The 52,438-nt window shown below is 63.8% G+C and carries 61 protein-coding genes and 1 tRNA gene (1 of these 62 cut by a window edge); 32 read left to right on the forward strand and 30 right to left on the reverse strand.

Annotated elements, in window-relative coordinates:
• Positions 1-464, forward strand: partial view of a tRNA guanosine(34) transglycosylase Tgt gene (gene tgt, locus IVA88_RS20570; RefSeq protein ID WP_247499012.1) — the end only. It extends 685 nt beyond the left edge of the window; the window shows 464 of its 1,149 coding nt (coding positions 686-1,149); its start codon lies off the left edge, out of view; it ends in the stop codon at positions 462-464.
• Between the two features lie 15 nt (positions 465-479).
• Here the strand turns inward: tgt and IVA88_RS20575 are convergent, their stop codons facing one another.
• Positions 480-698, reverse strand: a complete 219-nt coding sequence (locus tag IVA88_RS20575) for a hypothetical protein (RefSeq protein ID WP_247499013.1) — start codon at positions 696-698, stop codon at positions 480-482.
• A gap of 221 nt (positions 699-919) precedes the next feature.
• Between IVA88_RS20575 and cysK the strand changes: the two genes are divergently transcribed.
• Both cysK and IVA88_RS20585 read left to right on the forward strand, forming a co-directional pair.
• A complete protein-coding gene (gene cysK, locus IVA88_RS20580) occupies positions 920-1,897 on the forward strand; it encodes a cysteine synthase A (RefSeq protein ID WP_247499014.1) in 978 nt (325 codons plus the stop codon).
• 3 nt (positions 1,898-1,900) lie between these two features.
• Positions 1,901-2,143, forward strand: coding sequence for a BrnA antitoxin family protein (locus tag IVA88_RS20585; RefSeq protein ID WP_247499015.1), 243 nt, complete (start codon positions 1,901-1,903; stop codon positions 2,141-2,143).
• A 189-nt stretch (positions 2,144-2,332) separates the two neighbouring features.
• On the opposite strand, the gene IVA88_RS20590 is transcribed toward IVA88_RS20585, so the two are convergent.
• Both IVA88_RS20590 and IVA88_RS20595 read right to left on the reverse strand, forming a co-directional pair.
• Positions 2,333-3,766 (reverse strand): caspase family protein, encoded by a 1,434-nt coding sequence (locus IVA88_RS20590; protein ID WP_247499016.1) that lies wholly within the window; start codon positions 3,764-3,766, stop codon positions 2,333-2,335.
• A 194-nt stretch (positions 3,767-3,960) separates the two neighbouring features.
• Complete coding sequence (locus IVA88_RS20595) at positions 3,961-4,836, reverse strand: DMT family transporter (RefSeq protein WP_247499017.1); 876 nt, start codon at positions 4,834-4,836, stop codon at positions 3,961-3,963.
• A gap of 151 nt (positions 4,837-4,987) precedes the next feature.
• On the opposite strand from IVA88_RS20595, the gene IVA88_RS20600 reads away from it, so the two are divergent.
• Positions 4,988-5,386: a RidA family protein gene (locus tag IVA88_RS20600; protein WP_247499018.1), complete on the forward strand. Its 399-nt coding sequence runs from the start codon at positions 4,988-4,990 to the stop codon at positions 5,384-5,386.
• Positions 5,387-5,437: 51 nt separating this feature from the next.
• Here IVA88_RS20600 and IVA88_RS20605 read toward each other — a convergent pair whose 3' ends face one another.
• The 3 genes from IVA88_RS20605 to IVA88_RS20615 form a co-directional block, all read right to left on the reverse strand.
• Positions 5,438-5,983, reverse strand: a complete 546-nt coding sequence (locus IVA88_RS20605) for a hypothetical protein (RefSeq protein WP_247499019.1) — start codon at positions 5,981-5,983, stop codon at positions 5,438-5,440.
• Positions 5,928-6,272 (reverse strand): hypothetical protein, encoded by a 345-nt coding sequence (locus tag IVA88_RS20610; RefSeq protein WP_007610621.1) that lies wholly within the window; start codon positions 6,270-6,272, stop codon positions 5,928-5,930. Before IVA88_RS20610 ends, IVA88_RS20605 begins: the two co-directional genes overlap by 56 nt.
• 184 nt (positions 6,273-6,456) lie before the next feature.
• Positions 6,457-7,044, reverse strand: a complete 588-nt coding sequence (locus tag IVA88_RS20615) for a formyltransferase family protein (protein WP_247499020.1) — start codon at positions 7,042-7,044, stop codon at positions 6,457-6,459.
• Positions 7,045-7,233: 189 nt separating this feature from the next.
• On the opposite strand from IVA88_RS20615, the gene IVA88_RS20620 reads away from it, so the two are divergent.
• From IVA88_RS20620 to IVA88_RS20630, 3 genes are all read left to right on the forward strand, one after another.
• Entirely contained in the window at positions 7,234-7,521 is a 288-nt protein-coding gene (locus IVA88_RS20620) for a hypothetical protein (protein WP_247499021.1), read from the forward strand.
• A 337-nt stretch (positions 7,522-7,858) separates the two neighbouring features.
• A complete protein-coding gene (locus IVA88_RS20625; RefSeq protein ID WP_247499022.1) occupies positions 7,859-8,077 on the forward strand; it encodes a hypothetical protein in 219 nt (72 codons plus the stop codon).
• Between the two features lie 165 nt (positions 8,078-8,242).
• Positions 8,243-8,659: a hypothetical protein gene (locus IVA88_RS20630; protein ID WP_247499023.1), complete on the forward strand. Its 417-nt coding sequence runs from the start codon at positions 8,243-8,245 to the stop codon at positions 8,657-8,659.
• A 28-nt stretch (positions 8,660-8,687) separates the two neighbouring features.
• Here IVA88_RS20630 and IVA88_RS20635 read toward each other — a convergent pair whose 3' ends face one another.
• The 3 genes from IVA88_RS20635 to IVA88_RS20645 form a co-directional block, all read right to left on the reverse strand.
• Positions 8,688-8,990 carry a hypothetical protein gene (locus IVA88_RS20635; RefSeq protein ID WP_247499024.1) on the reverse strand — a complete coding sequence of 101 codons (303 nt, stop codon included), beginning with the start codon at positions 8,988-8,990 and terminating at the stop codon, positions 8,688-8,690.
• 91 nt (positions 8,991-9,081) lie between these two features.
• Positions 9,082-11,127, reverse strand: a complete 2,046-nt coding sequence (locus tag IVA88_RS20640) for an acetoacetate--CoA ligase (protein WP_247499025.1) — start codon at positions 11,125-11,127, stop codon at positions 9,082-9,084.
• 144 nt (positions 11,128-11,271) lie between these two features.
• Positions 11,272-11,499: a hypothetical protein gene (locus tag IVA88_RS20645; protein ID WP_247499026.1), complete on the reverse strand. Its 228-nt coding sequence runs from the start codon at positions 11,497-11,499 to the stop codon at positions 11,272-11,274.
• A 305-nt stretch (positions 11,500-11,804) separates the two neighbouring features.
• On the opposite strand from IVA88_RS20645, the gene IVA88_RS20650 reads away from it, so the two are divergent.
• Complete coding sequence (locus tag IVA88_RS20650; RefSeq protein WP_247499027.1) at positions 11,805-12,914, forward strand: AI-2E family transporter; 1,110 nt, start codon at positions 11,805-11,807, stop codon at positions 12,912-12,914.
• A gap of 98 nt (positions 12,915-13,012) precedes the next feature.
• The gene (locus IVA88_RS20655) at positions 13,013-13,408 is read left to right on the forward strand and encodes an NUDIX hydrolase (RefSeq protein WP_247499028.1); all 396 of its coding nucleotides are present in this window, start codon (positions 13,013-13,015) and stop codon (positions 13,406-13,408) included.
• Position 13,409: 1 nt separating this feature from the next.
• Here the strand turns inward: IVA88_RS20655 and IVA88_RS20660 are convergent, their stop codons facing one another.
• The 4 genes from IVA88_RS20660 to IVA88_RS20675 form a co-directional block, all read right to left on the reverse strand.
• Positions 13,410-13,697 carry a Zn-ribbon domain-containing protein gene (locus IVA88_RS20660; protein WP_247499029.1) on the reverse strand — a complete coding sequence of 96 codons (288 nt, stop codon included), beginning with the start codon at positions 13,695-13,697 and terminating at the stop codon, positions 13,410-13,412.
• 155 nt (positions 13,698-13,852) lie between these two features.
• The gene (locus IVA88_RS20665; RefSeq protein ID WP_247499030.1) at positions 13,853-14,092 is read right to left on the reverse strand and encodes a hypothetical protein; all 240 of its coding nucleotides are present in this window, start codon (positions 14,090-14,092) and stop codon (positions 13,853-13,855) included.
• Between the two features lie 156 nt (positions 14,093-14,248).
• A complete protein-coding gene (locus IVA88_RS20670; RefSeq protein ID WP_247499031.1) occupies positions 14,249-14,491 on the reverse strand; it encodes a hypothetical protein in 243 nt (80 codons plus the stop codon).
• 292 nt (positions 14,492-14,783) lie between these two features.
• Positions 14,784-14,954, reverse strand: a complete 171-nt coding sequence (locus tag IVA88_RS20675; protein ID WP_247499032.1) for a hypothetical protein — start codon at positions 14,952-14,954, stop codon at positions 14,784-14,786.
• 490 nt (positions 14,955-15,444) lie between these two features.
• On the opposite strand from IVA88_RS20675, the gene IVA88_RS20680 reads away from it, so the two are divergent.
• Positions 15,445-16,107, forward strand: a complete 663-nt coding sequence (locus IVA88_RS20680) for a hypothetical protein (protein WP_247499033.1) — start codon at positions 15,445-15,447, stop codon at positions 16,105-16,107.
• Positions 16,108-16,184: 77 nt separating this feature from the next.
• Here IVA88_RS20680 and IVA88_RS20685 read toward each other — a convergent pair whose 3' ends face one another.
• The 3 genes from IVA88_RS20685 to IVA88_RS20695 form a co-directional block, all read right to left on the reverse strand.
• Positions 16,185-16,391 (reverse strand): type II toxin-antitoxin system HicB family antitoxin, encoded by a 207-nt coding sequence (locus IVA88_RS20685; RefSeq protein ID WP_247500369.1) that lies wholly within the window; start codon positions 16,389-16,391, stop codon positions 16,185-16,187.
• Between the two features lie 111 nt (positions 16,392-16,502).
• A complete protein-coding gene (locus tag IVA88_RS20690; RefSeq protein WP_247499034.1) occupies positions 16,503-16,802 on the reverse strand; it encodes a hypothetical protein in 300 nt (99 codons plus the stop codon).
• A gap of 1,102 nt (positions 16,803-17,904) precedes the next feature.
• On the reverse strand, positions 17,905-18,198 hold the full coding sequence (locus tag IVA88_RS20695; protein WP_247499035.1) for a hypothetical protein: 294 nt from the start codon (positions 18,196-18,198) through the stop codon (positions 17,905-17,907).
• A gap of 342 nt (positions 18,199-18,540) precedes the next feature.
• Here IVA88_RS20695 and IVA88_RS32455 point away from each other — a divergent pair, with 342 nt between their 5' ends.
• Positions 18,541-18,672: a hypothetical protein gene (locus IVA88_RS32455; protein ID WP_256466812.1), complete on the forward strand. Its 132-nt coding sequence runs from the start codon at positions 18,541-18,543 to the stop codon at positions 18,670-18,672.
• 87 nt (positions 18,673-18,759) lie between these two features.
• On the opposite strand, the gene IVA88_RS20700 is transcribed toward IVA88_RS32455, so the two are convergent.
• Positions 18,760-18,835: transfer RNA gene (locus tag IVA88_RS20700), tRNA-Lys, on the reverse strand.
• A gap of 2 nt (positions 18,836-18,837) precedes the next feature.
• On the opposite strand from IVA88_RS20700, the gene IVA88_RS32460 reads away from it, so the two are divergent.
• On the forward strand, positions 18,838-18,972 hold the full coding sequence (locus tag IVA88_RS32460; RefSeq protein WP_256466813.1) for a hypothetical protein: 135 nt from the start codon (positions 18,838-18,840) through the stop codon (positions 18,970-18,972).
• Between the two features lie 188 nt (positions 18,973-19,160).
• Here the strand turns inward: IVA88_RS32460 and IVA88_RS20705 are convergent, their stop codons facing one another.
• Together IVA88_RS20705 and IVA88_RS20710 are read right to left on the reverse strand one after the other, a co-directional pair.
• A complete protein-coding gene (locus IVA88_RS20705) occupies positions 19,161-21,836 on the reverse strand; it encodes a glycosyltransferase (RefSeq protein WP_247499036.1) in 2,676 nt (891 codons plus the stop codon).
• Between the two features lie 215 nt (positions 21,837-22,051).
• Positions 22,052-22,642: a beta-1-3, beta-1-6-glucan biosynthesis protein gene (locus tag IVA88_RS20710; RefSeq protein WP_247499037.1), complete on the reverse strand. Its 591-nt coding sequence runs from the start codon at positions 22,640-22,642 to the stop codon at positions 22,052-22,054.
• 223 nt (positions 22,643-22,865) lie between these two features.
• Here IVA88_RS20710 and IVA88_RS20715 point away from each other — a divergent pair, with 223 nt between their 5' ends.
• Positions 22,866-24,530 carry a beta-(1-6) glucans synthase gene (locus IVA88_RS20715; protein WP_247499038.1) on the forward strand — a complete coding sequence of 555 codons (1,665 nt, stop codon included), beginning with the start codon at positions 22,866-22,868 and terminating at the stop codon, positions 24,528-24,530.
• On the opposite strand, the gene IVA88_RS20720 is transcribed toward IVA88_RS20715, so the two are convergent.
• A complete protein-coding gene (locus IVA88_RS20720) occupies positions 24,490-24,870 on the reverse strand; it encodes a hypothetical protein (RefSeq protein ID WP_247499039.1) in 381 nt (126 codons plus the stop codon). The genes IVA88_RS20715 and IVA88_RS20720 overlap by 41 nt on opposite strands.
• A 184-nt stretch (positions 24,871-25,054) precedes the next feature.
• Here IVA88_RS20720 and IVA88_RS20725 point away from each other — a divergent pair, with 184 nt between their 5' ends.
• The gene (locus IVA88_RS20725) at positions 25,055-25,201 is read left to right on the forward strand and encodes a hypothetical protein (RefSeq protein WP_247499040.1); all 147 of its coding nucleotides are present in this window, start codon (positions 25,055-25,057) and stop codon (positions 25,199-25,201) included.
• A gap of 76 nt (positions 25,202-25,277) precedes the next feature.
• On the opposite strand, the gene IVA88_RS20730 is transcribed toward IVA88_RS20725, so the two are convergent.
• Positions 25,278-26,624 (reverse strand): hypothetical protein, encoded by a 1,347-nt coding sequence (locus IVA88_RS20730; protein ID WP_247499041.1) that lies wholly within the window; start codon positions 26,622-26,624, stop codon positions 25,278-25,280.
• A gap of 174 nt (positions 26,625-26,798) precedes the next feature.
• On the opposite strand from IVA88_RS20730, the gene glmU reads away from it, so the two are divergent.
• Positions 26,799-28,166, forward strand: coding sequence for a bifunctional UDP-N-acetylglucosamine diphosphorylase/glucosamine-1-phosphate N-acetyltransferase GlmU (gene glmU, locus IVA88_RS20735; RefSeq protein ID WP_247499042.1), 1,368 nt, complete (start codon positions 26,799-26,801; stop codon positions 28,164-28,166).
• 47 nt (positions 28,167-28,213) lie between these two features.
• On the forward strand, positions 28,214-28,405 hold the full coding sequence (locus tag IVA88_RS20740; protein WP_247499043.1) for a hypothetical protein: 192 nt from the start codon (positions 28,214-28,216) through the stop codon (positions 28,403-28,405).
• A gap of 9 nt (positions 28,406-28,414) precedes the next feature.
• Here the strand turns inward: IVA88_RS20740 and IVA88_RS20745 are convergent, their stop codons facing one another.
• A complete protein-coding gene (locus IVA88_RS20745) occupies positions 28,415-28,645 on the reverse strand; it encodes a hypothetical protein (RefSeq protein WP_247499044.1) in 231 nt (76 codons plus the stop codon).
• 340 nt (positions 28,646-28,985) lie between these two features.
• Here IVA88_RS20745 and IVA88_RS20750 point away from each other — a divergent pair, with 340 nt between their 5' ends.
• Entirely contained in the window at positions 28,986-29,381 is a 396-nt protein-coding gene (locus IVA88_RS20750; RefSeq protein WP_247499045.1) for a response regulator, read from the forward strand.
• A 318-nt stretch (positions 29,382-29,699) separates the two neighbouring features.
• A complete protein-coding gene (locus tag IVA88_RS20755; protein WP_247499046.1) occupies positions 29,700-29,876 on the forward strand; it encodes a hypothetical protein in 177 nt (58 codons plus the stop codon).
• A gap of 400 nt (positions 29,877-30,276) precedes the next feature.
• Here IVA88_RS20755 and IVA88_RS20765 read toward each other — a convergent pair whose 3' ends face one another.
• Positions 30,277-30,420 carry a hypothetical protein gene (locus IVA88_RS20765; protein WP_247499047.1) on the reverse strand — a complete coding sequence of 48 codons (144 nt, stop codon included), beginning with the start codon at positions 30,418-30,420 and terminating at the stop codon, positions 30,277-30,279.
• 574 nt (positions 30,421-30,994) lie between these two features.
• On the opposite strand from IVA88_RS20765, the gene IVA88_RS20770 reads away from it, so the two are divergent.
• The 3 genes from IVA88_RS20770 to IVA88_RS20780 all read left to right on the forward strand — a co-directional run bounded on the left by IVA88_RS20770 (position 30,995) and on the right by IVA88_RS20780 (position 32,560).
• Positions 30,995-31,354 (forward strand): hypothetical protein, encoded by a 360-nt coding sequence (locus tag IVA88_RS20770; RefSeq protein WP_247499048.1) that lies wholly within the window; start codon positions 30,995-30,997, stop codon positions 31,352-31,354.
• Between the two features lie 46 nt (positions 31,355-31,400).
• The gene (locus IVA88_RS20775) at positions 31,401-31,568 is read left to right on the forward strand and encodes a hypothetical protein (RefSeq protein WP_247499049.1); all 168 of its coding nucleotides are present in this window, start codon (positions 31,401-31,403) and stop codon (positions 31,566-31,568) included.
• Positions 31,569-31,720: 152 nt separating this feature from the next.
• Positions 31,721-32,560, forward strand: a complete 840-nt coding sequence (locus tag IVA88_RS20780; protein WP_247499050.1) for a hypothetical protein — start codon at positions 31,721-31,723, stop codon at positions 32,558-32,560.
• 193 nt (positions 32,561-32,753) lie between these two features.
• On the opposite strand, the gene IVA88_RS20785 is transcribed toward IVA88_RS20780, so the two are convergent.
• The gene (locus IVA88_RS20785) at positions 32,754-33,092 is read right to left on the reverse strand and encodes a hypothetical protein (protein WP_247499051.1); all 339 of its coding nucleotides are present in this window, start codon (positions 33,090-33,092) and stop codon (positions 32,754-32,756) included.
• Positions 33,093-33,095: 3 nt separating this feature from the next.
• On the opposite strand from IVA88_RS20785, the gene IVA88_RS20790 reads away from it, so the two are divergent.
• The 4 genes from IVA88_RS20790 to IVA88_RS20805 all read left to right on the forward strand — a co-directional run bounded on the left by IVA88_RS20790 (position 33,096) and on the right by IVA88_RS20805 (position 37,324).
• Positions 33,096-33,419, forward strand: coding sequence for a tyrosine-type recombinase/integrase (locus IVA88_RS20790; RefSeq protein WP_247499052.1), 324 nt, complete (start codon positions 33,096-33,098; stop codon positions 33,417-33,419).
• Positions 33,420-33,676: 257 nt separating this feature from the next.
• Complete coding sequence (glmS, locus tag IVA88_RS20795; RefSeq protein WP_247499053.1) at positions 33,677-35,503, forward strand: glutamine--fructose-6-phosphate transaminase (isomerizing); 1,827 nt, start codon at positions 33,677-33,679, stop codon at positions 35,501-35,503.
• Between the two features lie 88 nt (positions 35,504-35,591).
• Complete coding sequence (locus IVA88_RS20800) at positions 35,592-36,362, forward strand: DUF502 domain-containing protein (protein WP_247499054.1); 771 nt, start codon at positions 35,592-35,594, stop codon at positions 36,360-36,362.
• Positions 36,363-36,466: 104 nt separating this feature from the next.
• A complete protein-coding gene (locus IVA88_RS20805; protein ID WP_247499055.1) occupies positions 36,467-37,324 on the forward strand; it encodes an NAD(P)-dependent oxidoreductase in 858 nt (285 codons plus the stop codon).
• Positions 37,325-37,352: 28 nt separating this feature from the next.
• On the opposite strand, the gene IVA88_RS20810 is transcribed toward IVA88_RS20805, so the two are convergent.
• The gene (locus IVA88_RS20810) at positions 37,353-37,868 is read right to left on the reverse strand and encodes an AAA family ATPase (protein WP_247499056.1); all 516 of its coding nucleotides are present in this window, start codon (positions 37,866-37,868) and stop codon (positions 37,353-37,355) included.
• A 103-nt stretch (positions 37,869-37,971) separates the two neighbouring features.
• On the opposite strand from IVA88_RS20810, the gene panE reads away from it, so the two are divergent.
• Positions 37,972-38,901 carry a 2-dehydropantoate 2-reductase gene (panE, locus tag IVA88_RS20815; protein ID WP_247499057.1) on the forward strand — a complete coding sequence of 310 codons (930 nt, stop codon included), beginning with the start codon at positions 37,972-37,974 and terminating at the stop codon, positions 38,899-38,901.
• Here the strand turns inward: panE and recG are convergent.
• The gene (recG, locus tag IVA88_RS20820; RefSeq protein WP_247499058.1) at positions 38,898-41,006 is read right to left on the reverse strand and encodes an ATP-dependent DNA helicase RecG; all 2,109 of its coding nucleotides are present in this window, start codon (positions 41,004-41,006) and stop codon (positions 38,898-38,900) included. The genes panE and recG overlap by 4 nt on opposite strands.
• A 155-nt stretch (positions 41,007-41,161) precedes the next feature.
• Here recG and IVA88_RS20825 point away from each other — a divergent pair, with 155 nt between their 5' ends.
• The 5 genes from IVA88_RS20825 (at position 41,162) to IVA88_RS20840 (ending at position 46,082) form a co-directional block, all read left to right on the forward strand.
• Positions 41,162-41,452 carry a succinate dehydrogenase assembly factor 2 gene (locus tag IVA88_RS20825; RefSeq protein ID WP_247499059.1) on the forward strand — a complete coding sequence of 97 codons (291 nt, stop codon included), beginning with the start codon at positions 41,162-41,164 and terminating at the stop codon, positions 41,450-41,452.
• Positions 41,449-44,967, forward strand: coding sequence for a transcription-repair coupling factor (gene mfd, locus IVA88_RS20830; RefSeq protein WP_247499060.1), 3,519 nt, complete (start codon positions 41,449-41,451; stop codon positions 44,965-44,967). The genes IVA88_RS20825 and mfd overlap by 4 nt, the downstream gene beginning before the upstream one ends.
• 250 nt (positions 44,968-45,217) lie before the next feature.
• Positions 45,218-45,427 carry a cold-shock protein gene (locus IVA88_RS20835; protein ID WP_247499061.1) on the forward strand — a complete coding sequence of 70 codons (210 nt, stop codon included), beginning with the start codon at positions 45,218-45,220 and terminating at the stop codon, positions 45,425-45,427.
• Positions 45,428-45,640: 213 nt separating this feature from the next.
• On the forward strand, positions 45,641-45,769 hold the full coding sequence (locus IVA88_RS32465; RefSeq protein ID WP_256466815.1) for a hypothetical protein: 129 nt from the start codon (positions 45,641-45,643) through the stop codon (positions 45,767-45,769).
• 76 nt (positions 45,770-45,845) lie between these two features.
• Positions 45,846-46,082 (forward strand): hypothetical protein, encoded by a 237-nt coding sequence (locus tag IVA88_RS20840; protein WP_247499062.1) that lies wholly within the window; start codon positions 45,846-45,848, stop codon positions 46,080-46,082.
• 67 nt (positions 46,083-46,149) lie between these two features.
• On the opposite strand, the gene IVA88_RS20845 is transcribed toward IVA88_RS20840, so the two are convergent.
• From IVA88_RS20845 to IVA88_RS20855, 3 genes are all read right to left on the reverse strand, one after another.
• The gene (locus IVA88_RS20845) at positions 46,150-47,376 is read right to left on the reverse strand and encodes a GGDEF domain-containing protein (protein WP_247499063.1); all 1,227 of its coding nucleotides are present in this window, start codon (positions 47,374-47,376) and stop codon (positions 46,150-46,152) included.
• Between the two features lie 85 nt (positions 47,377-47,461).
• Positions 47,462-48,964, reverse strand: a complete 1,503-nt coding sequence (locus IVA88_RS20850) for a class I adenylate-forming enzyme family protein (protein ID WP_247499064.1) — start codon at positions 48,962-48,964, stop codon at positions 47,462-47,464.
• A gap of 4 nt (positions 48,965-48,968) precedes the next feature.
• Positions 48,969-50,837 (reverse strand): extracellular solute-binding protein, encoded by a 1,869-nt coding sequence (locus tag IVA88_RS20855; RefSeq protein WP_247499065.1) that lies wholly within the window; start codon positions 50,835-50,837, stop codon positions 48,969-48,971.
• A 261-nt stretch (positions 50,838-51,098) separates the two neighbouring features.
• On the opposite strand from IVA88_RS20855, the gene IVA88_RS20860 reads away from it, so the two are divergent.
• Positions 51,099-51,920: an invasion associated locus B family protein gene (locus IVA88_RS20860; RefSeq protein WP_247499066.1), complete on the forward strand. Its 822-nt coding sequence runs from the start codon at positions 51,099-51,101 to the stop codon at positions 51,918-51,920.
• A gap of 91 nt (positions 51,921-52,011) precedes the next feature.
• Here IVA88_RS20860 and hspQ read toward each other — a convergent pair whose 3' ends face one another.
• Positions 52,012-52,344 carry a heat shock protein HspQ gene (gene hspQ, locus IVA88_RS20865; RefSeq protein WP_247499067.1) on the reverse strand — a complete coding sequence of 111 codons (333 nt, stop codon included), beginning with the start codon at positions 52,342-52,344 and terminating at the stop codon, positions 52,012-52,014.
• Between the last annotated feature and the right edge of the window lie 94 nt (positions 52,345-52,438).

Raw genomic sequence — 52,438 nt, forward strand, 5'->3', positions numbered from 1 at the left:
CGCAGGCGGTGATGCTGGCGATGATCGACGAGACAGCGCCGCTGCTGCCGAGAGAACGGCCGCGCTATCTGATGGGAGTCGGCACACCGGACGACATCCTCGAGGCAGTCAAGCGCGGCATCGATATGTTCGATTGCGTGATGCCGACGCGCAATGGCCGACATGGCGTAGCCTTCACACGCTTTGGCCAGGTGAATTTGCGCAACGCGCGCCACGCCGACGATTCCCGTCCGCTCGACGAAGAGAGCTCCTGGCCGTCGGCGCGCAGCTACGCGCGCGCCTATTTGCACCATCTCGTCAAGGCGGGCGAGACGCTGGGTGCGATGCTGCTGTCCGAGATCAATATCGCCTATTACCAGTTCCTGATGCAGGGCATCAGGAACGCGATCGCGCAGCGCACTTTCGAGGAGTTCTATCGGCTTACGCGCGAGAACTGGGCAAGAGGCGACATCGCCCCACGTTAGGTCAATTGCACAAGGTCAGTTGCAGAGGAAGCGCTGCTTGATGGCATGCTTGGTCACGAAGCCGTAGCCGCAATTGTCGCAGGTCCAGAGATAGCTGATCACATGGTCCGAGACGTAAGCAGAACCTTCGGCGGCGACCATGGAGTCCGCACAGACGGGACAGGTGGGCAACTCACTGGAACGCGGATCGCGGTTCAGCGCGACGGTCGACAACACTTCAGCGACTGCTGACATCGTGGTGACCTCTCTGCTTGAGACCTAAGTCTAACATAAGCAGAATCAGTTGACGAGGTCGCAACACAAATGCGTTGGTTTTCTGATAATGAGAGCTCACGCGGTTTTGCGATGCAGCGTATTTAACATGTGCCGCAATGTCGCTTGCGTGTCGCCGCAGGCTGTCTGTAACTGCGCAAGAGCTGCAACAGAAGCGCAAATTGTCGCCACAGGAGTTCATCATGGACGCATCGTCCACTACGGGTGCAGCGCACCAACCCGGCCGCGGCCGGATCTATGATTCGATCGTCGATGCTTTTGGCGACACGCCGATCGTGCGCTTGCGCCGGCTGCCGGGCATGCACGGCGTGAACGCGACCATTTTGGCAAAACTTGAATATTTCAATCCCGCCGCAAGCGTGAAGGATCGCATCGGGGCGGCCATGATCATCGCCATGGAGAAGGCCGGCATCGTCAAGCCGGACACCGTGCTGATCGAGCCGACCTCCGGCAATACAGGCATCGCGCTGGCCTTCGTCGCCGCCTCGCGCGGCTACAGGCTCAAGCTGGTCATGCCGGAATCGATGTCGATTGAACGACGCAAGATGCTGGCGTTTCTCGGCGCAGAGCTGGTGCTGACCCCGGCAGCACAGGGCATGAAGGGCGCGATCGCAACCGCCGAAGAGCTGTTGAAGACGACGCCGAATTCGGTGATGCCGCAGCAGTTCAAGAACCTCGCTAATCCCGAGGTGCATCGCCTCACCACCGCGGAGGAGATCTGGAAGGACACCGGCGGCAACATCGACTTCTTCGTCGCCGGCGTCGGCACCGGCGGCACCATCACTGGCGTCGGCCAGGTGCTGAAGCCGCGCAAGCCCTCGCTGCGCGTGGTCGCAGTCGAGCCTGAGGAGAGCCCGGTGCTGTCGGGCGGCCAGCACACGCCGCACAAGATCCAGGGCATCGGCGCAGGCTTCGTCCCTGATATTCTCGACCGCTCGGTGATCGACGAGATCGTGAAGATTAACTCGACCACGGCGATCGAGACCTCGCGGGCGCTGGCGCGGCATGAGGGCATTCCGGGCGGCATCTCCTCGGGCGCCGCGATCGCCGCGGCCCTCCGGATCGGCAAACGGCCGGAAGCAGCGGGGAAAACCATCCTGGTGGTGGTGCCATCCTTCTCCGAGCGGTATCTTTCGACGGCTCTGTTTGAGGGAATCTAGGACATGGCGGATCAACCACCGAGGCGGCCACGGACGTTGGGCGACGCCCGGACGGAGGCTGAGGCAGCGTTCAAGAAGGTGACCGCCAAGGTCGTCATAGCGCCGCCGAAGCAGAATGTGACGCCGGGAATCAAGGAGCAGGTCACGCTGCGCATCGACCAGGACGTGCTGGAGCATTTCCAGGAGGGCGGCCCCGGCTGGCAGGACCGCATCAACGAGGCGTTGCGGAAGGTCGCGGGAAAGTAGGACCACAGGCTGAGCAAGTCGCCCCTGCTGACGAGGCGCGTCAGCGCCGTCTCGAACCAAATGCCCCGCTGCTGTATCCGGGCCTTCGTCCTTCGAGACGCGCTCTTTTGGAGCGCTCCTCACGATGAGGAGCTGGCAACGAAAAAGCCCGGCGCGAGCCGGGCTTTGTGTTTCGCTCTGGCTTGGGCCTCAGCGGCGGAACATGCCGCCCATCATGCCGCCGACGACGCCGCCGACGAAGGCTGCGCCGGCCGGATCGCCGCCATTGCTGCGATGGGGAGCCGGTGCGGGCGCGCTGCTGGTCGCGGGGGCGCTGGCGGCGCGGCGGGCTGCTTTCTGGCTGTTGTCGTTCGCAGTCGGCGGGCCGGCCACGACCTCGGAAAGCAGAGCCTTGTGCTGGAGCTTGTTGAGGTAACCTGACGAGGGATAGCCGCGCGCCGCCTGCCAGCGCTTGAGCACGGACCGGGTCTCGTCGCTGAACACGCCTGTCTGTTTGTTGTCGAAGCCGAGCCCGCCGAGACGACGCTGCACGTCTCGGCGCTGGTTCTTGTCGAGGCCGATCTGGTCCTCGGTAAGCTGGGTAGCCTCATCGGTGAAGGTCGCGGGATCGACGCCAGCGGTGAGGGTACGCGTCGCCGTCGAGGGGCCGCTCTTGATGGCCGCGAGCCGCGCCAGCGCCAGCGCCTTGAATTGGCCGTTCGGGTAGGCGGAGAGGTAGGCGTTGAGCTCTTCCGGCTTGTTGCTCTCCTTGACCGAGCGCCAATATTCGAGCTCGACACCGTCCGAATTGCCCCCGGTTGCCGCTGGCACGAAGCCAGTAGCCGACGGTGCCGCATTGGCGACCTGGGTCGTCGGGGCCTGGTTGAGATAGACCGCGCCGATCAAATTGGTGTGGCCCCAAGGCAGCTGGCCCTTGTGGGTCTCCTCGTTGACCTGGGCGCGCACCGACGTCATCGCCTGCTGGATCTCGATACCAGGCTTGGTGATGTTGTCGATGAGCGCACGGGTGAACGGGCTGTTGTTGCCCTCCTGGCCGTCGAGCGCGGTCTGGCCCGGGCCGGTGGCGAAAGCGATCAGCGTGCCTTCGCCGGATTTCATCTCGGCAAGACCGCTCTGCACGTTGACGCTGCGGGTTGCGGAGTTCGACTTGATCTTGGCGGCGAACGGATTGTCGCGGCAAGCGTCAAGGAAGACCAGCTTGACCTTGGCGTCGCCCATGGTCTGCTCGAGCGTCAGATCGATGTTGATGGCGGCACCGAGCTTGACGTCCATCTCCGACTTGATGTCGGCGTCGACAGGCAGAAGATAGTTGGAGCCGCCGACGGCGATGCCGTGACCGGCATAATAGAACACTGCGACATCGGAGCCCTGCGCCTTGCGGCCGAAGTCCAGCAGCTTCTCCGTCATCTGGTCGCGCGAGAGGTTCGAACCTTCGATCACCTCGAAGCCGACATTGCGTAGCGTTGCCGCCATCGCCTTGGCGTCGATCGGCGGGTTCGGCAATTGTGCGACGTTCTTGTAGGTGCCGTTGCCGACGACGAAAGCAACACGGCGGTCGGCCTTCGCGGCGTTGACCGACAGTGCCATGCACATCAGCGAAGCGAGGAGGGTGAGAGTGCGCATCTGGAATCCCCAACAGAATCGAATTGCAGGCAGCAACAAATTGGCAGCAAACCTACACGAAATCGCCCGGCGCCGTGCAAGCAAAACGATCGCAACCTGTTGCTTCGCGGCCAAGTGTTGCACGGTGGATTACCCCTCCAACGTGATCCAAATCACACGGCCACTTTGTTTTGTCGCGCGAGGCGGCGCGAGGTTCAGTGTGCGGGAGCCGGAACCCGGGGAGCTGGCTTCAGATTCAGAAGGTTGCCGAACAGGATCAGCGCGGCGCCGACCACCGTCCAAGTATCAAGCCGCTCGGAATAGAGCAGCCAGCCAGCGGTTGCGGTCAATGGAACCCGCAGGAAGTCCATGGGAACGACGATGGTCGCATCCGCATAGCGCATCGCGCTGGCGAGGCAGTAATGCGAAAACGTGCCGCAGACGGCGATCACGCATAGCCAGGCCCAGACGTAGGCGGAAGGCCAGGTCCAGACGAACAGCGTAGGAATGAAGCCTGCGACCGATTGCACCACCAGCATCCAGAACAGGATCGATAGCGCGCTTTCGGTGCGGGTCAGCGACTTGACCAGCACCATGGACACGCCAAAGCCCATCGCGGCGCCGAGCGCGATGAGCTGACCGGGATTGATCTCGCCGGTGGCGGGGCGGACGATGACGATCACACCGACGAGGCCGAGCACGATGGCGGCGATCTTCCACGGGGTCATGCGCTCGGACAGGAAGCTCACTGCGAGCAGCGCCGTCCAGATCGGCATCGTGAATTCAATTGCCACCACCTGGCCGATCGGGATCAGCGTCAGCGCAAAGAACCAGCCGAGTTGCGCAACATAGTGCACCAAATTGCGCCCGATGTGCTGCGGCAGGCGCGACGTCCTGAGCATCTTGAAGCCGCCGGCGCGATAGATGATCGGCGAGAGCAAGAGGTATCCTAGCAGCGAACGCACTTCCATGATCTGAAATACATTCAGTTCGCGCGTGGTCTCGCGCCCGGCCACCGCCATGACCAGCATCAGGGACAGCCAGCCCGCCATCCACAGGGCAGCCATCGTTTTGGACGGTGTCGTGTTCATCGGCGCAAATGTTGGAGGCGAGGGTCCTGAGGGAGCGCCGGTATCGGCGACATCGCCGCCGTTTGCAACGGCCAAATCTGCGGATGCAGCGATGCAGGGCGGCGTGCTAAGCCATCAGCGAACAAGGACAAAAAACGGAAGGGCTTCGCTCATGCACATCTTGCAGCCGGCCGAGTGGAAAAAACCACGCGGCTTTTCCCATGGTGTCGTGGTCGAGGGGCCGGGCCGATGGGTGGTTCTGGCCGGCCAGACCGGCGGCGACGAGACCGGCAATTACGCGCCTGACATGGCAGCGCAGGTCGGGACCGCGCTGAAGCGGATCATCAAGCTGCTGGGCGAGGCCGGTGCCGGCCCCGAGCATATCGTCCGCCTGACCTGGTACCTGACTAGCCGCAGCGAATATGAGATGGCCGGGACCGGCATCGGCGCGGCCTGGAAGGAAACGCTGGGGCGCAATTTCCCGCCCTCGACCTTGCTCTACATCGGCGGTCTCGTGGACGACCGGGCCAAGGTCGAGATCGAGGTCACGGCGTACGTGCCGGGCACATAAAAAATCGACCCGGCGAGATCGCCGGGTCGATGGAATTCTACTCGTATCGCCTTAGCGCGACAGCGCGATGTTGGCGCCGCGGAACTGGCTATCGGCGCGCATCGTGACGTTCTGCTTGTTGCCGGACGTTTTCAGCGAGATGTTGGCGTTGAAGCCAGCGGTGGAGGCGAGCAGCTCATAGTTTCCGCCGGCGCCGCGGCCCGAAAGGGAGCCGCTGATATTGCGGCTGGCCTCGGACCAGCTGCCCGCGATGGCGCTGCCTTCAGCCTTGAGGTTGGCGCCGAGATTGAACTTGTAGGCGTCGCTGGCGCAGGTCAGCGACAACTCCATGGTCGGTCCGATCGGAGCGTATTTGGCTCGGCAGCGGATCCGCTCGGTCGAGCCGTCATCCAGGGTGACCGTGCCTGAGCCGCTCCAGCTGCCTGCCAGCGGAGCGAACGGGCCGGACTGGGCCTTGCTCTCGGAGTTGGCAATCCCCGCCGCGAACACAACGGCGGCCGCGATCAGCAGCCGCCGGCTTAGAGCGCTGGTCACGAACTGCCTATTGGCGCGATGCTTCCCACCGCCCGCTGCACGGTATGCCTGCAGATGCTCCATTCCACTTCCCCGATCCGGCGTTGCCGCTGAGTTGACCGTTGGCATATGCACCATTGATCGAAACTTTCACAAGACCCTCCCGGCCGATGGTGCCGGAAACGTTAGCGCCAGGTGCGGTAATCTTGCCGTCGGCAACCGTCAGCAAGGAGCTTGCGGTCGGCTCGCAGGAACCGCTCTTGGTGACGATGGTGACCTGCCAATTGCCGTCATAGGGAGTCTGGGCGAAAGCGGGAGCGGCGAGGGTGATAACTGAAGCGGCACAGAACGCCGCAATGCGGGCAAAACGCATAAATCCATCCTTGAATCTGTCTGATATGCTGACGCTTATTCGGACAAAATGTGACGGAAATTTGGTGCAATGCCAAATCGAAAATTGTTCCTGTGGAAACAATGGTTTATTTGCGTTTCCGGCTGCAATTTTCGAAGCAGAATCAACGCCCCTTCACGTTAAGGGTAAACGTCAGGAGAGTGGCTCACGAAAGACTTGGCGCCGAGGTCGCGAACTGCTCGTCCTGTGTCTTGGACGGTAGCGCCTTGTGGACCTTGGCATAATCGATCACGTCGGCCAGCAATTTGAGCCCGAGCGGGGCGAGCGCGCGCTCCCACAGCTCCCGCGCGGTCTCGCCCTTCTTGACGAAGCACCATTCCTGGGCGGCGATGGCGCCGGCGTCCATGCGGTCGGCGAGGTGATAGATCGTGCCACCGGCGATCGGATCGCCTTCCTTGATGGTCCATTCCACGGCGGCCTTGCCGCGATGACGCGGCAGCAGCGAGGGGTGATAGCCAATCCCGCCCAGCTTCGCCGCGGCGAGCGCGTCCTGGCCGATCCGGGCGTGGCTGTGCGCGGTGACGATCAGATCGGTGTCGGGTGCGATCTCGGAGGCCACCACCAGCTTGGGGTTGGCCTGGACCACGACGTCGATGCCCGCCGCCTTGGCCGTCGCGGCGAGGCGATCCTCGGCGTCGGCCACCACGACCCGCACGATCGAGACGCCGTGCTCCCGGAGCATGTTCAGGGTGGTCACGCCGAAATGGCGGGAGCCGACGAGGGTAATGCGCATGGGTGTCCGATCCGTCTCGCAACTGCGTCATCCCCCGATAACACGTCCGGACGTCCTGTCACCACCCGCGCGGCGTTTGCGCCGGTTATCAACAATGCGCCGGGCGAGGGTGCACGATGAATTCCGCGATTGCGGAGGCGGCCGGTCCGGTGTTTCCATGCACACATGACATTGGCGTGGAGCGAGCGCATGCGGAGCGTGTGGTTTGTCCTTCTCGCGGCGCTGATCGCGACCACTGCGGCGCGTGCCGGCGAACCGCCCTATCCGGCGGTTCCGCCTGAGGTTGGAGTGGCGCCCTTCATCGGCCCGACCTGGGACACTTATCGCTGCGCGGAAGGGCCGGTCACCAATTTCTACCATGGCGCCTATTACGGCGAGGAGCCGCCGGCACTCTATCGCGGGTACGCGTACCGGCCGTATTACCGCTACAGCGCCTACCGCAGGCTGCCGCGCAAATATTTCTGTGTCACGGATTAGCGTTGCCGCGCCGTCACGGTCAGACGGCAAGTGGGGAAACAGACGGCTCCTGTGTTTGGTTTTTAACAGAGAGATTCAGGATTGGCGTTAGAACGTGGACCAACCGGGGCTGGCGACATTTCAAGCCGTATCCGTTTTCGAACCCGGATTTGGCCGCTGGCGTGATCGCCAGCAGCTTTTTCGTACTCGGCAATCACGAAATCATCTGACGGTAACTCGATCTCAACCAGCCTGGCGTATCGACGAATCCGTCGCGGATTTGTATTGCGTACCGCGACACCGAAATTGTCCCGCCGGCGTGGGTGCGCCGCGGGCTTTTTTCGCCGGGACCGATTTCATGCCGAGCGCGATTGAGCAGATCGTCGACATCTATGTCCGACTGAAGAACCGACGCGGCCTCGACGAGCTGATGATGCACCGACAGCGGCTTGCGGTCGATCTGAAGAGCAGGTCCGGCTACGACTTCAGCCTGCCGATCGGCCACATCGACGAGGAGATCGCGATCATCGAAGCCGGCCTCAGCCGGCTCGCGGCGGGCAGTTCGAAGGCGGTCTAGCGAGGCTTTCGAGGCGAGCCGATGCGAGGACTTGGGTACTATGGCGCGTCGTCGCAGTCGAATTCCGGTTCATGCAGGGTTCAGCCCGGCCATGCGTCAATCAGCAGGTCGTTTCGTGGGACACAAATCCTGCTACGCTTGTCCCCGTAATTTGGAGGAGACGTCATGATTGAGCTTGCGCTGGCCGGCCTGATTGCATTTGCAACCCTGCCTGCTGCATCGCCAGCACCGGTAGTGGAGCAAGTTCAATTCAGAGGGGGCCCCGGCGGGCAGTGTCCGCATGGCTATGACTTCAACCACTCGAACGGCCGCTGCTATCCCAACGACTATCATGCGCCCGGCACCTACACGGCCCCCGAACCGAGCTATCGGCGCCGCGGCGGCCTTTGCCCGGACGGCTACGACTATAATTACTCGAACGGCAGTTGCTATCCGAACCGTGCGCGAGCGCCCGGCGAATATGGGCGCCCCGACTCCTACAGAACCCGCGGCGGACTTTGTCCCGACGGCTATGACTACAATTATTCGAGCGGACAGTGCTTCCCGAACCGCGCACGTGCGCCCGGCCAGTACGGGCGCTAACCGGTCGCAGTGCTGACGGATTTATCGCTCAGTCGCGGCGGCCGCCGTCGATGACGGTGAACAAGGGCCGTGCCGGGTTCGGTTCGACCAGCAATTCCTCCACCAGCGAGGCCGCCGCATCGACGTATTTGCGCGTCGGCTTGTCCAGGGGACGCCTGGCTTCGTCGTCGAGCGCGACCTTTGCGGCCTCGACCAGCTTGCGCATCCGCGCCGCATGGTCGTCGCCCGCCGTCAGTGTCGCGCGGGCCAGCGACCGCAGCACGAACAGCTCGCCCTCGAGGCGGAGCAGACGGTCGTTGAGCCTGGTGAGGACGGCGTTGAGGTCGGCCATGGCGCGCGTTCGTTGCGGAAGATCCATCCTGCTCTAGCGGCGATCGGTGAACGGAGTCCAAACGGCATCGGCGCAATTGGGCCGATCTCACTCAAGGCCCGGTCCGCGCCAGATAGTCGCGCGCGAAGGCGAGATACCAGTCGAGGCAGGCGGGATTGGCCATCGCCTCCCTGTTGATGACCTTTTCGACGGGTTGGCCGAGCAGCAGCTTCTTGATCGGCAGCTCCTGCTTCTTGCCTGAGAGCGTGCGCGGAATCTCGGCGACCGCAAAAATTTCGTTGGGCAGGAAGCGGCGGGAGAGGCCGGCCTCGATCGCCCTGTTGATCCTCGCCTGCATCGCGCCGTCGAAGGCGGCGCCTTCGCGCAGCACGACGAACAACGGCATGTAGCTGTCACGGCCGAGATATTCGAGATCGACGACGAGGGAATCGAGCACCTCCGGCAAGGCCTCGATCGCGGAATAGAGTTCGCTGGTGCCCATGCGCAGGCCATGCCGGTTGATGGTGGCATCGCTGCGGCCATAGATGATGCAGGAGCCGTCCGGGTTGACCTTGAGCCAATCGCCGTGCCGCCACACCGGCCCGCGGCCGCTGCCGTCGAAATTGTCCGGATAGGTCTCGAAATAGCTCGCGCGATAGCGCGCATCGTCCTTGTCGTTCCAGAAATAAAGCGGCATCGACGGCATCGGCTCGGTGCAGACGAGCTCGCCGACCTCGTCGATGACGGCGCGGCCCTGTTCGTTGAAGGCTTCCACGGCAGCACCCAGCAGACGGCACTGCATCGCGCCCGGCGTCTGCGGCAGTTCGCGGTTGCCGCCAATGAAGGCGCCGGCGAAATCGGTGCCGCCGGAGATGTTGGCCCACCACATATCGGCCTGCGCCTTGCTGCCGTTGGTCTTGGAGAGCGCCGCGAAGCGCTCGTTGAACCAGGCTTGTGTGTCGGCGCTCAGCGGAGAGCCGGTCGAGCCGAGACAACGCAATCGCGACAGATCGCCGGCGGCGAGGTCGACCTCGGCCTTGGCGCAGTTGGCAAAAAATGCCGCGCCCGCACCGAAGAAGGTCGCTTTCGACTGCGCGACGAAGCGCCACAGCGTGGTCCAGTCCGGCTTGTCCTTGGTCCCGCCGGGACTGCCATCGAAGATGCAGCAGGTGGTGCCGCTGAGCAGGCCGCCGACCTGCGAATTCCACATGATCCAGCCCGTCGAGCTGTACCAGTGATAGCGCTCGCCGAACGAGTTTGGGTGATAGGAGCAGCCGAGATCGTTGTGCAGTCCGAGCAGTGCCAGCACCACGATGACGATGCCGCCATGGCCGTGCACGATCGGCTTCGGCAGGCCGGTGGTGCCGCTGGAATAGACGATCCAGAGCGGATGATCGAACGGCAGCCAGGCCGGCTCGAACGCGTCGATGGCGGCACCCGTCGTTGCGAGGATATCGGAGAGCAGTGCATCCGGCGCTGCGGGCGCGGCGGCTTCGCTTTGCAGGATGACGTGCTCGACCGTCGGCAGCGATCGCCGCAGCTCGGCGAGGACGTCTTTGCGATCGTGTCGGCGGCCGGCATAGGTGACTGCGTCGCAGGCGATCAGCACCTTTGGCTCGATCTGCTTGAAGCGGTCGATCACGGCCGGCGCGGCCATGTCGGGCGCGCAGACGCTCCAGATCGCGCCGATGCTGGCGCTCGCCAGGAATGCGATAATCGTCTCGGGGATATTGGGCAGATAGGCGGCGATGCGGTCGCCGGGCTTGATGCCTTTTTCTTTCAAGTGCAACGCGAGGGCCGCCGCCTTGCGCCGCAGCTCCGGCCAGCTCGTCTCGCTCAGCCTGCCGTCCTCGCCACAGCTGACGATCGCGGGCAGACCGGCGGCGTCGGCCGCGTCCACATGCCGGAACACCTGCCGGGCATAGTTGACCTGGGCGCCGGGAAACCAGACCGCGCCGGGCATCTTGCGCTCGGTGATCACGCCCGCAAACGGCGTTGGCGATTGCAGATCGTAATAGTCCCAGATGCTGTGCCAGAAGCCGTCGAGATCGCGCACCGACCATTGCCGCATGTCCTCGTAGCTGGCGAAGGTGAGGCCGCGCCGTTGGGCGAGCCAGGTGCGGTAAAGGGCAATTTGGGGAATGAAAGCTGCGGTCATGGCGTATCAAGGTCAGTTGCGGGGAAGGGCAGTTTATCTGCTCCCGCAGCGTACCAGAACCCGCAGTTGGCGCAGGCGCTCGCGCTGCCATGAGCGACATAGCCTGCACTCACCCCGGCTCCGGCTGAGAGACGTCCTGTCAACCTACCAACCGGCTCCCGCCCAGCGCCTTCCGAACACGGGCGGCTTGGTCTTCACGGCTTGCCAGCCGAAGAAATGATGCTTGCCGGACCAGGTGTGCACCACGCCGCTGCAGATGCTGCATTTGAAACTGCCGGCATGCGGCTCGGCGTGCTCCTCGCGGGTCGCGGTGTAGTTCATACTGCAACCCGCGCAGGTGAATTCTTCGATCGTCCAGATGCTGTTGGCCATTGCACCGAAAGTGTTTTTGCGAGGTCTGGGTCAAGGGTAGATGTGAGCCTTTGCGGCGGCGTAAATTCGCAGGCTGAAATACCGTTAATGCCCGTTAGGCAAATCCTGTCCGCTACGGGCCGCCATCTTCGCCGCGCGATGATCGCCGGCCGGTCCAAACTGCGCCGCCATTGGGCGTGAACTACCACTTCCAAACCGCTGGTCACCCCCCGGGGCACCCCGTCGCCTTGACGCCGGATGCGCGGCTGGCAATAACGCTGGGCCGCGCAACTGCCGGTACCCGCGTCAATGCCGCAAGGAAAGCCGTGCCCGTGAAAAGTCTGCGTCAGCTCCTGACGGGCGAGGACATCATCCAGCTCGTGATCCGGGTGGGCCTGCTTGGCCTGCTGATCATCTGGACCTTCCTGATCATCCGGCCCTTCGTGCCGATCCTGGCCTGGAGCGGCGTGCTCGCGGTCGCGTTCTACCCGGCCTTCAGCTGGGTCGCCAAGATCCTCGGCGGCCGGCCCAAGACCGCAGCGGCGATCCTGACCCTGATCACGCTCGGTATCGTCATCGGTCCTGCGACCTGGCTCGGCATTAGCGCGGTGGATGGCGTGCGCGAGCTGGCGCACCAGCTCGGCACCGGCGACCTTGCGCTCCAATCGGCGCCGGAGCAGCTCAAATCGTGGCCGCTCGTTGGTCCCTGGCTCTTTGACCTCTGGGAGCAGGCCTACAACAACATCCGCGCGGTGCTGCGCGAGGTGGCGCCTTATCTCCAGCCGCTGGCGGGACCGTTGCTTGGGCTCGCGGGAGATGCCGGCGTCGGCACGCTCCAGTTCCTGGTGTCGGTATTCGTGGCCGGCTTCCTGTTTCCGCACGGGCCGCGGCTGGTTGCGGCGGGCCGCGGTTTCCTGTTTCGCATCGTGCCGGAGCAGAGCGAGCATTTCCTGGGGCTCGCGGGCGCGACCATCCGCGCTGTGGCACAGGGCGTGATCGGCGTCGCGATCGTGCAGGCGCTGCTCGCCGGCATCGGCTTCAAGCTTGCCGCGGTGCCGAGTGCAGGCCTGCTTGCGTTCATCGTGCTGCTGCTCTCTATCGTGCAGATCGGCGCTTTTCTCGTGCTGCTGCCGGTGATCATCTGGATCTGGACCGCCAAGGACGTCACCACCGCGCTGCTGCTCACCGTGTTTCTCGTCCTCGTCGGCTTCCTCGACACCATGTTGAAGCCGCTGGTGATGGGGCGCGGCCTGACCACGCCGACCATCGTGATCTTCGTCGGGGTGATCGGCGGCACGCTCGCCCATGGCATCGTCGGCCTGTTCATCGGGCCGATCATCCTGTCGGTGGCCTGGGAGATGATGATGGCCTGGATCAGGACAGAGGACCGGGCAGAGGCGGGGACAAGGGCGGAGACACGGGCGGGCGAGGGCTGAGCACCTCGCGCGGGCCGTGACCGAGCCTTCGGCCGAACTTGTCTATTGAGCTAGACAAGTTACGATAGGCTAGATTCTGTTTGAGCCTACGAGCCGTAATGGCGAAGTCTTCCAAGCTGGTTGCAGCGAAGCGCGGCAAGGTATTGTTGGTCAGACGCCGGTCGGACGGCCTGTGGATGTTCCCGGGCGGCCGCAAGCGCGCGCGCGAGTCCGACAAGGACTGCCTGCGGCGGGAGATCAAGGAAGAGCTGCCCAAGCTGAAGCTCGGCCGGATCAGCCTCTGGAAGGAAGTGACGGCCAGAAACAAGCGCTCCGGCCGCAAGATGAGCGACGCGATCTTCATCGCGAAGGGCGCCAAAGGCAGGCTCGCGATCGGCGACAAGGACGAGATCGACCGTGCCGTCTGGCAGAAGCCGCGCGGCATCCGCCTGACGCCGACCTCGCGCTACATCCGCGACCGCCTGTTTCCGCGGAAGCCGCGGCGACGCGGGTGAGCTAGTCCTCGTCGTTCGGCGACGGCTGCATCCGTCCGGCGTGGGACCGCGAAAAATTGCCAGGCGCTTGCGGCGCGGATCTCCTGGCCATCTCGGTTTCGCGCTGCTCCTTGCGGGCCGTGCGCGCGCGCTTCATGGCCTGCTTGACCTGAGGGTTCGGCGAGTCCTCCGCGAAGAACAGCACCACCTCGCAGCTCGGACATTGCCTGGAATAGCCGTCGTGCAACCGTCCCGCGTGGTCGCGGAACACGTTCTTGCACCGCGTGCACTGAACCTGGACGAAACTCATGCGCGATCGACAATGACTGATGGAAATGGATTCTCAGGTGATCCCAAATGTCTGAAGAAAGCTTGAATGCTTGCGGCAGCCCCGCGCGCGGCCAAGCATCATCGGTCCGTCGCGACAGCCGGCAGGCTGAGATCGTCAAACCGTTCGATCAGCCGCTATTGCTTGGCCGCTAGCGTCTCCAGGCAATGGTTGAGAAAGACCGTGCGATCTCTCGGCAGCACCTTCTCGAGATCCGCCTTCAGCGCGCATTCGCGCTGCCGCATCTGCTCGGCCCGCCGCTTCTCGGCGGCCTCGCGATATTCGGGAGCAACCTTGTTGGGATCGACGAGCGCTTGGGAGCGGGCGGGAGCTGTCACGGCGAGTGCAATGGCGGTGATGACAATGAGCTGTTTCAAATGAGCCTCCGTAAAAGGCTCATCCTAGCGCGCGGGCGGCGAGGGCTCAAACGGCAAGTTCGACGAGACGACCGACTGCGCAGCCTGTCCGCGCAGCATCGCTAGCCGCTCGCGACGCCGAATTCGAGGACCTGAAGTTGGCGGCAGTGAAGTCCGTCACTTCGGGACGTGGTCGATCTTGTGGCCGAGATGCCCGGTGTCGTGATCGCGGCGCAGCTGGCTCAGCGATGTCTCGTTCAGCTGATGCAGGACTTCGTTGAGTTCAGTCGTATCCGGATAACCGGCCGCAAAACCCTTGCCGTAGATCTTGCGCAACGTCCCGACCAGTGTGTTGCCGTGCTTCTTGCTGATCGCGCCATCCTTGTCCCGATGACGATTATCGAGGCCCGTTTCCTTCATGGCTTTCTCCCAGAGCGGCGTCTGCGCGCCTGGAGAGAGCGTGCTCCCAAACAAGTCGATTGGCAACGGTGCGGGGCGCCGGAGTGGAGCGCCGGCTCGCGCTTGCATCTCGTGGCTGCGAAGCCGCGTCGGGGTGCGGAAAGATCGGCCGGGCTGTGTGAAGCGGCTCACAAGCGGTTGTCGAGACCGCTGCTATGAAGGCCTCATTGCTTTACCAATCACCGCCGTGGCCAGCGTGCGCGAACGCGCGACCAGAGGGGCGGGTGCTTTCTGAAAAGCGAAGGCGGATCGACTAGGCGGCTTGCTCCTCGAACGAGGTGTAGACCTGGCCACCTGGACCAACCACCCGAACGTCCCAGCATCCGTCGGCGATCAGCTCTTTGGCCTTCTTGAGGGCGGCGGCGAGTGACAGCCGCTTGAGGCTGACGACGCCTGCCGTGTCGAAACCGCTGATTTCAAACATGCCGCTCCTCCTGTTTTGTCGAATCCTACACTTTTTGAACCGGTTGTCTCGCGGCTTTTGGGATAGGGCGCCTGGAACACGACCGAGCGCCGGCCAAACCGCGAAAACAACCCCATGCACAGTAGCTAAGTCGTGCTGGCGCAACGCTTTCTTTTTGGCGCAAGGCCGTCTCGCATCCGGCGGAGAAGCCGTTTGACCCGTCGGGCAAAACAGGGGTATTGTGCCAGCTTCGGAAAATCAGCTTCCGAGCAAGGCGGCTGCCCAGGATCGGCGAGCAGCGGTTGCACCCAGCATGCGAGTTGTGTCCGCCCCCACAGACCCCGTAGTCGGCCGGGGTGGCGGGGCCTGCAGCAGGCTGCGGCCGCTAACGTGGAATTAAGCTGAAAAGCCGACAATTTTGGACAGTTGTAGATGGGTGCTGTGTAAAGGAGTCGTCGCGAGGACGTTCCGGCGACGGCTTCCGGTTGCTCGCTCATTTGGGGTCAATGCCATGACCGCGACTTTCGAAACGCAAGGCCTTGTCGAACAACTCGACCCTGCAGCACTTGCCGCGGCCATCGCGGCCCACGAACCCGCAAGCCTGGACGCTCCAGAACCGATCAAGCGGTCCAGCCGGACATCGGTCATGGCGCTGTCGGTGTGCGCCCTGGCCATCAATGGCGCGGCGGCGATCTACACATGGCCGTCCGGCCTGCCATCGCTGAATCTGAGCAGCCTGGCTGATCTGCTACCGCGGCAAGAGACTTCAGCGCCAAAACCGGATCCGGTCGTCGCTGCCTTGAAGGATATTCAGTCCACCCAGCAGCAACACACGGCTTCGCTGCAGGAGAGCAACCAGGCACTGCAACAAAACGCGGCCGTGTTGCAGGCGGATTCGATGGTGCTGCTGTCTCTGCGACAGAGCATCACGGACGAACGCGTCGATGTGAGGAAGGTATCCTCGCAGCTGTCCACGCTGATCGCGAAGATCGACTCGCTGCAAAATGCGATGATGTCGGACGTCACGTCCTCCATTCGGAGAGCGCATGCGCGCTACGGACTGTCCGCAGCGATGCGCAAACGGATCGCCCGGCAGTCTAAATCCGTCGGGCCCGTTTCGGTTGGCGGAGCGCCGTTGAGTGTGCCGGCTACGATTGCGGCGCCGGAGAGCTGAGGAAAGGTCGACCAAATCACCTGTGGCGATCTCCGGGGGATCCCGAAGTTCTGCGCAACCATCGCCTCCGACCGAACTTAGCCAGCCGCCGCTCGTCGCAAATGTGAGGGAACCGGGACAGAGCGGTGCTCTTCCTCGGCGGCCTCGATCCAACACGCAATTGCATCGTGCACGTTCTGCACCGCCTCGAATTCGGTGGCGCCGTCGGACATGCAGCCGGGAAGGTCAGGCACTGTCGCGACAAACCCGCCGCCATCTTCGTCGGAAAGCGGGTCGATGATGATCTTCTAGTGCGGACGCTCGCCCATGTGGTCTCAATTTCGTAGGAGGGCTACCAGCTTCTTGATATATGTTGGCTTGCCCGCACACTCTTCGTCGTGGCGACTGTCTGCTCCTTAGTGAGATGCGGAGTTCAATGCAGTGTCACCGTAGCTCGATTTTGTTTGCGGCCATTGTCCTGAATCCACTACGTGATGGCTTAGCGACTCAAGACGCCGGTCCGCGAGCGATGCCTCGCAAGCTTCAACAAAAGCTGGGATGTGATCGGTAATCAGGTTGTAGGCGTATCCAAAGATTTCCAGTCCATGAACCAGCGCGCCAAAGGCTAGCGCACGAGTTGAGGCGTTCTCTTTTAGATCCCGTCCTGAAAAGGTGGTGAGATTATCATCAGAACGCTCCGAGTAGATTTTCGCCAATGATTAGCACCGTGTCGATAGCCGTCGACGCGAACGGCCGCCCTATGCCGGGAGAGCGGCGGCTATACAAGACCCGTAAGGAGAAGGCCGTCGCGCATGGTCTCTGGCCATGCTCTCAGACTCCCGGCGCCAGTGCTGTCCACTGCCAACCGGGCCTGAGAAGCGGTCACCAGAGCACCAGCTTCCACACCGGCCGGCTCTGCATCAAGCTCAGCCTATGCCTCGCCATCGCTGGCAAGAAGATCTGCGGCATATGAGGGAGGCCCGCCGGTGGCGGGCGCACCGCAATTACGAAGGCCGCAGCGGGAGGTTAAATCGCTGCGGCCCGCGTATGGTCAAAATAAGCCGGGTAAAATGAACTAAGTGAAATATGCAGCCAGCCCCGGTAACAGAATTTAGCGCTAACCTTTTTTCAATTGCAAGTGCAATTTCGGGGGAACCGAAGTATAGCTATCGGGCATTGCGTTCCAGAACGGGAACGCGCGACCGGCGATTGCTTGGGCGCATTTGGTCTCGTCCTCATCGCCAGCTTTCCGAACACGCGCGATTGCAACCCCTGATTCCTGGCGGTCGTCGTCCCAGCATGAGATGATGATTCATATTTGCGTTTCGGAGGGGGAAGCCCGATGCGCCTTGCATTGCCCTATGTCGGAATTTGTCTCTGCGCGTCACTCGCGGCGTGGTTTTCCTTCACGCTGATCTATTGACCGAGCAGATCATCGCCAGGTGTCAGCAACCGGGCGTGAGACGTAATGCCCAAACCTTGGTCAAGAGCGGCGGTTGATGACGCAGCAGCCAAGAGCTGGGGCAGTGAAAGCGTAGGCGCCGGTCACTGAGTGGGCCGCTCCCGGCGCTCAGATCCGCAATTGGACCGGCTGCCGGGAGCATTGGGGGCTGGAGCGTGAGCCGTGCCATGCCCGCCTTTTAAGGACAACCTGTAGAAGAGCGGAGTCCGGTAGTTATCCCGACTCCATTTCCGGAACGGGGTGTTCTACTGTGAGAACACCGGGGCGATTTAAGTACTCATCAATTTGCACTTATCCGGGATGGCCGCAGTGGGGGCTGGAACCACCCTGCGGCCTTTCCCATGTCGCGAAGACGGTCACTGATCGCTCTTCAGCTTGCTCCGGCCCCAGTGAGGTTCTTTTCCCTTCCGGTTTAACTCCGGGACATAGTGTCGGTTTAGCGCTCGCATCACCCCGATACGGGCGAACATCGTTGGGCCGCCATCCTCTGCGACCAGCATCAGAGCCTCCATCGCGGCTTGCCACGCCGACGCAGCGTGCTCTTTCTTCGGCAGTCCAGAAATGTATTCGCCAGCATCTAACAGGGTCACCAACCGGAGGCCGCCTAATTCTATCGGATCGTCGAAGGGCCGCCTCCAGCCTTTGGTCATTTCGTCTTTTGATAGCGGGCGAGCTCCGCTCTTGCGAGTGCCCGGGCCTGCTCAAGGGCCTCGGCGCCGGTCAACAGGTTCGGCGCGAGCCGCCGACCCGCGATATCGTCCTAATAGAAATAGACGCTCGGCCGACCATCGGCGAAGCAGACTTCATAGCTGCCGGTCCGGGGCACAGCTTCGTGCTTACGGATGTGGACGGGCGCGGTCATGCCGCCATTCAAACCACGCTCGACGCAAACGCAAGTTGTCGATACCTAGCGGCGCGGAACGAACGCGAGCTACTGCGTGTCGTGGGTATGGACGACTCAGCCCCTCGGCATCCGCAAGAATAGCTCGACCATGAACCAGACGATGGGCGTCCAGATCAGCAACAGCACTGCCGCCATCAGCAGCTCTCGCCACCGCCCACAACTCGCGGCCGATGATGCCGAGCACCATCCCGAGGATGAGACCGATCAGCGAGACCACTGATGTCCTCCGGTGTGCATGGTGTGTGCACGCCAGATTTTGGGAGGAGAGGGAGGCGGTCGATATTTGAAGGTAAGTCTTTGATTTGCTTGGTGAGCGCGCTGGGGCTCGAACCCAGGACCCCGTGATTAAAAGTCACGTGCTCTACCGGCTGAGCTACGCGCTCCCATGGCCGCTGATGGCTTTGAACAGATCGCCATCGTCTTCGGACATTTGGAAAAGCATGTCTTGCCGCCACGTTTGCTTCGCGTCGCAGGGAAAACCGGCTGTTTCCGGATCATGCTTTCGGCCCGCGCTGTGTAGGGGGATGGGGCGCGGAGGTCAATAGCGCGGGGGATTGCCGAAGTTCGCAGCAGGAGCCGGGATTCGTCCGGTGTTTCCGGGGCTTAAGCCGGGATTTTCAACCCGATTGGCGGCCCGTCATCCACGTCCAAGAGTGATCTGCCTTAGCAATGCGGAGGTCTCGCCCGGCGCGGCTGCCATTGCCGTGGTCAGCTCGCCTCCCGCCGGACCTCGTTCGGCACCGGCACCGGCTGCTGCGCGCCGACGGGGGTCGGCAGCGCGACCGGGCGCAGGCCGATCAGCTCGGCGGTGCGGATCGCGCTGTCGCGCCAGAACTGGAACGAGTTGATGCGGCTGAGCTCGAGGATCGCAATGGCGACCGCAGCCAGGAACGGCAGGCTCTGCAGCACCAGCACGCCGGCGAAGATGTAGATCTCGGTGATCTGGCGATAGCTGTTGGAGGCAACCAGCACGCCGGCGCCGATCAGGAGCAGGGCGCCGATCACGGCCTCCCAGAACGCCTGGAACTCGATCGACATCCTGGACAGGCCGCCCTTGGAGGTGCGCGCGAAGGCGATGTGCTCGGTGATCAGTCCTTGCGCCACCGCGCGCGACACCGTCCACTGCACGCTCATCGCCGCGATCATCGCACCCAGCATCTGGCCGGGCTTGATCGCGACGCGCGCGCGGTACATCGACAAGAAGTGCGCGAGCGAGACGATGAAGGCGCCGATGATCGGCAGCGTCAGGATCTTGTCGGGGATGGCGATGTCGGCGAAGGCCACGATCGGCACCCAGACGAGGTTGAGCAGCGCCACCACCACGCCGAGGCTCTCGGCGCCCAGCCAGTTCAGCCAGCCAAGGCCGTATTCGCGCTTCTGGTCGGGCGTCAGCCGGCTCTTGCCGGGCAGGAAATTCCGCCAGTGCTTCTTGACGATCTGCAGGCCGCCATAGGCCCAGCGGTGACGCTGCTTCTTGAAGGCCTCGTAGGTGTCGGGCAGCAGGCCCTGGCCGTAGCGGTGGTTGGTGTAGTGCGTCGTCCAGCCGAGCTGCTGGATCGAGAGGCCGAGATCCGAGTCCTCGCAGATCGTGTCGGACGACCAGCCGCCGGCCATGTCCATCGCGGCGCGGCGGATCAGGCACATCGTGCCGTGCACGATGATGGCGTTGGTCTCGTTGCGCTGAACCATGCCGATGTCGAAGAAGCCGGCATATTCGCCGTTCATGATGTAGTGCATGATCGACAGATCGCCGTCGCGATGTTCCTGCGGCGCCTGCACCAGGCCGACGCTGGGATCGGCGAACGCCGGCACGAGGTCCTTCAGCCAGTCGGGATCGACGACATAGTCGGCATCGAGGATGCCGATGATCTCGGCGTCGACGGCGGTGCGGTCCATCGCGATGCGCAGCGCACCGGCCTTGAAGCCCTGCACCTTCTCGGCGTTGATGAACTTGAAGCGTTCACCGAGCGCGCGGCAATGATCCTGGATCGGCTGCCAGAAGGCCGGGTCCGGCGTGTTGTTGATGATGACGACGCATTCATAGTTCGGATAGTTCAGCCGCGACAGCGCATCGAGGGTCTGCTTGAGCATCTCGACCGGCTCGAAATAAGCGGGGATGTGGATCGAGACCTTCGGGTAGTAATTCTCGGGCACGCTCTCGACCGGCTTGCCCTTTGTGAGCAGCCGCTGCGGCGGCCGGCCGAACGCGACCGCGGCGATCTCGTCGATGCGCGCCATCGCGATGAGGACGAGGGGAACGAGCAGGATCATGCCGAGCGTCAGCGCGAAGGCCGAGCCGAAGATGAAATAGTGCCCGTTCCAGAACGCAAACACGGTGGCGGCCCAGGCGCCGACGCCATTGGCGGTGGCCGACAGCAGGAACGCCTGCTTCGCCGTCGGCTGCTGCAGCCGCAGAATCGGCAGCGACAGCAGAACGCCGACCAGCAGCGCCACACCCATCAGCTTCCAGTAGTCAGGGTTTTCCACCGGGCCGGTCCAGGCGAATTTCGGCTCGCGGCTGGCGTTGAGGATGCCCCAGTACGGACCGACGCCGCCTTCGAAATATTTCCAGGGCTGATCGATGGCTTCGACGATGTTGTATTCCATGCCGATGGCATCGGCGCGGCTGACGAAGTTGCGCAACGTCAGCGCCTGCTGGAACGGACCGGGATCCGCGTTGCGTAAGTTGTAACCCGCGCTCGGCCAGCCGAACTCGGCGATCACGATGCGCTTGCCGGGGAATAGGTTCCGCAACAGATTGTAGCGGTCGACAGCCTGGTCGACCGCCTGGTCCGAGCGGAAGTTTTCCCAGTAGGGCAGCACGTGGGCGGCGATGAAGTCGACGTTGGAGCCGAGGTCGGGATTGTCGCGCCAGATGTTCCAGATCTCACCGGTCGTCACGGGCACGCGGACCGCGCCCTTGACCTTCTTGATCATCTCGATGAGGTCTTCGACCTTCTGCTCGCCGCGGTAGATCACCTCGTTGCCGACGACGACGCCGTTGACGTTGCTGTTCTTGCGGGCGAGCTCGATCGCGGCCTTGATCTCGCGCTCGTTGCGATCCTTGTCCTTGTCGATCCAGGCGCCGACGGTGACCTTGAGGCCGAACTCGGCCGCGATTGGCGGCACCAGTTCCACGCCGCCCGTGGACGAATAGAGGCGGATCGCGCGCGTCATCGTCGACAGCGTTTTCAGGTCGGCGCGGATTTTCTCCACCGTCGGGATGTTGTCGATATCGGGGTGAGCCGATCCCTCGAATGGCGCGTAGGAGACACTCGGCAGCAAGCCCTTGAAGTCGGGCGCGGGCTCCCTGTCGCGCAAGACTCCCCAGAGGCCGGCGTGGAGCGCAGTCACAAGCAACAGAACGGCGGCGACAACGCGCATCGCGGCTAAACCAAAAGGGGCTGAGGGGGCAGGGAAGCGGATCCGACCCCGAGATCCGACCAAGTCCGCGGCAAATGGAGCATACCTCTGCAGCGCGGTTTCACAACTGTCATGGCCTCATGACCGTATGAGGGCATGTCGAGTATCCGAGTGCGCGGCAGTGCCAATCGCAGATATCGCCGATCGTTCCTGAACGCAGGCTGAAACGATCGCGGCTATTTCGGGGGCGCCGGTGCCGGGCTTGCCGCAGGCGAGGGGCTGGCGGCCGGCTGCGGCTGCGCATTGCCTGATGTCGGCGCGGCCGGCTGCGAGGCCGCGGCCGCCGCCTGCTGCGGCTGGGAGGCCGGGTTGATCCAGCAAGCGTGCACACGGCTGTCCAGGGTCTCGGCGACCTTGGGATCGATCTGGCCGCCAAAGCGGGTCAGGCAGCGGAAGGCGGCCTGAATGTGGCCGCCGGGGCAGCCGAAGCGGTCGTAGAGGTCGAGGTGCCGGAATGCGGTATCGAGGTCATCCCGCCACATCAGCCGCACCACGCGCCGTCCGAGCCAGACGCATTCGGGGTTGCCGGCCGGGCCGCTGATGACCTGGGCTGCTTCGGCGAACTCGTCTGTGCGGCGCTGGTTCTGGGCGGCATCCTTGGCCGCGTCGGCGGGCTGGGCGGCTGCCTTGCTCTGGTCCGGGGCCGGCGTGCCGCTCTGAGCGGAAGCGGCACCAATACCGATCAGGATGACAAGGGAGGAGACGGCCAAGGTGGCGGCGAACTGCCGCACGACCGCATTTCGTAACTCGAACACCCGTTGCCGCATGAATTCCCCAATATATAAGCTGACCGTCCGCGTCAGGACCTCGCGGACGCGCCGGTGATGGCGTCCAAATGGGTCTCCAATGCGGCGGAAAAGTCCTCCCGAGTCCATGGCCTGAATCTCGAATTTTGTCCAGCAAAGTCACGATCCTAGGCCTCGGTCGAACGGCCGCAGGTAAATTCCTCGGGGGAGGGATGGATCCATAACGGAGTCACCCCCTTGGCAGATGGCGTGCGAGCAGGTAATCGACGGCCCTTCGCGGAGGACGGAACCGATTTCTCTTCGTACGCCACTGGCGCTTCTGCTCATCTCGCTGGGTGCGATCGCTGCCGTGTGGTGGTGGCTTGCCACGCCGATCACGCTCGCGCGCGCCCCGATCGATCCCGCTGACAAGGTCCAGTGCGTCTCATACGCGCCGTTCCGCGGCGAGCAGTCGCCCCTGAACGCATGGACCCATATCGAGGCCGAGCAGATCGAGCAGGACCTGCGCCAGCTCAAGGAGATCACCGACTGCGTCCGCACCTATTCGATGGAGAACGGCCTCGATCAGGTGCCGGCGATCGCGGCCAGGATCGGCGGGCTGAAGGTGCTCCAGGGCATCTGGCTCTCCAGCAACCGCACCAAGAATTTCGAGCAGGCCGCGCTCGCCATCCGCCTCACCAAGGATTTCCCCGGCATCATCACCAGCGTCATCGTCGGCAACGAAGTGCTGCTGCGCGGCGAGATGACCACCGCGGACCTCGTCTCCATCATTCGCTCGGTGAAGGCGCAAGTCAGCGTGCCCGTCACCTATGCCGATGTCTGGGAGTTCTGGCTCAGGAATCGCGAGGTCTATGACGCCGTCGACTTCGTCACGATCCACATCCTGCCGTACTGGGAAGACATTCCGGTGCGCGCCAAGTTCGCGGCGTCCCATGTCGAACAGATCCGCGAGCGGATGGCGGTCGCCTTTCCCGGCAAGGAGATCCTGATCGGCGAAACCGGCTGGCCGAGCGAAGGGCGCATGCGCGATGGCGCGCTGCCGTCGCGCACCAACCAGGCGCGGGTCGTCTCGGAAATTCTGAGCCTCGCGAAGGCGCAGAAATTCCGCGTCAATCTGATTGAGTCCTACGACCAGCCGTGGAAGCGCAAGCTGGAGGGCACCGTCGGCGGATATTGGGGCCTCTATGACTCGGTGCGCCGCAGCCTGAAATATCCGCCGGGCGAGCCGATCAGCAATTTCCCGTACTGGAAATGGTACATGGGCGCCGGCATGGGCCTCTGCGCGCTGGTGTTCGCGGTCGCCGGCCTGACGTTGCGGCGCAGGCCCTGGACGCCGCGTTTCTCGGCCTGGCTCGGGGTGGCGATCTCGGCGACGTCGGCGGGCATCCTGCTCGGGATCGGCGCCGACAAGATGTACTATGAGAGCTACGGCATCGGCGGTTGGCTGCTGTGGGGGACGCTGCTCGCGGCCGGCATCCTATCGCCGATCTTCTGCGCGCAGGCGATGGTGATCGGCCGCAGTCTTCCGACCTTCCTCGATCTGCTTGGTCCGCGCGAGGGCCGGAAATGGTCAAAACTCACCGCCGTGCTCGGCCTGACGCTGGCGGCGAGCGCGGTGATCGCGGCGCAGACTGCGCTCGGCTTCGTGTTTGACCCGCGCTACCGCGACTTCCCCTATGCCTCGCTGACGATGGCGGTGGTGCCGTTCGCGCTGTTGATGCTGAACCGGCCGCAGATCGGCCAGCGTCCGATCGCGGAGTCGGTATTCGCCGGCGTGCTGACGCTGTCGGCAGCCTATGTGCTCGTCAACGAAGGCCGCGACAATTGGCAGTCGCTGTGGACCTGCGCAATTTACCTGTTGTTCGCGCTTACGCTGTGGCGGGCGCGGGCCGAGCAAATCCAAGAATGAACAGGCCGACCGCCAGGCCGGACAGCACGACATTGTAGAGCACGATGCCAAGGCCCGCGGCGATGATGCCGACGGTCAGGAGCACGATCGACGGCCGCATCAGGTTCAGCGTTGCAACCACCAGCGCAACAATACCGAACACCGAACCCTTGAACAGCACGGTCGAGACCGAGCGCGCCTTGCAGATCAGGGTCTGAAGTCCGGCGTCGCAGGCGAGACCTACCTGCGAATTTTCAATTGCGAGGTAGCGCAGATAGAGCGCATAGCCGACGCTGGCGAAGCCGACGACGATCAGGAACTGCACCTGGTAGGGCGAGAGGCGGAAGGGCTTTTTTGTCATGGCGGCAATATGGTCGGGAAGGCGCGGGCGGGCAACAGGGAAGGTGAGTTTATGTTGATTGCGGGCCGTTGACGGGAGCAGCAAGGGCGGCCGCGCTTGCCCGAATATCTCCAGGAACAGGCTGGGATCGCGCAGGTTCTGAAAGGCGTGACCGCAGAACGCATGTTGCCTGCAAGGAGCGAGCATGGAAAAGCCAACTCGGGAGCAACTGGACGAACTCAAGAGGCTGAGCAAGGAAGCGCGGGTCGAGGATTGGTCGGAACTTGTCCAATCGAGGGATGAAGCGGAGAACCGCATTCGCGACCTGAAGGAAAAAGCGCGCATCGAGTAGGTGATTGCGTGGCCCATGAGCCATCAAGCGCGATGCCCGCGGGACGGTCTTGACCGCCAACGAGCGGATGCCGCGCCTACCGCCTGAAGAACGACGACAGCGTTGATCCCGTGGATGCGGACGCCGCCTCCGGCTTCGGCTGCGCGGCCGGCTGCGCCGCAGGAGCAGGCGCGGGCTCCTCGCGCTTTGACGAGCGTTTTGGGGAATAGCTGCGGCGGCGCTTGTCAGGCTTGGCAGCGGGCGCGGGCGCCGGCGCAGTCTCAGCTTGCGGCACCGAGTCCTGGTTCTTGTCGGCGTTCTTTTCCTGAACCTGATCCTGAGACTTTTCTTGCCCCTTGTCCGAACCGCCGCGCATCGACAGGCGCTGGCCGTCGAACACGGTGGTCTCGCAGTGGCGGTCGTTCTCGGCAAGGCCGGCGCAGAGCCTTGCTGCTGCCGCGGCGTTGATCAGCGGGCCGGCGCCGAGACGAAGCTGCATGCCGAGGCCGGTGTTGCCTTCCTTGATCATGATGATCGGCCGCAGCGCTGCGATCTCGGGATTGGATTTGCTCAGCCCGCGCCAGAGTGCACGCAGGCCGTCGATCGAGTTGGCGCCACCGAGATCGATCGCAAAGCGCGTCTGCTGAACCGCAATCGCAGGAGCTTCGCTCTCGGCCGCTTCCGGCGGCTTCGCTGCCACAGCAGCGACCTCGATCGGAGCGGAGGCCGGGTCGGGCTTCTTCTCGGCAGCCTTCTCAATTGCCTCGGGCTGCATCAGTTTTGATGCGGCCGGATCGGGCGGCGCCATGATCGATTTGGATGGGACCAACGGAAGCATCGGCAATGCCGACGTCGTCGCCGGCGACTGCGCTACCAGCGAGGCGGCAGCCGCGCTCTGTGGCGGCGGACTCGACGGCTCCTTTGCGGACTCGGCACGCGGCTTGTCGTTGGCCGGAGCGGGTGTCGAGGCGACCGGCGCGATGCTGGGCGCCGGTGGCCCGACCAAAACTGGCGCGTCCTGCGGCTTCGCAACGGACGCCTGCGGCGGCGTGGTCGTCTGCTTGGCGATGGCGCCGGTGACGGAATCGAGCCCTTGCTCCAGCACGGTGACGCGCGAATAGAGCCGGTCGCGATCAGTGTTCAGCGTCTCGATGGCGGAGGCGAGGCGGCGGGCCTCGTTCTGGCTCTCCTTGGTCAGCATCTGGAGCCGGTCGGCCTGGCGCGCGAGATCGGCGGACGCAACCTGGTCGCGCCGCCAGCCGAGCTGGGCCTGATTGGCCAACACACCAATCACCACGGCCCCGACGGCCGCCACGCCCCACGAGCCCAGCCGCCACATCATGCCGCGATCGTACGAACTCTCCTCGGCCACAAGTCCGGAGAACAGCCCGCCGGTCTCCTTGGCGCCGAAGGCATCCGCCAGTAGGTCGGAATCCTTTGCCATGAACGTTAAGTGCCCAACCCCTGTCCGGCTTCCCCGAATCAATCAGGGAACATTAACAGGAAAAGCGTGTCGCACTTGAACTCCGGGCGTTTGCGGGGGTAGCAAGGCGGGAGGATCTGAGGCGGCTCGCCGCCCATAGCGCCAATTGATTCGGCCGTGTTTGACAGGATTTCGATGACAGCCCGTTCCAGCCTCACGATCGTGCTCGCCGCTGGCGAAGGCACGCGCATGCGATCGAGCCTGCCGAAAGTGCTGCATCCCATCGCGCACCAGAGCCTGCTCACCCACGTGCTCGCCGCGGCGCCCAAGGGAACTGGCACCTCGCTCGCGGTCGTGATCGGACCCGACCATCAGCCGGTGGCGGACGAAGCAAAGCGCATCCGCCCCGATGCGCTCACCTTCGTGCAACATGAACGGCTCGGCACCGCGCATGCGGTGCTGGCGGCGCGCGATGCCATTGCGCGGGGCGTGGATGACCTGCTGATTGCGTTCGGCGACACGCCGCTGATCTCGGCCGAGACCTTCGCGCGGCTGCGCGCGCCGCTGGCCAAGGGCGCCGCGATTGCGGCGCTCGGCTTCCGTGCCGCCGACCCCACCGGCTATGGCCGCTTCATCGTCGAGGGCGATCGCCTGGTCGCGATCCGCGAGCAGGCCGATGCGAGCCCTAAAGAGCGCAAGATCGACCTGTGCAATGCCGGGGTCATGGCGATCGACGGGCGCCGCGCGCTCGCGATCCTCGACAAGATCGGCAATGCGAACGCCAAGGGCGAATATTATCTGACCGACGCGGTCGGCATTATCAGCGAACAGGGATGGGATGCCGTGGTGATCGAAACCAGCGAGGACGAAGTGCGCGGCATCAACACCAAGGCGCAGCTCGCCGAGGCCGAAAGCGTGATGCAGGCGCGATTGCGCAAGGCTGCGATGGAGGCCGGCGTCACGCTGATCGCGCCCGAAACCGTCTATCTCGCCGCGGATACCGTGTTCGGCAAGGACGTAACGATCGAGCCCTTCGTGGTGATCGGCCCCGGCGTTTCGATCGGCGACGGCACGGTGATCCATTCGTTCTCGCACATCGTGCAGACCACGCTCGGCAAGAACGTCTCGATCGGTCCCTATGCGCGGCTGCGACCCGGCACCTCGCTCGGCGACGGCGCGCGCATCGGCAATTTCGTGGAGACCAAGGCCGCGACGCTGGAGGCCGGCGTCAAGGTCAACCATCTCTCCTACATTGGCGATGCCACCATCGGCGCCAATTCCAACATCGGCGCCGGCACCATCACCTGCAACTATGACGGCTTCAGGAAGCACAAGACCATCATCGGGCAGGGTGCCTTCGTCGGCACCAACTCCTCGCTGGTCGCGCCGGTGACAATCGGCAATGGCGCCTATATTGGCTCCGGCTCGGTGATCACGCGCGACGTGCCCGACGATGCCATGGCGCTGGAGCGCAGCCCGCAGACCATCAGGGAAGGCGGCGCTGCGCGCTACCGCGAGATGAAGACGCGGGGCAGGGAACCTGGAAAGAAGCCGGAGAAGTGAGCGGCCGAGTGCCGATCTCTGATCGGTGTTATTAGGGCTGCGCGCTCATGGACGACGACACCATCGACGACATCATCAGAGTGCTGGTCAAGCGCGTCATCACGCCGCCGGGACGATGGGTGCTAGAACAGTTCGGCGTGCGTTACCCCTATGAGCATGAGACCGCGTCGTTGTTCACCGGGCTGGCGTTCTGGGTGCTCGTCGTTTTCCTTGTGTTTGCCGTGGTGCTGGGATGGTAAGGCCCAACGCTAGTCGTCGTCGGCGACGTCCGAGAACATCGCTCGCTTCAAGCGCCAGCCGCGCGGCCTGGCGCGCTTTGCCGGCTCGCCAGTGGTCTGCGTGGCAAGGACAGGCTTACTTTCCTTGCCGCGCTCCATGGCGCGCTGGGGCGGTGGCCAATGCGCAAGGTGCGTGCCTGTGGTCTCGCTGGCGTGCACGAATGTCGATGACAGACCTTTGCGGTCGGACGAGCCTTTCATGGCCAAATCTCCCAGAGGGGGAAGCGTTGGCCAAATTTGTTGACAAGAAGTTAATCGACGCGGTTTAACGCCGCCCAATTCGACGCAGTCGAGGCAGCGAGGCGCTGTCTCAATCAGCAATAATTTGCTAGTGTCGAGCAGTATCAATGGTTTCCCAGAGATCGATTTCCCAATTTGTTCTCATTCGCCGGCATCGTTTCCCAGTCGCGATCTCCAGAAACGGGAAATGAAATCGCCGGGTTCGAGCCCGTCACTGCCTAGCACGCCGGCCTTTTTTCTTTCCCGGAACAAAGTAGCTCCTGGCGCGTAATGTCGCGGGCAGGTGTTTCAAGGGGAAAGCGTGGAAGAGTTGCTGGTTCTGGTCATCGAAGATGACCCAGCGATCCAAGCCATTATTGACGACGCGCTTTCCGATGGCGGGTATGCGCCCTCCATGGCGGCAAGCGGAGAAGAAGCCGTCACCTTGTTGAAGGGCGGCGAATACGATTTCCGAGTGCTCGTGACAGACATCAACCTGCTCGGCAGGATCGATGGCTGGGAAGTAGCGAGGGCTGCACGCGAGACCGACCCGGCGCTGCCCATCATCTACATCACGGGCGCTGCGGCCGACCAATGGAGGTCCAAGGGCGTCCCGAACAGCATCTTGCTGACGAAGCCATTTGCGCCAGCCCAACTAGTGACCGCGATCTCCAACCTGCTGAACACCAGTGGGACGCCGCTGCCGCCCACGACGTAAGGCCGCCTTCGATGGCGGCTCCTTGAGCCGGTTATCCAACACCGACTACCCAACCCACCAACACGTGGGGCTCGATGCACAAACCTTCGCAACGCGAAAACCGCCGGTTTGCTGCAAAAATCGCCAGCTTCGCCCACCATGCCGCGAGTACACCGGCTGGCCCAATTCGGCTTCTGTTTTGGGACGGCGGGTAATGGCCTGTTTCGACTCGGATTGACCTAGTTTGAATTCCCGGTCGCCTAAGTTCCGGGAACTTGGACCGGGCTGCTTACGTTTGGTGGTTTGCTGGAGCCGGGGACACGGCCTTGCGGGGTAAAGATGCAAGAATATCGCGCCTACGTCATGGGACAGGACGGGCACATTGAGTCGCGCATCGACATCGTGTGTAGAGACGAAATCGAAGCCAAAGCGCGCGCGAAGGCTCTTGTGGATGGCCATGATATCGAGCTTTGGCATGGCGATCGTGTAATCGCCAACTACCGGCACGAAGACTAAGCTGCCGCAGCTTTGCATTGCCGGATGCCCGACTGTCGCGGGACGGCGACTGCCGCCTTAGCTGCGTCGCTTCTGCGTCACTAGCCGTAACGGTAGTTGTGTAGATGCGCGCGGACTCGCACGGCCGGTTCTGTCCTGCCGAGCGCGTGAGCGATTTCGTCCGGTCGGCTCCCCGCCGCCGCCATCGCCAACAGGCGCGCGTGCTCTTCCGGCGTCCACCGTCTCACCAGCGGGTAGCGTGACTGTCTCATTGCCCCAGCAGCCTCCAGCCCGTGTCTGCTGGCCTGCCTGCTACAGTCCGTCGAGTCGCACATTCACATATGAGATGAACGAGGGTGGCCTGCGGGGCGGCCTCATTCCTTTGCCCGGCTCCCGATCTGCGGCGGCTATCGGCTATCGCCTACCGGCGGAACGAACGGTCGATGTCGCGCAGGAGAGCCACGGCCGCATCAGTATAGCGCCCGTAGGACAATTGCTGATCTGCAAGGCTGGCACACGCCAGAACAACAGCAGCTATGGTCATACCCTTGATCATGCCGATCATTGTAAGCCGGAGCTGGTTAAGGGCCGGCTAAATGGCATGCAGCCTCAGCCGTGGTGCCCGCGCTGGCCAGTGCACCGCCACCTGAACCTTTACGCTGCCCATTCAGACCAATGAAGGTCCGGGATTTTGCTCATCCCTCTCGGGGCTGGAACGCCGCCGCCTGCGCTTCATTTTAAGCGGGCGGCGTTTTCTTTGGTCCTGCCTGGATGGTCGGAGTCAGAAGGGGCCGCCTTTCAGCAGCCCCTTGCCGGTTGAAATCTTGTTCGGGATGAAATGCCAGCCCCGGCAAAAGCCACGATAGCGGTGCTGTGGTGCTGGGTGGACTCCGGACAACTACCGTTCGATGCATTGACCTAATTCAATGGGGAATAGCACTAAAAACGGCCCCAGCGGGGGCTGGAACGCTGGGGCCGCCATTCCCATTGGCCGGACAGCGGTGCCCGGTACAAGGTTAGTTCCGCAGGAACCAAAAGTTCCGCGAAAGGAACAGCCCGGTCGCTACTTTCTCACCCACACGACTACCGGAACGATCGGCCCAGCAGCGTCATTGCTCCTCCTGAGTAGGAGTTGCGTCGTGCGTCAGTCACCCTCGATCGTGCCGCTGGATCGTCTCGACCGGGACATCTACCTCGTCCTCGAGGACTTCGGTGCCCGTGCGGGCTGCTCCTGGCGCGAGACCGACGAGCAGGACACCGATCGCGAGACGATCATCCGCGACCTCATCGCCGGCCAGTACGCCTATCTGGTGCGGATCGTGGCTTTCAACGCCATTGAGGGCTGGTCCCGCGACGCCACCAGCGAAGTCGCAGATAAACTGGCGGAGCGCGCCGCCGCCGACGCCGAGATCACGTCGGCCTTGCGGGCCTTCATCGAGGCGAACGCTACCCGGCCGTTTGCCGTCCAACTGGCGCTTCCGTTACGCGGAGCTGCTTGAGCATGGCGCGCCTGACCCCGCCGAGAAGATCGATCAGACCTATGACTTGGCCATTATCGCACCCGCCGACTATCTGACGCGCGACTGCGATGCCGAGACCACGGTCGATCGGCTGCTCCGCATGCTCGATCGTGACAGCGTTCGCGACGCCATCACCGAGATTTTGGTCGACTCGCGGGTGCATCCACGGCCGAGAGCGGATGGCCGGGGATAAGGGCCGCCCCCGGCCACCTTCCTTGCTGCGTGTATTGCGGCGCTGGAACTAGAAGGGGTAGCATTGGAGGAGATTTAAACTAGCGCGAGCGCCAAGGCGGCCAATACTAGAAGGCCGACAAAATACAGCGCCGCGCCAACGTTGAGGCGTCTATGGGGGCCGTAGAGGAATACAAAGCCCGCAACGCTGAGCGCGAAGCCCGGCGCGCCGAAAAACAAAAACCTCCAGAGAAGACGGGATGGTGGTTCAGTCAGCCCGTTCCAATCGATCGATTCACGGGGTGGCTTGTTGCGTGGACCGCGCTCCTCGTGACCGCGACCATCGCGAACGTTATTATTATCAATCATACCGATGAAAAAGTTGGAAAGCAGGCTGAAATTGCTCATCGGCAACTTGATGTTATGAAAGCTCAAACTCGCCCATGGCTCAAGGGGGCGTTCAATCTCGTTAAGTTGTCTAAAAGCGCTGAAGGGGCGCTGTATGCCGATATCGATGTTAGATTCATCAACGTCGGAAACTATCCCGCTCCAGTCGTATTTGTCAGCGGAGCGGTTATCCCGCACCCGGGACAGCAATGGCAGGTCCAACAGAAATGGTACTGCGACAACGCGGCTTCTAGCTGGGGAAACATTCTCAAGAACCCGACTAACAATGCCCTCCCGAATGAATGGTCTCCGTGGCAGCGGCAAAATGCGGTCGTGTGGCCCCCGCAAATCGCCCAATGGCACAGTAGAATCGTGGCCGAAAATGGTGGCAAATTGAGCGGAGCGCCCGACAGGATTGCTCTCGTTTTCATCGGCTGCATCGTCTACAGCGCGACTGACCCTAATGAAGTCCATCAAACTGGTTTCATGCTGGACTTCGCCAACGGCACTCTCCCTAGTGGCCCACCCAAAACGGCTACTTTCGATATCTCCGGGAAAGAGGCCAGAGAATATGATCTTTCCGACATCAGCCTGATACAGGGCTTTCAGGGAAGTTTCGGAAACTAGACCCATTAATAGCATGACGGCACAAGCCGCCCGTAACCCGCGCATCGCTCATTCCCTTCAAGAATGAACGGCATTAGGTGCGAACGAACAAGCCGCTAGGCTTGTGGCGTTTGCGCCATAATACGGCACATTTGGGTGTAGCAGCCGCAATCCAGTTGATCTGATCCGTTCAGATGGCGCGAATCTGAACCATTCAATCGATCGGAAATGAAAACCGCCGCACGACAACAACTCCGGCATGTGTCACCGTGATCGGCACCGATGATCCTTCGAGCTTCACACGCTCCAGGATGGGCATCGGAAGCATGCGCTGGCCGTCCGCCAGCGGCTCCAGGCAGTAGCCGAGCGCGGCCAGCTCGCTTGGGAGCACCGACATCGGCAACGTCTCCAGCGCCATCTCTGCCGCTCCCGGGACCGACGTGAGCCAGCCGTCGCCGGCCTTGGTGACCATTTCGTTGATCGCGGCGAACAGCTCCTTGCGGTCCCTGATCTTGAACTGCTCGCCGGGGATATGTCTGGCCGACGACGTCATGGAATGGTGACCTCGGCACCCTTTGCCAATGCCCAGACGTTGAGTCACGCGATCAGGAACCGGCTGCACGCCCTTGGCTTCACCGACTACGTGATGCACGGCCTGCGTAAGAACGCCGGAATGGAACTGGCGCTGGCCGGATGCACGGTGCCAGAGATCATGGCGGTGCTCGGCCACAAGACCCCGAAGATGGCACTGTTCTACGTGCAGCAGGCACAGCAGGAGACCATGAACGAGAACGCGGTCGGCAAATGGGATGCCGAAATCGAGAAGCGCGCGGCCAAGAGGGTGGCCAGCAAGCGGGCGGCGCTGGTCGTCGTGGGTTGACAGGCGAGGGCGATCTGATGATGAAGGGGCCGCCTTTTGGCGGCCTCTTTCATTTTGGGAAATCCGGAATTGGGAAGTTTTCGATGCAATTGGGAAATCTGCCGGTAGTGTCGCCAAAAACCACTGGGAAACGATTGAAATCACTGGAATGTACGACTCAGCAATAATTATTGAGTATCTGGTTCCTTGATAACTTCGCTAAAAACCGAGCGCGTCGTTTAGGCGATTTTTCGACGATTTGGGGGATATTGATCCGCATGTGCGGGATTGTCGGCATTCTCGGGCGCGAGCCGGTTGCAGAGCAATTGGTGGATTCGCTCAAACGTCTTGAGTATCGCGGCTATGACTCAGCGGGCGTCGCCACGCTCGAAGGCAAGCATCTCGAGCGCCGCCGCGCCGAAGGCAAGCTGAAGAATCTGGAGAAGCGGCTGGAAGCCGAGCCGCTCAAGGGCACGACCGGAATCGGTCACACCCGCTGGGCCACTCACGGCAAGCCGACCGTGAACAATGCGCACCCGCATGCGACCGAGCGCGTCGCCGTCGTTCACAACGGCATCATCGAGAATTTCCGCGAGCTGCGCGAGGAGCTCGAGAAGAAAGGCACGGTGTTCCACACCCAGACCGACACCGAGATCGTGCTGCATCTCGTCGATGATCTGCTCACGCGCGGCATCAAGCCCGTGGAAGCGGTGAAATTGACGTTGGCACGGCTGCGCGGCGCGTTCGCGCTCGGCTTCATCTTCGCCGGAGAGGACGATTTGATGATCGGCGCCCGCAACGGTCCGCCGCTCGCGATCGGCTATGGTGACGGCGAGATGTATCTCGGCTCGGACGCCATCGCGCTCGGGCCGTTCACCGACACGATCAGCTATCTCGAGGACGGCGACTGGGTCGTGCTGACCCATACGAGCGCTGCGATCTTCGACAAGGAAGGCCACGCCGTCCAGCGCGACAAGACCAAGCACGCCGCCTCCACCTCGCTGGTCGACAAGGCCAACTACCGCCACTTCATGGCCAAGGAGATCCACGAGCAGCCGGAAGTGGTCGGCCACACGCTGGCACGCTATGTCGACATGGCGACCGAGCGGGTCTCGCTGCCGGTCAAGCTGCCGTTCGACTTCAAGAACATCCAGCGCATCAACATCACGGCCTGCGGCACCGCGAGCTATGCCGGATTCGTCGCAAAGTACTGGTTCGAGCGTTTCGCGCGCGTGCCGGTCGAGGTCGATGTCGCCTCCGAATTCCGCTACCGCGAGGCGCCGCTTCGCAAGGGCGATCTCGCCATCTTCATTTCGCAATCGGGCGAGACCGCCGACACGCTGGCCGCGCTGCGCTACGCCAGGGATCAGGGCGTGCACACGGTGGCCGTCGTCAACGTGCCGACCTCGACCATCGCGCGCGAGAGCGAGACCGTGCTGCCAACGCTGGCCGGGCCCGAGATCGGCGTCGCCTCGACCAAAGCCTTCACCTGCCAGCTCATGGTGCTGGCAAACCTTGCAATTGCAGCCGGCAAGGCGCGTGGCGAACTGTCCGACGAGGACGAGACCAAGCTCGTCCACGGCCTCGTCGAGATCCCGCGTTTGATGTCGGATGCGCTCACCACCGAGCTCCAGATCGAGAAGCTCGCCCGCGAGATCGCCAAATCGCGTGACGTGCTCTATCTCGGCCGCGGCACCAGCTTCCCGCTCGCCCTCGAAGGCGCGCTGAAGCTGAAGGAGATCTCCTACATCCACGCCGAGGGCTACGCCGCCGGCGAGCTCAAGCACGGCCCGATCGCGCTGATCGACGAGACCATGCCGGTCGTCGTCATCGCGCCCTACGACCGGGTATTCGAGAAGACCGTATCCAACATGCAGGAGGTCGCCGCTCGCGGCGGCAAGATCATCCTGATGACCGACGCCAAGGGCGCGGAGGAGGCGACCGTCGAGTCCCTCGTCACCATCGTCATGCCCGATATGGCGGCGGCGTTCACGCCGATGGTCTATGCCGTCCCCGTTCAGCTGCTCGCCTATCATACGGCTGTTATCATGGGTACCGACGTCGACCAGCCGCGCAATCTCGCGAAATCCGTGACCGTGGAATAGGCAGAAGGGTCGGGCCGGAACGCTTCGTGGTCTTCCAAAACCTGCTAGAAGACCATAGCTTGAACGAAGCGACCGACTTGGAACCCGAATGAACCCCCGTGACGACGCGCCTGCGCCTCTTGATCCCGTGCCGGAGCCGCATACCGGCCTGATCGGCCGCTTCCGCAACTACTTCCTCACCGGTCTCATCGTGACGGGGCCGATTGCGATCACGCTGTATCTGGTCTGGTGGTTCGTCACCTGGGTTGATGGCGTGGTGCGGCCATTCGTGCCGCTGGCCTATCGGCCCGAGACCTATCTGCCCTACGTCGTCCCCGGCTGGGGACTGATTGTCGCATTTTTCACGCTGACGCTGGTCGGCTTCCTCGCCGCCAATTTGATCGGCCGGACGCTGGTCGATGTCGGAGAGACCTTCCTCGGCCGGATCCCGGCGGTGCGCGCCATCTACCGTGGCCTGAAGCAGGTGTTCGAGACGCTGTTCTCGGGCAAGGGCTCGAGCTTCCGCAAGGTCGGCCTGGTCGAGTTTCCCTCGCCGGGCATGTGGTCGATCGTGCTGATCTCGCAATCGCCGAACGAGGACGTCTCCCGCAGCCTGCCGGGTCAGGAGGAGCACGTCTCGGTGTTCCTGCCGTGCTCGCCGAACCCGACCACCGGCTTCTTCTTCTACGTTCCCAAGAGCAAGATCGTCGAGGTCGATATGAGCACGGAGGATGCCGCGACGCTGATTATGTCGGCTGGTGTGGTGCAGCCGGGCTCTACGCCAGATCCGAAGAAGGCCGCCGCGCTCGCGGGCATGGCGAACGCCGCGCGCATTGCCAATGCCTCCGCACTCCAGCCCCAGCCTGCGAAGGTGGAGTAGGGCCATTCCTCTGCGGGATGGCCGCCGGTCACGCGGGCGTCCCGTCCTCTGCTAGTCTTCGGTTGAACCGAGCGCGCTGCTCGGGATTCGATCTGGAGTGCACGATGTCCAAAACCATTGCGATCCTCGCGCCCGGTGCAATGGGCAGCGCCGTGGCCCGCCGTCTCAGCGAGCACGGTGCGCGCGTGCTGACGTCGTTAGAGGGGCGAAGCGAGGCGACGTGCAAGCGCGCGGCGGATGCCGGCATGATCGGCGCCGAGAACGACGCGATCGCGGATGCCGACATCATCCTCTCCATCGTGCCGCCGGGCGAAGCGGTGGCGCTCGCCGAGCGGCTGGCAGGCCTGATCGTCCGGCGCGAGAAGAAGCCGGTCGTGGTTGATTGCAACGCCGTCAACGTCGATACCGTGATGAGGATCGAGGCGATCATCGGCTCGGCACAGGCGCCGTTCGTCGATGCCGGCATCATCGGATTCCCACCCCAGCCTGGCGGCAAGAGCCCCGCCTTCTATATGTCCGGCGAGCACGCCAAGGACCTCGCCGTGCTGAAGGACCTCGGCCTCGACGTGCGGATCGTCGAGGGACCGGTCGGAGCGGCGTCCGCGCTAAAGATGTCCTATGCCGGCATCGTCAAGGGCCTCGCCGGCATCGGCTCGGCGATGGTGGTCGCGGCAACGAAAGCGGGGGCTGCGGATGCGTTGCGCGACGAGCTCGCACTCAGCCAGCCCGCGGTTCTGGCCCGGCTCGAAGTCGCGTTGCCGGACATGATCCCGAAAGCATATCGCTGGGTCGCGGAGATGCGGGAGATTTCCGGTTTCCTCGGCCCCGATCATCCGGCGAGCCAGATCTACGAAGGCTTTGCGCGCTGGTTCGAGCACCTCGCCGAGGACGCGAAAGGCGAGGCGGCGGATACGGACCTGATGAAGGCATTCGCCGCGCGTATCGCGCAGAAGAAATCCTGATCATCCGATCTCACGACACGGCCATTGATCACTTGCCGTGCACCGAATCCAGAAAACCCAGGATGTCCCGATCGCGTCGCAAGCGCACGACCGGGACCTCAGCGCCATACTGCGCACGCTCGGCCTCGATAACGGGCGCGCGTTCCGTATCGTAACGCCATGCTTCCCGCATCAATCTCCAGTCGAACTGTTCGGGGCACCCCTCCGGGAGGTCAGGCCGGGTCTTGTCGCGATCGAAAGCAGAGCGCAACAGAATGCGCCACTGGCAAAGCCAGCGCGGGCGGTCGATGACGACCAAAGTATCGGCGCGCGCGAGCGTGAGATCGAAGGCAAGTTCCGAGAAGCTGCCGTCGACAACCCATTCGTCGCCCGCGATCGCTTCGCTGACGCGTGTCCGGAAGCTCGGTTTGTCGGATGGCTTCCAGCCCGGCCGCCAGTACAGCACGTCGAGATGCACCACGGGCAGCCCGAGCTTTTGCCCGAGGTTTCGGGAGAGGCTCGTCTTTCCGCTACCCTGGCAGCCAACGACGATGATCCGGCGCATCGCCGCAGGCTTTCACGAAAACGGCCGAGACGGAAGATTGGATTCGACTTGCCGTTCCAGGAGCGGGATGGCTGAATGACCGACGCATGCAATGGGAGTTCGAATGAGAGTGCTCGTCATCGGCGCGGGAGCGCTTGGAGGTTACTACGGAGCTCGCCTGGTTCGAGCGGGCGCCGACGTGACCTTTCTGGTGCGGGCCGGGCGCGCGGAGCAGTTGCGGCGGAACGGACTGCAGGTCGTGAGTCCGCATGGCGACTTCGCCGTGCAGCCGAAAATCATTCTGGCGAACGATCTCAAGGAGCCGTTCGATGTCGTGCTCGTCGGCGTGAAATCTTATTCGCTCAACGACGCCATGAGCCAGTTTGCGCCGGCCGTTGGTGCCGACACGATGATCTTGCCGATCCTGAATGGCTTGAAACATATTGACGCCCTGACTGCGCGGTTCGGCGCCACGCACGTCCTCGGCGGGCTCGCGAACGTCAGTGCCGGGCTCGATGCGGAGGGGCGTGTCGTTCAGTTCATGGCCAATCAGACGATCGTGTTCGGCGAGATCGAGGGCGCATCGAGCGAGCGCGTGCTCGCTCTGGAGGCGCTGCTCCATGTCCCCGGCATCGACGTGCGCGCCAGCGAGGCGATCATGCAGGACATGTGGGAGAAATTCGTCCAGCTCAGCACGCTCGCCGGCATCACCTGCCTGATGCGCGCGAGCATCGGCGACATCCTGGCGGTACCGAACGGAGAGCAATCCATCTTCCGGCTGTTCGCGGAATGCTGCGCCGTCGCGACGGCTTCGGGTTTTGAACCGCGGGCCCCCTTCATCGAGTTCGACCGAAAGCTGTTCACGACCGTGGATTCACCGCTCAAGGCGTCGATGCTGCGGGACATCGAGCGCGGCTCGTTGACCGAGGCGGAACACATCCTCGGCGATATGGCCAACCGGGCCCGTACACTGGGCATCGACACGCCGCTGCTGGATTTGGCCCGCGCGCATGTGGCAGCCTATGAGATTGGACGGCAACGAGCGGCCAGCTAACCCGCTCCGATCAGCGGGATCGCTTCATCCCGCTCGTACAGATACAGCAGGCATCGCAGTGCCTCGCCGCGCTCGCCCTTCAGCTTGGGATCGTCCTTCAGGATGCGCAGCGCCTCGTCGCGGGCCTGCGTGATGAGTTGGCCGTGCACCTCCGAGCGGGCGATGCGGTAGCCGGGCAGGCCGCTCTGGCGCACGCCGAGCACATCGCCTTCGCCGCGCAGCTTCAGATCTTCCTCGGCGATCCGAAAGCCGTCGGTGGTCTCGCGGATCACCTTCAGCCGCGCCTTCGACATCTCGCCGAGCGGCTCGGAGTAGAGCAGCAGACAGGTCGAGGCTTCCGAGCCGCGCCCGATGCGGCCGCGCAATTGATGAAGCTGGGCGAGGCCAAAGCGTTCGGCGTTCTCGATCACCATGATGGTCGCCGCCGGCACGTCGACGCCGACCTCGACGACGGTGGTCGCGACCAGCAGCCCGATCTCGTGGGCGGCGAACTGGCCCATCACGCGGTCCTTCTCGGTGCCCTTCATCTGGCCGTGGACGAGGCCGACGCGCTCGCCGAAACGCTTCTGCAGGCTTTCGAAACGCTTGGTCGCATTGGTCAGGTGCTCGGTGCCCTCGGCCTCGGATTCCTCGACCAGCGGACAGATCCAGTAGACCAGTTTGCCGGATTCGAGCGCGCGGCCGATGCTGTCGGTGACCTCGCCGAGGCGGCTCATCGATATGGTGCGGGTTTCGATCGGCTGGCGGCCGGCCGGCTTTTCGCGCAACTCGGAGATGTCCATGTCGCCGAAATAGGTCAGCACCAGCGTACGCGGGATCGGCGTGGCGCTCAGCACCAGCACGTCGACGGCCTCGCCCTTCGAGGTCAGCGCCAGCCGCTCGCGCACGCCAAAACGATGCTGCTCGTCGACGATCGCGAGGGCGAGATCGCTAAAGATCACGTCGTCCTGGATCAAGGCGTGGGTGCCGACGAGCAGGTCGATCTCGCCGGCTTCGAGTTGGGCCAGCAGCTCCCGGCGCTCCTTGCCCTTTTCGCGGCCGGTGAGGATCGCGACCCGCATTCCCGCGCGCTCGGCGAGCGGCGCGATGGTCTTGATGTGCTGCCGCGCCAAAATCTCTGTCGGCGCCATCAGCGCCGCCTGCTTGCCGACTTCAGTGACGGCAGCGGCGGCGAGCAGCGCGACCACGGTCTTGCCTGAGCCGACGTCGCCCTGGAGCAGACGCAGCATGCGCACGGGTTGTTGCAGATCGCTCGCGATGGCAGCTGCCGCGTCGCGCTGGGATGACGTCAGCGCATAGGGCAGGGCATCGATGATCTTGCTGCGGAGGTGTCCGTCGCCGGCGTTGCGGACGCCGGCCGGGCGACGCAATTGCGCGCGAATCAGGGCGAGCGCGAGTTGCCCGGCCAGGAGTTCGTCGAAGGCGAGGCGCGACCAGAACGGCTGGTCGGGCAGAATGTCGGTGAGCTCGACCGGCTGGTGCACGCGGTTGAGCGCTTCAGTGATCGGCGGGAAATTGCAGCGCCGCAGCACCTCCGGGCTGATCCATTCCGGCAAGGACGGCAGCTTCTGCAGCGCCTGCGCGACCGCGCGGCGGAGCGAGCCGAGCGCAAGGCCTTCCGTGAGGGGATAGACGGGATCGATGCCGGAGAGTTTTGAGATCGCCTCCTCGTCCAGAACCCGGTCCGGATGCACGATCTGCGGGATGCCGTCGTACATCTGCAGCGTACCGGAGACGAAGCGTTTCTCGCCCATCGGCAGCAGCTTTTCGACATAGCCTGGTTTAGCGCGGAAGAACGTCAGCACGACGTCGCCGGTGTCGTCGCTGGCATAGACGAGATAGGGCGCGCGCGCATTGCGCGGCGGGGGCGGGCGGTGGCGGTCGACGGTGACCTCCAGCGTCACCATGGTTCCCTGCACGGCGTCGCGGATCTTCGGCCGGGCCCGGCGGTCGATGACCTGACTCGGCAAATGCAGCAACAGATCAACCAGCCGCGGCGTCTCGTTGCGGCTGAGCAGATATTGCAGCAGCTTGTCCTGCTTCGGACCGACGCCGGGCAGGCTGGTCACGGGGGCAAACAGCGGATTGAGCAGGCTGGGGCGCATTCCATCTTTTCAATGACGATGGATTGCCGGGTCAAGCCCGGCAGTGAGGATCGCTAAACAATTGCAATAACAAAGGGCTGACAGGGCCGGTTCGAGTGGCTATATCACCCCGGCCCGGCACGTCCGGGCTTTTGGCGTTTGACTGGAATTCAGACATGACGGGAACGACACGATCGAGCAGCGGGCTGGACGACCGTCGCAAGCGGCTTCTGTTCCGCTGCTGGCACCGCGGCACGCGCGAGATGGACCTGATCCTCGGCCGCTTCGCGGATGCCGAGATCGGCAATCTGTCCGATGACGAGCTGACGCAGCTCGAGACCCTGCTCGAAGAGGCCGATCCCGACCTCTATGCCGCCATCACCGGCGACAAGGTGCTTCCCGCCGAAGTCATCGGCCCGCTGTTTGCGCGCATCAAGGCGTATCCGATCGCGGACCGCGACGTATGAAGCAGGGGATGAAATCGCCGGCCGAGCTGCTCGCGCCCGGCCGCGCGCTGACGCTTGCCAATGTCGCCGAGGGGGCCGAGGGCCTCGTCGTCTCCGATCTCGCGCGCGCCATCGCCGCGCGGCCGAAGAAGCCGGCCGTCAGCCTCGCGGTGATCTGCCGCGACGGGCCGCGGATGCAGCAGCTCGAACGGGCGCTGCAATTCTTCGCGCCCGATTTGCCCGTGCTGACCTTCCCGGCCTGGGACTGCCAGCCCTATGACCGCGTCTCGCCGCATGGCGGCGTCCTCGCGCAGCGCCTGACGACGCTGGCACGGCTTGCGTCGCTGACCGGCAGCGACAAGCCGCTGATCGTGCTGACCACGGTGAACGCCGCCGTGCAGCGCGTGCCCTCGCGCGACCTCGTCGCGGCGCAGGCGCTGTCGGTCGCGCCCGGCAACGTCGTGCCGATGAACGCCATCATCGCCTGGCTCGAGCACAACGGCTACAACCGCTCCTCGACCGTGCGCGAGCCCGGCGAATATGCCGTGCGCGGCGGCATTCTGGACCTGTTTCCGGCCGGCCTCGACCAGCCCGTGCGCTTCGATTTCTTCGGCGACAGCCTGGAATCGATCCGCACCTTCGATGCCGAGACCCAGCGTACGCTGCTCGACATGCGCGCGCTCGATCTCGTGCCGATCTCCGAATTCCAACTCGTCACCGACACCATCCGCCGCTTTCGCATGGGCTATGTCGCCGAGTTCGGCGCACCCGAGCGCGACGATGCGCTCTACGAGGCCGTCAGCGAGGGGCGCCGTCATCCCGGCATGGAGCATTGGCTGCCGCTGTTCCAGGACCGGATGGACACGCTGTTCGACTATCTGCAAGGAGCTAGCGTTGCGATCGAGCCGCAGGCGGAGGATGCCATCCGCGAACGCTTCAAGCAGATCCTCGACTATTACCAGGCCCGCCGCGATGCGATGGAGCATCCGGGCGGCGGCGCCATCTACAAGCCGCTGCCGCCGGACAGGCTTTATCTGACCGAGGAGGAGTGGGGCAAGCGCGAGAGCGAGATGCCGTTGGTGCGGCTGACGCAGTTTTCGGTTCCGGCTGATGGCGCCTCGGTCGTCGATGCCGGGGCGCGCAAAGGCCGCGACTTCGCGCCGGAGCGCAACGATAGCAACGTCAACGTCTTCGAAGCCGTCGTCGCACATGTGCATGGGCTGCTGACAAGCCGCAAGAAGGTGGTCATCGCGCTCTGGACGGAGGGCTCGCGCGACCGCATGATCTCGATGCTGCGCGATCACAAGCTCACCCCTGTGACCAGCGTCAACAGTTGGCGCACGGTGCAGGCGACCCCGCGCAACGAGACCATGCTCGCCGTGCTCGGCCTGGAAAGCGGTTTCGAGACCGACGAGATCGCTGTCATCAGCGAGCAGGACATCCTCGGTGACCGCCTGGTGCGGCCGCGCAAGGCGAGCCGCAAGCTCGACAATTTCATCTCGGAGATCACGAGCCTGGCGGCCGGCGACATCGTCGTCCACGTCGATCACGGCATCGGCCGCTTCGTCGGGCTCCAGACCCTCGACGTCGCCGGCGCGCCGCATGACTGCCTTGAGCTGCACTATGCCGCCGAGACCAAGCTGTTCCTGCCGGTCGAGAACATCGAGCTGCTGTCGCGCTACGGCTCCGACCAGACCACGGTCGAGCTGGATCGTCTGGGTGGTTCGGGCTGGCAGACGCGCAAGGCCAAGCTCAAGAACCGCATCCGCGAGATCGCGGGCGAGCTGATCAAGATCGCCGCCGAGCGCCACCTCCATGAGGCGCCAAAGCTGCCGGTGCAGCCGGGTCTCTATGACGAATTCTGCGCGCGCTTCCCCTATGACGAGACCGAGGACCAGCTTGGCGCGATCGAATCCACGCTGAAGGACCTCGAACTCGGCCGTCCGATGGACCGGCTGATCTGCGGCGACGTCGGCTTCGGAAAGACGGAGGTGGCGCTGCGCGCCGCCTTCGCGGTGGCGCTCGAGGGCAAGCAGGTCGCTGTCGTGGTGCCGACCACGCTGCTGGCGCGCCAGCACCACAAGACGTTCACCGATCGTTTCAAAGGGTTCCCGGTGCAGGTCGCTCAGGCCTCGCGGCTGGTGCCGACCAAGCAGCTCAACGAGGTCAAGAAGGGCCTCACCGACGGCTCGGTCGACATCGTCGTCGGCACCCACGCGCTGCTCAGCAAGTCGATCAAGTTCCGCGACCTCGGCCTGCTGATCGTTGACGAGGAGCAGCACTTCGGCGTCACCCACAAGGAGCGGCTGAAGCAGCTCCGCGCCGAGGTGCACGTGCTGACGCTGTCCGCGACGCCGATCCCGCGTACGCTCCAATTGGCGCTCACTGGCGTGCGCGAGCTCTCGATCATCGCCTCGCCCCCCGTCGACCGCCTCGCGGTACGCACCTTCGTCGCCCCGCACGATCCGCTGATGATCCGCGAGGCGCTGCTGCGCGAGCGCTATCGCGGCGGCCAGGCGTTCTACGTGGTGCCGCGCATCGACGATCTCGCCGAGGTCAAGGATTTCCTCGACAAGAACGTCCCGGAGATGAAGGTCGCGGTCGCGCACGGGCAGATGCCGCCCGCCGTGATCGAGGACATCATGACCGCGTTCTACGACGGCAAGTTCGACATCCTGCTGTCGACCACGATCGTGGAATCCGGCCTCGACATCCCCAACGCGAACACGTTGATCGTGCATCGGGCCGACATGTTCGGCCTTGCCCAGCTCTACCAGCTCCGCGGCCGCGTCGGTCGTTCCAAGCTGCGCGCCTATGCGTTGTTCACGCTGCCGGCGCAGCAGAAGATCACGGCGCAGGCCGAGCGCCGGCTCACCGTGCTGCAATCGCTGGAGACGCTGGGCGCGGGCTTCCAGCTCGCCTCGCACGACCTCGATATCCGCGGCGCCGGCAACATCCTGGGCGAGCAGCAGTCCGGCCACATCAAGGAGGTCGGCTTCGAGCTCTATCAATCGATGCTGGAGGAGGCGATCGTCAACCTCAAGGCCGGCGTGTCCGAACCCGCCGCCGACCGCTGGTCGCCGTCGATCACCATCGGCATGCCCGTGCTCATTCCGGAGGACTATGTCGGCGATCTCTCGGTGCGGCTGTCGCTCTACCGCCGTCTCGCCGATCTCGACACCGAGGAGGAGATCGAGAACTTTGGCGCCGAGATGCGCGACCGTTTCGGCGTGCTGCCGGACGAGGTGCGCTACCTGTTCAAGGTCGCCGCGATCAAGGCGTTCTGCCGTCAGGCCAATGTCGGGAAGATCGATGCCGGCCCGAAGGGCGCCGTCATCGCCTTCCGCGACAACTCCTTTGCCCATCCCGACCGTCTGGTCACGTTCATCCGCAGCCACGGCCAGGCCGCGAAAGTGCGGCCCGACATGAAGGTGGTGTTCTTCCAGGACTGGGAAACGCCGGAGGAGCGTCTCGCCGGCACTACCGAAATCATGCGGCAACTGGCGCAGCTCGCGCAGAGCAAGAAGGCGGCGTAGGGCCTGTGACGTTTCCGGAGGCGGCGTAGCGCGAAACGATGCTCCGCCCCCGGATCGAAAACAGCGACATATGCCCACTTGCGGAATGACCGAACAGTAGCTATGTTGATTTTATCGAGTTTCGGCCGAACGACTTGGCCTCGCCGCTGAAAAGCGCGCCTGACTGACGACCCTCCCTCCAGATCTCGACGACACAGACCGCGCTTTCCGAGCGCGGCCAAACGCTTATCTATCTTAAAGGACGACCCCCATGACGACGGGAACTGTGAAGTGGTTTAACAGCCAAAAGGGCTTCGGATTCATTCAGCCGGACGAAGGCAGCCAGGATGTCTTCGTTCATATCAGCGCCGTTGAACGCGCCGGCATGAACACCCTCAACGAGGGGCAGAAGGTTTCTTTTGAAGTTGTTGCAGACCGCCGCACCGGCAAGTCTGCTGCTGAGGATCTGCGCGCTGCATAAGCTGCGCGATTAGTGCTATGTCGCTTTGACCACGGATGTACTGGCAGAGCCTCTGGTTCTACGACCCGCGACCGGTTCACCGGCCGCGGGTTTTTTGTCACCCGCATGCCGAGGGCCAGATCATACTCCCCGGCGAATAGTGGCGTTTCGCGCGAGCATCCCCATATAACGGGTATGGCAAACTGGCAGAAGACGACCCCGCGGCAAGCTCCCATGACGAAGGCTGAGCTCCGCCAGATGCTGACCGAGGCCGTCCGCAACACGCAGCCCAGGCTCGAGCATAGGCCGAAGCGCCTGGCGAAGACCAAGACGATCGCCATTGGGACCGCCTGCGCCGACTAGATGTGGTCATTCCGCCGGTCCGCTGAACCCGGAGATACCACGCGAATTCATTCGACAAATTCTATGCAGGAGCAGTATGCGCAAGCTTCCCGTACCCACCGAACAAGAGATCATTGAAGGCCCCCAAGCCGTATGCTTTCAGATCGCGAATGGGAACGCTCGACAGAGCTGCATTTTGCAAACCACCTTCCCGACGAAATTGCAGGCACAAAGGTATCTTCTCACGAATTGGCCGGCCATCGACAAGATGGCTCGCGACGCTCTCGCGATGGGAAGCTTTGAAGACGGTCAGATCAAACTCGTGATGGCCTGAACAGCCCGAGCCCTACGGCGGACGTTCAAGAAGGGCATGAGATCAGCGAACCGAGGCTGCTCTTGTTCTACGACGCCGCGCGCGACGCGTCGGCGGACAGCCGTCCAAGCAGCGATCTTGCCGTATCCGACGGCGACAAGGAATCCACGCTGACCACGGGATCGCTGCGCATCTCGTGCTTGCCGTTCGACGTGTGCCGCATCACCGCGGAGAGGCGGCGGGCGATCATGTGGGCGGTGCGGAAGTCGGTCTCGGCGAACACGACGATGACCGAACCGTCCTTCTGCACTGCTCCAAAATCCATCTGCCGCATCAGGCGGCTGAGAATGCGCGCGGCATCGAGTTGGGCGCGGGAATTGCCGGGGTCGAAGGCGAAGCGCGCGACCGAGAGGCCGCCGCCGCGGGCCAGCGTCTGCTCGACCGCTTTGGTAAAATCGCGCGCAAAAGCTTCCACCGTGAGCAGGCCAGTGCGCGGGTCGAGCCAGCCACCGGCATCGATCGAGCGCAGCGTGCGGCTCAGCTGCGCTTCCATCGCGTGCTGGCGGATCAGGGGCAGCGCGTTGGCGGCGACCTTGGCCGGCTCGCCCGGGATCAATTCGAGATTGGGCAGATCGTAACCCTGCGTGAGCTGGTGCGCGGTCAGGATCACCGGCAGGCTGCGGAAGCGGGTGTCCTCGGCGAGCACCGTGAGGAAGGCATCGGTCACGCGGGCCGTAAAGCCCTCGGCCAGCACGACGCCGTCGAGGTCACGGGTGTTGAGATGTTTGGCCGCGGCCTCGATCGAGAGCGCGCCGACGACGCCGACGCGCTCGCCGAGCGCAACGGAAAGCGCAGGGTAAGCCGCGCCGCGGCCGATCAGGAGCACTGTGGCATCGCGAACGGGATCGGCCTCCGGCAGCGCGACTTTCACTTCCGGAAGCCGGCGCAGGACCGTGGCATGAAGCGTGCGGATGCGCAGCGCGGCGCGAAGCCGCGCGATCAGGCGGTCGGAATGGCCGCCGCGCGAGGAGGAGAAAGGCAGGGCGTTGTGCGGGAGCGCGCCCGCTGCGTCCAGCGCCACGAAGGGTAGGTAAGGCGATTGCTCCGCGATCTTCCTGGCGAGCGGCGCCAGATGCGGCTCGTGCCCGGCATGCAGCGCGGCGAGAACTGCGGCCGGCTGTACCTCTTCGACCGCGCGCGCCGCGCCCGCCCAGCCCGTGTCGATCACGGGGAAGAATCGCGCCTCGTCCAGCGCCGCAATGAAGGCCGGCCGCTCGGCATCGGACACAAACAGGATCGGGCCGGCCTGGGACATCGAGAAACTCTGATCACGCAACAGGTGCTGCGCAATCTAGTCCGGCCGCCTTAATGCAGCGTCAATGGATCAGTCGAAACCACCCTCAAACCGGTCCGGAACGGTCGCGAAAAGCTTCGACCATCAGAGGGTTAAGCCCGAGTTCGCTGAGCGCCTCGCGGGCGCGGGCATTGTCCTGGGCCCGGCCCGCCAGCCGGTGCCCGGAGAGCCGGTCGGGCAGGGCCGTCAGGAGGGCGCCCTGGCCGAGCCGGCGCGCCCATTCCTGGAGGTCGTTGGACAAGAAGCGGTAGCCGCCGACGGCCATGATCCCGGAGGGCGGCGCGGTGATGCAGATCGCGCCGCTGGGACGGTCCAGCCGCGCGGCATAGCCGGTGTCGACATAGTCGCGTGGCGGCTGCGTGATCAGGGTGTCGCCGACCGGCTGCGGCGGGGCGTAGGCCGCGATCGGCACCATCGGGCCGCGCAGGCCGAGCGTGCCTTTGGGCGTCAGCAAAATCTCGCCTGCGATCGACGAACCCGACTGCTCGCGCGGTGCACCGTGCGGTCCCGGCATCACCGGCACAGGCATGCCGTTCTCGCCACGCCGGGCGCCGAACAATCCGGCCTCGCCGAACAGATAGACGTCCGTGAACGGCGCATGCGGCGCGATCCAGGCCTCGCTTGCCGCCACCTGCTCGGGGGCACGCCACAGGCCGATGACGTTGCGCAAGGTCGGCATCCGCGCCGACAGATCGGAAGCGCCGAGCCGCTGGGCAAACTGCGCCGGCGCGATCAGCACGTCGCATTCGTGCTCGTTGATCTGCTGCTCCAGCACGTCGTTCTCGAACGGATGATGCAGCGCGAGCGTGCCGCCGCACAGCAGCCACACCGCCAGCGAGGAGGCGAGCCCTGCGAACGACATCGGCGTGAACGCTGCCATGACGGTCGCGCCCTGCCTGATGTCGGCCTCCAGCGACATCGCGAGCCCAGCGGCGATCAGGCTGAAATGCGGCCGCGGCACCGGACGAAAGCCTTCCGCGGTGACGTCGAAGGAGATCATCGCTGCTTTGCGGCCATCCTGGATCACGGCGCGCGCGGTGCCGGGCGGTCGGGCCAGCACGTCGTCAAGCGAGGCCATGCCTTCGGGCAGGTCGGTGCCGAAGCCGCAGACATGGCGGATCGAGAAGGCTTCCGCGGCCGCATGCATTGCGAGATCGGCATAGCTGACGCCGTCGACCGTCCTCATGGTGACGATGGCGCGCGCCGCGGTGCGGTTCAGAGCGGCGGTCAGTTCGGCATGGCGCCAGAGCAGCGGCAGCACGGCGACGACGAGGCCGGCGCGATGAGCGGCGAGCACGGTGAGCACGAACTCGACCGTATTCGGCAGCTGGATCGCGATGACGGAATTGGCCGGCAGGCCCGATTCGACGAAATAGGCCGACAGCGCCTCGATGGCCGTGTCAGCCTCGGCATAGCTCATCCGCCGCGGCTGGTGCCCGGTCACGCGGAACTTGTTCAGGGGGTCGAGCAGAGCGGGCGCGTGCGGCTGCCGCATCAGCGTGCGCTGAAACAGCGTGTCGAGCGTCGGCGATACGGCTGGCTGGTTCACGGCGTCACTTTGCTTGATCAGCTTGCGGCTGCCCCTTCGACCACCAGGTCTCCGGCAGATAGCCGGACAGCGAGGTGGCCTTTGGCCGTTCTATCCGATTCCAGCGCGCGATCCATTGCTCGGAGACGTTAAACAGGGGGATTGTATAGAAACCGGCGATCAAGGCGCGATCGAGCGCCCGCACCGCGGACACGAAATCCGTATGTGCACGGGCTTCCAGCAGTGCGGCGATCATGGCATCGACCGCGGGATCCCTGGCACCCATGTAGTTTCGGGTGCCCGGATTGTCGGCGGCAGCGCTGCCCCAGTAGAAATATTGCTCGTTGCCGGGCGACAGCGACTGGTCCCAGCGATTCTGGATCATGTCGAACTCGTAGCCGAGCCGGCGCTGGTCGAACTGCACGGGATCGACCGTTCGCACGCTCGGCTCGATTCCCGCGCGCTTGAGGTCGCGCTGGAAGGCAAGCGCGACGCGCTCCTGGTCGCGGGTCGTGACCAAGATCTCGAAGGTGAAGGGCGCCTTGGTCGTGCGGTTGCGCAGCACGGTGCCGTCGAGATCGTAGCCGGCCTCCGACAACAGCTTCAGGGCCGCGCGCAGCGTGGTCCGGTCGCGCCCCGAACCGTCGGTCACCGGCAGGCGGTAGCTGCCGTCCAGGATGTCAGGCGGGATCTGCGCGGCGAACGGCTTGAGCAGCTCGCGCTCGCGCGCATCCGCGGGGTGGCCATACGCTGACAGATCCGAGCCGGCAAAATAGCCGGCGACGCGCGAGTAGAGGCTGAAGAAGTAGTTGCGGTTGACCAGCTCGAAATCGAACAGCAGCGTCAAGGCCTGACGCACGCGGATGTCGGCGAAGATGGCACGTCTGGTGTTGAACACCAGAAATTCGGACGGTTGCGGCACGCCCGGCTTGAAGGTGTCGCGGATCACATCGCCATTCTTTGCCGCGGGAAAGTCGTAGCCGTCGTGCCAGCGCAGCGGCTCGTGCTCGATGCGGAAATCATAGAGGCCGCGCTTGAAGGCTTCGAACTGGCCGTTGGCCTCGCGAAAATAGTCGAGCCTGATCTCGTCGAAATTGTACAGCCCGCGATTGATGGGGAGGTCGCGGCCCCAATAGTCGGGATTGCGGGCGAGCGTCACGCTGGCGCCGGGCCTTACTGCGGTGACGCGGTAGGGGCCGGAGCCGACCGGGCCCGTCAGCGTCGTCTCCTCGAAAGCCGCGACGTCGACCGCATGTTTCGGCAGGATCGGCATCAGGCCCAGGATCAGCGGCAGTTCGCGGTCATTGGCCCCGACCAGATCGAAGCGGACGGTGAGGGGATCTGCCGCCTCGGCGCTTGCGACCTTGGCGTAAAATTGCCGGTGGTTGGGGCGGCCGTGGTCGCGCAACAGTTGCCAGGAGAACAGCACGTCCTCGGCGCGGAGCGGCTTGCCGTCGGAGAAGCGGGCGCGGGGATCGATGCGGAACGTGACAAAGCTCCGCTCGTCATCGGTCTCTACTGATCTGGCGAGCAGGCCGTAGAGCGTGAACGGCTCGTCATTGCCGCGCGCGAGCAGGCTCTCGACCACGTAGTTCCGCATCTGCTGCACGGCCAGCCCTTTGACGATGAAGGGATTGAGGCTGTCGAAGGTGCCGAGAACCCCCCAGGTCAGCCGGCCGCCCTTGGGGGCGTCAGGATTGACGTAAGGCATGTGGGTGAAATCGGCAGCCATCGCCGGCTTGCCGTGCATGGCGATGGCGTGGGCTTCCTCGGCCCCTGCGCCGCTTGCCGGAAGCCCCAGGGCGAACGGGAGCCCCAAAGCTGAAGCAAGGAGGCAGAGGCGGACGCAAAGGACTTCACGACGGCCCTCGAGAAGGCGCTGGAACATGAACATCGGGACACGTTGATTCGAGGACCGGCGAGCCTGAATCCTATCACAGGGATTTTCCCCGGGACGCACGCCGGCGCGCCGTCAAAGACGCTTGTCGGCATTGATCTTTTCGGCGGCCACGTTAAGAAGGCGGGCAATCGCGCAAGAGCGCCGAGCCCGTCACTTATCCGCCTCATTTGACGGGGAGAGAGCCGCGCCCAAGGCGGCCAGGTTCGGCGCGTCGAGGCGGTTCGGGCACTTCCCGTTCAGAAAGGGTTTTCCGCAATGAATTTTCGTTACTTGGCCGCGCCCGTCCGGCCGCGCGGGCGACTTCTCGCCTTGTTGACGGCGACGGCGTTGGCCGTCCCGTTTGCCGCCCAAGCCCAGGCTCCCGCGCCAGCTCCGGGCGCGCCCGCGCCCAAGGTGGCCCCGAAGGCCGCTCCGAAGGCTGCTGCCCCCAAGGCCCCGGCGCCAGCCGCTCAGGCACCCGCTCAGCAGACTCCCGCTCAGGGCGCTCCGGCGCAGCAGGGTGCGGCCCAGCCTGCGGATCAGCAGATTCAGCTGATCTATGCCCCCTGGACCAAGTTCTGCCTCAAGGGCCAGGACGCCAATGCCAAGCAAGTCTGCTTCACCGGCAAGGACGGTCGTATCGAGTCGGGCCAGCCGGTCATCGCGGCCGTCATCATCGAGCCGGAAGGCGAGCCGAAGAAGATCCTGCGCGTGACGCTGCCGCTCGGCATGCAGCTGGTGCACGGGACCCGTATCATCGTGGACAACAATGCGCCGTTGCAGAGCCCGTATGTGATCTGCTTCCAGAACGGCTGCATGTCCGACTACGAGGCCACGCCCGAGTTCATCAGCAACATGAAGAAGGGCCAGAACCTCGTTGTTCAGGCGATCAATGCCAACGGCGCACCGCTGACCCTGCCGCTGCCGCTCGCCGGCGAATTCCAGAAGGCCTATGACGGTCCGCCGACCGATCCGAAGGTGTTCGAAGAAACCCAGAAGAAGCTTCAGGAAGAGCTTCAGAAGAAGGCCGACGAGCAGCGCAAGAAGCTCGAGCAGCAGGGTGGCGCGCCCGGTGCGCCTCCGACCGCTCAGAAGTAATCGGGACCCGATTCCCGGACATGAAAAGGCGCTCGGTTCGAGCGCCTTTTTTCGTGCTTTATATCCGAGTGAAGATGTGTCCGAGCGGAGCTCAGTTCAACGACGGGTTCCGCGGGCGGTAACCGCCGGTCTTGTCCTTGATGAAGATCTCGGCGACCTGGGAATGGCGGACCGGCTCGCCGGAATCGTCCGGCACCAGGTTCTGCTCGGAGACATAGGCGACGTATTCCGAGTCCGCGTTTTCGGCGAGCAGGTGATAGAACGGCTGGTCCTTGTGGGGACGCACCTCCTCGGGGATCGACAGCCACCACTCCTCGGTGTTGTTGAATTCCGGATCGATGTCGAAGACCACGCCCCGGAACGAGAAGATCCGGTGGCGCACGACCTGTCCGATCTGGAATTTGGCGGTCCGCGCTTTAATCATTTCCCGTCGATAGACCAGGATTGTGGCCGATGCTAGTGCCCTGTTTTGGAATTACCCCTCGCTTAAGGGGTAGATAGCTCCAGGATCTTCAGAA

This window comes from Bradyrhizobium sp. 149, assembly GCF_023073915.1.
Taxonomy (GTDB): Bacteria; Pseudomonadota; Alphaproteobacteria; order Rhizobiales; family Xanthobacteraceae; genus Bradyrhizobium.

What these genes read in the sequence shown, in the direction of transcription:
- IVA88_RS20575 (WP_247499013.1), bottom strand. Translation starts at nt 698, where the DNA reads ATGTCAGCAGTCGCTGAAGTGTTGTCGACCGTCGCGCTGAACCGCGAT.
- cysK (WP_247499014.1), top strand. Translation starts at nt 920, where the DNA reads ATGGACGCATCGTCCACTACGGGTGCAGCGCACCAACCCGGCCGCGGC.
- IVA88_RS20585 (WP_247499015.1), top strand. Translation starts at nt 1,901, where the DNA reads ATGGCGGATCAACCACCGAGGCGGCCACGGACGTTGGGCGACGCCCGG.
- IVA88_RS20590 (WP_247499016.1), bottom strand. Translation starts at nt 3,766, where the DNA reads ATGCGCACTCTCACCCTCCTCGCTTCGCTGATGTGCATGGCACTGTCG.
- IVA88_RS20595 (WP_247499017.1), bottom strand. Translation starts at nt 4,836, where the DNA reads ATGAACACGACACCGTCCAAAACGATGGCTGCCCTGTGGATGGCGGGC.
- IVA88_RS20600 (WP_247499018.1), top strand. Translation starts at nt 4,988, where the DNA reads ATGCACATCTTGCAGCCGGCCGAGTGGAAAAAACCACGCGGCTTTTCC.
- IVA88_RS20605 (WP_247499019.1), bottom strand. Translation starts at nt 5,983, where the DNA reads ATGGAGCATCTGCAGGCATACCGTGCAGCGGGCGGTGGGAAGCATCGC.
- IVA88_RS20610 (WP_007610621.1), bottom strand. Translation starts at nt 6,272, where the DNA reads ATGCGTTTTGCCCGCATTGCGGCGTTCTGTGCCGCTTCAGTTATCACC.
- IVA88_RS20615 (WP_247499020.1), bottom strand. Translation starts at nt 7,044, where the DNA reads ATGCGCATTACCCTCGTCGGCTCCCGCCATTTCGGCGTGACCACCCTG.
- IVA88_RS20620 (WP_247499021.1), top strand. Translation starts at nt 7,234, where the DNA reads ATGCGGAGCGTGTGGTTTGTCCTTCTCGCGGCGCTGATCGCGACCACT.
- IVA88_RS20625 (WP_247499022.1), top strand. Translation starts at nt 7,859, where the DNA reads ATGCCGAGCGCGATTGAGCAGATCGTCGACATCTATGTCCGACTGAAG.
- IVA88_RS20630 (WP_247499023.1), top strand. Translation starts at nt 8,243, where the DNA reads ATGATTGAGCTTGCGCTGGCCGGCCTGATTGCATTTGCAACCCTGCCT.
- IVA88_RS20635 (WP_247499024.1), bottom strand. Translation starts at nt 8,990, where the DNA reads ATGGCCGACCTCAACGCCGTCCTCACCAGGCTCAACGACCGTCTGCTC.
- IVA88_RS20640 (WP_247499025.1), bottom strand. Translation starts at nt 11,127, where the DNA reads ATGACCGCAGCTTTCATTCCCCAAATTGCCCTTTACCGCACCTGGCTC.
- IVA88_RS20645 (WP_247499026.1), bottom strand. Translation starts at nt 11,499, where the DNA reads ATGGCCAACAGCATCTGGACGATCGAAGAATTCACCTGCGCGGGTTGC.
- IVA88_RS20655 (WP_247499028.1), top strand. Translation starts at nt 13,013, where the DNA reads ATGGCGAAGTCTTCCAAGCTGGTTGCAGCGAAGCGCGGCAAGGTATTG.
- IVA88_RS20660 (WP_247499029.1), bottom strand. Translation starts at nt 13,697, where the DNA reads ATGAGTTTCGTCCAGGTTCAGTGCACGCGGTGCAAGAACGTGTTCCGC.
- IVA88_RS20670 (WP_247499031.1), bottom strand. Translation starts at nt 14,491, where the DNA reads ATGAAGGAAACGGGCCTCGATAATCGTCATCGGGACAAGGATGGCGCG.
- IVA88_RS20675 (WP_247499032.1), bottom strand. Translation starts at nt 14,954, where the DNA reads ATGTTTGAAATCAGCGGTTTCGACACGGCAGGCGTCGTCAGCCTCAAG.
- IVA88_RS20680 (WP_247499033.1), top strand. Translation starts at nt 15,445, where the DNA reads ATGACCGCGACTTTCGAAACGCAAGGCCTTGTCGAACAACTCGACCCT.
- IVA88_RS20695 (WP_247499035.1), bottom strand. Translation starts at nt 18,198, where the DNA reads ATGACCAAAGGCTGGAGGCGGCCCTTCGACGATCCGATAGAATTAGGC.
- IVA88_RS32455 (WP_256466812.1), top strand. Translation starts at nt 18,541, where the DNA reads ATGAACCAGACGATGGGCGTCCAGATCAGCAACAGCACTGCCGCCATC.
- IVA88_RS32460 (WP_256466813.1), top strand. Translation starts at nt 18,838, where the DNA reads ATGGCCGCTGATGGCTTTGAACAGATCGCCATCGTCTTCGGACATTTG.
- IVA88_RS20705 (WP_247499036.1), bottom strand. Translation starts at nt 21,836, where the DNA reads ATGCGCGTTGTCGCCGCCGTTCTGTTGCTTGTGACTGCGCTCCACGCC.
- IVA88_RS20710 (WP_247499037.1), bottom strand. Translation starts at nt 22,642, where the DNA reads ATGCGGCAACGGGTGTTCGAGTTACGAAATGCGGTCGTGCGGCAGTTC.
- IVA88_RS20715 (WP_247499038.1), top strand. Translation starts at nt 22,866, where the DNA reads ATGGCGTGCGAGCAGGTAATCGACGGCCCTTCGCGGAGGACGGAACCG.
- IVA88_RS20720 (WP_247499039.1), bottom strand. Translation starts at nt 24,870, where the DNA reads ATGACAAAAAAGCCCTTCCGCCTCTCGCCCTACCAGGTGCAGTTCCTG.
- IVA88_RS20725 (WP_247499040.1), top strand. Translation starts at nt 25,055, where the DNA reads ATGGAAAAGCCAACTCGGGAGCAACTGGACGAACTCAAGAGGCTGAGC.
- IVA88_RS20730 (WP_247499041.1), bottom strand. Translation starts at nt 26,624, where the DNA reads ATGGCAAAGGATTCCGACCTACTGGCGGATGCCTTCGGCGCCAAGGAG.
- glmU (WP_247499042.1), top strand. Translation starts at nt 26,799, where the DNA reads ATGACAGCCCGTTCCAGCCTCACGATCGTGCTCGCCGCTGGCGAAGGC.
- IVA88_RS20740 (WP_247499043.1), top strand. Translation starts at nt 28,214, where the DNA reads ATGGACGACGACACCATCGACGACATCATCAGAGTGCTGGTCAAGCGC.
- IVA88_RS20745 (WP_247499044.1), bottom strand. Translation starts at nt 28,645, where the DNA reads ATGAAAGGCTCGTCCGACCGCAAAGGTCTGTCATCGACATTCGTGCAC.
- IVA88_RS20755 (WP_247499046.1), top strand. Translation starts at nt 29,700, where the DNA reads ATGCAAGAATATCGCGCCTACGTCATGGGACAGGACGGGCACATTGAG.
- IVA88_RS20765 (WP_247499047.1), bottom strand. Translation starts at nt 30,420, where the DNA reads ATGATCGGCATGATCAAGGGTATGACCATAGCTGCTGTTGTTCTGGCG.
- IVA88_RS20780 (WP_247499050.1), top strand. Translation starts at nt 31,721, where the DNA reads ATGGGGGCCGTAGAGGAATACAAAGCCCGCAACGCTGAGCGCGAAGCC.
- IVA88_RS20785 (WP_247499051.1), bottom strand. Translation starts at nt 33,092, where the DNA reads ATGACGTCGTCGGCCAGACATATCCCCGGCGAGCAGTTCAAGATCAGG.
- IVA88_RS20790 (WP_247499052.1), top strand. Translation starts at nt 33,096, where the DNA reads ATGGTGACCTCGGCACCCTTTGCCAATGCCCAGACGTTGAGTCACGCG.
- glmS (WP_247499053.1), top strand. Translation starts at nt 33,677, where the DNA reads ATGTGCGGGATTGTCGGCATTCTCGGGCGCGAGCCGGTTGCAGAGCAA.
- IVA88_RS20800 (WP_247499054.1), top strand. Translation starts at nt 35,592, where the DNA reads ATGAACCCCCGTGACGACGCGCCTGCGCCTCTTGATCCCGTGCCGGAG.
- IVA88_RS20805 (WP_247499055.1), top strand. Translation starts at nt 36,467, where the DNA reads ATGTCCAAAACCATTGCGATCCTCGCGCCCGGTGCAATGGGCAGCGCC.
- IVA88_RS20810 (WP_247499056.1), bottom strand. Translation starts at nt 37,868, where the DNA reads ATGCGCCGGATCATCGTCGTTGGCTGCCAGGGTAGCGGAAAGACGAGC.
- panE (WP_247499057.1), top strand. Translation starts at nt 37,972, where the DNA reads ATGAGAGTGCTCGTCATCGGCGCGGGAGCGCTTGGAGGTTACTACGGA.
- recG (WP_247499058.1), bottom strand. Translation starts at nt 41,006, where the DNA reads ATGCGCCCCAGCCTGCTCAATCCGCTGTTTGCCCCCGTGACCAGCCTG.
- IVA88_RS20825 (WP_247499059.1), top strand. Translation starts at nt 41,162, where the DNA reads ATGACGGGAACGACACGATCGAGCAGCGGGCTGGACGACCGTCGCAAG.
- mfd (WP_247499060.1), top strand. Translation starts at nt 41,449, where the DNA reads ATGAAGCAGGGGATGAAATCGCCGGCCGAGCTGCTCGCGCCCGGCCGC.
- IVA88_RS20835 (WP_247499061.1), top strand. Translation starts at nt 45,218, where the DNA reads ATGACGACGGGAACTGTGAAGTGGTTTAACAGCCAAAAGGGCTTCGGA.
- IVA88_RS32465 (WP_256466815.1), top strand. Translation starts at nt 45,641, where the DNA reads ATGACGAAGGCTGAGCTCCGCCAGATGCTGACCGAGGCCGTCCGCAAC.
- IVA88_RS20840 (WP_247499062.1), top strand. Translation starts at nt 45,846, where the DNA reads ATGCGCAAGCTTCCCGTACCCACCGAACAAGAGATCATTGAAGGCCCC.
- IVA88_RS20845 (WP_247499063.1), bottom strand. Translation starts at nt 47,376, where the DNA reads ATGTCCCAGGCCGGCCCGATCCTGTTTGTGTCCGATGCCGAGCGGCCG.
- IVA88_RS20855 (WP_247499065.1), bottom strand. Translation starts at nt 50,837, where the DNA reads ATGTTCATGTTCCAGCGCCTTCTCGAGGGCCGTCGTGAAGTCCTTTGC.
- IVA88_RS20860 (WP_247499066.1), top strand. Translation starts at nt 51,099, where the DNA reads ATGAATTTTCGTTACTTGGCCGCGCCCGTCCGGCCGCGCGGGCGACTT.
- hspQ (WP_247499067.1), bottom strand. Translation starts at nt 52,344, where the DNA reads ATGATTAAAGCGCGGACCGCCAAATTCCAGATCGGACAGGTCGTGCGC.